The 55,265-nt window shown below is 65.1% G+C and carries 57 protein-coding genes, 1 tRNA gene and 2 pseudogenes (2 of these 60 cut by a window edge); 27 read left to right on the top strand and 33 right to left on the bottom strand.

Annotated features, from left to right (window positions below; genetic code table 11):
• Window positions 1-632, top strand: the 3' end of a protein-coding gene (locus ASE00_RS01355; RefSeq protein WP_056377149.1) for an aldehyde dehydrogenase family protein. It extends 856 nt beyond the left edge of the window; 632 of the gene's 1,488 nt are visible here — the last part of the coding sequence; its start codon lies off the left edge, out of view; the stop codon is at window positions 630-632.
• Between the two features lie 384 nt (window positions 633-1,016).
• On the opposite strand, the gene ASE00_RS01350 is transcribed toward ASE00_RS01355, so the two are convergent.
• A tRNA-Gln gene (locus ASE00_RS01350) sits at window positions 1,017-1,090 on the bottom strand.
• A 150-nt stretch (window positions 1,091-1,240) separates the two neighbouring features.
• On the opposite strand from ASE00_RS01350, the gene ASE00_RS01345 reads away from it, so the two are divergent.
• The 3 genes from ASE00_RS01345 to ASE00_RS01335 are packed head-to-tail and all read left to right on the top strand — an operon-like array spanning window position 1,241 to window position 3,699.
• Window positions 1,241-2,353, top strand: coding sequence for a Ppx/GppA phosphatase family protein (locus ASE00_RS01345; RefSeq protein WP_082594391.1), 1,113 nt, complete (start codon window positions 1,241-1,243; stop codon window positions 2,351-2,353).
• Window positions 2,350-3,036, top strand: coding sequence for an RlmE family RNA methyltransferase (locus ASE00_RS01340; protein WP_056377147.1), 687 nt, complete (start codon window positions 2,350-2,352; stop codon window positions 3,034-3,036). Before ASE00_RS01345 ends, ASE00_RS01340 begins: the two co-directional genes overlap by 4 nt.
• A gap of 21 nt (window positions 3,037-3,057) precedes the next feature.
• Complete coding sequence (locus ASE00_RS01335) at window positions 3,058-3,699, top strand: glutathione S-transferase family protein (protein WP_056377144.1); 642 nt, start codon at window positions 3,058-3,060, stop codon at window positions 3,697-3,699.
• Between the two features lie 4 nt (window positions 3,700-3,703).
• On the opposite strand, the gene ASE00_RS01330 is transcribed toward ASE00_RS01335, so the two are convergent.
• The 4 genes from ASE00_RS01330 to ASE00_RS01315 form a co-directional block, all read right to left on the bottom strand.
• Window positions 3,704-4,405 (bottom strand): ribonuclease T2 family protein, encoded by a 702-nt coding sequence (locus ASE00_RS01330; RefSeq protein ID WP_056377143.1) that lies wholly within the window; start codon window positions 4,403-4,405, stop codon window positions 3,704-3,706.
• Window positions 4,405-5,250 carry a carboxylating nicotinate-nucleotide diphosphorylase gene (gene nadC / locus ASE00_RS01325; RefSeq protein WP_056377141.1) on the bottom strand — a complete coding sequence of 282 codons (846 nt, stop codon included), beginning with the start codon at window positions 5,248-5,250 and terminating at the stop codon, window positions 4,405-4,407. Before nadC ends, ASE00_RS01330 begins: the two co-directional genes overlap by 1 nt.
• 107 nt (window positions 5,251-5,357) lie before the next feature.
• A complete protein-coding gene (gene nadA, locus ASE00_RS01320) occupies window positions 5,358-6,347 on the bottom strand; it encodes a quinolinate synthase NadA (RefSeq protein ID WP_056377139.1) in 990 nt (329 codons plus the stop codon).
• 151 nt (window positions 6,348-6,498) lie between these two features.
• The gene (locus tag ASE00_RS01315) at window positions 6,499-7,371 is read right to left on the bottom strand and encodes an MBL fold metallo-hydrolase (RefSeq protein WP_082594389.1); all 873 of its coding nucleotides are present in this window, start codon (window positions 7,369-7,371) and stop codon (window positions 6,499-6,501) included.
• Window positions 7,372-7,542: 171 nt separating this feature from the next.
• Here ASE00_RS01315 and ASE00_RS01310 point away from each other — a divergent pair, with 171 nt between their 5' ends.
• The 3 genes from ASE00_RS01310 to ASE00_RS01300 all read left to right on the top strand — a co-directional run bounded on the left by ASE00_RS01310 (window position 7,543) and on the right by ASE00_RS01300 (window position 9,083).
• The gene (locus ASE00_RS01310) at window positions 7,543-8,316 is read left to right on the top strand and encodes a sulfite exporter TauE/SafE family protein (protein WP_056377136.1); all 774 of its coding nucleotides are present in this window, start codon (window positions 7,543-7,545) and stop codon (window positions 8,314-8,316) included.
• Between the two features lie 61 nt (window positions 8,317-8,377).
• The gene (locus tag ASE00_RS01305) at window positions 8,378-8,671 is read left to right on the top strand and encodes a GIY-YIG nuclease family protein (RefSeq protein WP_056377134.1); all 294 of its coding nucleotides are present in this window, start codon (window positions 8,378-8,380) and stop codon (window positions 8,669-8,671) included.
• A gap of 118 nt (window positions 8,672-8,789) precedes the next feature.
• Window positions 8,790-9,083, top strand: a complete 294-nt coding sequence (locus ASE00_RS01300; protein ID WP_056377132.1) for a GIY-YIG nuclease family protein — start codon at window positions 8,790-8,792, stop codon at window positions 9,081-9,083.
• A 575-nt stretch (window positions 9,084-9,658) separates the two neighbouring features.
• On the opposite strand, the gene ASE00_RS01290 is transcribed toward ASE00_RS01300, so the two are convergent.
• From ASE00_RS01290 to ASE00_RS01240, 11 genes are all read right to left on the bottom strand, one after another.
• Window positions 9,659-10,150, bottom strand: coding sequence for a hypothetical protein (locus ASE00_RS01290; RefSeq protein WP_056377129.1), 492 nt, complete (start codon window positions 10,148-10,150; stop codon window positions 9,659-9,661).
• Between the two features lie 104 nt (window positions 10,151-10,254).
• Entirely contained in the window at window positions 10,255-10,647 is a 393-nt protein-coding gene (locus tag ASE00_RS01285; RefSeq protein ID WP_056377127.1) for a hypothetical protein, read from the bottom strand.
• A 75-nt stretch (window positions 10,648-10,722) separates the two neighbouring features.
• Entirely contained in the window at window positions 10,723-11,763 is a 1,041-nt protein-coding gene (locus ASE00_RS01280) for a glycerophosphodiester phosphodiesterase (RefSeq protein WP_056377125.1), read from the bottom strand.
• A gap of 131 nt (window positions 11,764-11,894) precedes the next feature.
• The gene (gene grxD, locus ASE00_RS01275; protein ID WP_056377123.1) at window positions 11,895-12,224 is read right to left on the bottom strand and encodes a Grx4 family monothiol glutaredoxin; all 330 of its coding nucleotides are present in this window, start codon (window positions 12,222-12,224) and stop codon (window positions 11,895-11,897) included.
• Window positions 12,225-12,236: 12 nt separating this feature from the next.
• A complete protein-coding gene (locus ASE00_RS01270) occupies window positions 12,237-12,470 on the bottom strand; it encodes a BolA family protein (protein WP_056377121.1) in 234 nt (77 codons plus the stop codon).
• Between the two features lie 2 nt (window positions 12,471-12,472).
• Window positions 12,473-12,796, bottom strand: a complete 324-nt coding sequence (locus ASE00_RS01265; RefSeq protein ID WP_056377115.1) for a DUF1476 domain-containing protein — start codon at window positions 12,794-12,796, stop codon at window positions 12,473-12,475.
• 194 nt (window positions 12,797-12,990) lie between these two features.
• A complete protein-coding gene (gene leuD / locus ASE00_RS01260; RefSeq protein WP_056377112.1) occupies window positions 12,991-13,569 on the bottom strand; it encodes a 3-isopropylmalate dehydratase small subunit in 579 nt (192 codons plus the stop codon).
• 1 nt (window position 13,570) lies between these two features.
• Window positions 13,571-14,395, bottom strand: a complete 825-nt coding sequence (locus tag ASE00_RS01255; protein ID WP_056377111.1) for an N-acyl homoserine lactonase family protein — start codon at window positions 14,393-14,395, stop codon at window positions 13,571-13,573.
• Complete coding sequence (leuC, locus tag ASE00_RS01250) at window positions 14,392-15,831, bottom strand: 3-isopropylmalate dehydratase large subunit (protein ID WP_056377109.1); 1,440 nt, start codon at window positions 15,829-15,831, stop codon at window positions 14,392-14,394. Before leuC ends, ASE00_RS01255 begins: the two co-directional genes overlap by 4 nt.
• A gap of 180 nt (window positions 15,832-16,011) precedes the next feature.
• On the bottom strand, window positions 16,012-17,265 hold the full coding sequence (locus ASE00_RS01245; protein ID WP_235538492.1) for a serine hydrolase domain-containing protein: 1,254 nt from the start codon (window positions 17,263-17,265) through the stop codon (window positions 16,012-16,014).
• Window positions 17,266-17,445: 180 nt separating this feature from the next.
• Window positions 17,446-18,306: an HAD family acid phosphatase gene (locus ASE00_RS01240; RefSeq protein ID WP_056377107.1), complete on the bottom strand. Its 861-nt coding sequence runs from the start codon at window positions 18,304-18,306 to the stop codon at window positions 17,446-17,448.
• 126 nt (window positions 18,307-18,432) lie between these two features.
• Here ASE00_RS01240 and ASE00_RS01235 point away from each other — a divergent pair, with 126 nt between their 5' ends.
• From ASE00_RS01235 to ASE00_RS01220, 4 genes are all read left to right on the top strand, one after another.
• Window positions 18,433-18,765, top strand: coding sequence for an antibiotic biosynthesis monooxygenase family protein (locus ASE00_RS01235; protein WP_056377105.1), 333 nt, complete (start codon window positions 18,433-18,435; stop codon window positions 18,763-18,765).
• A gap of 184 nt (window positions 18,766-18,949) precedes the next feature.
• Entirely contained in the window at window positions 18,950-19,225 is a 276-nt protein-coding gene (locus ASE00_RS01230; protein ID WP_056377103.1) for a hypothetical protein, read from the top strand.
• Window positions 19,226-19,387: 162 nt separating this feature from the next.
• A complete protein-coding gene (locus ASE00_RS01225; RefSeq protein ID WP_056377102.1) occupies window positions 19,388-20,644 on the top strand; it encodes a DUF6895 family protein in 1,257 nt (418 codons plus the stop codon).
• Window positions 20,645-20,747: 103 nt separating this feature from the next.
• Window positions 20,748-20,999, top strand: a complete 252-nt coding sequence (locus ASE00_RS01220) for a DUF6894 family protein (RefSeq protein WP_056377100.1) — start codon at window positions 20,748-20,750, stop codon at window positions 20,997-20,999.
• A gap of 145 nt (window positions 21,000-21,144) precedes the next feature.
• Here the strand turns inward: ASE00_RS01220 and ASE00_RS01215 are convergent, their stop codons facing one another.
• The 4 genes from ASE00_RS01215 to ASE00_RS23245 form a co-directional block, all read right to left on the bottom strand.
• Complete coding sequence (locus ASE00_RS01215) at window positions 21,145-21,369, bottom strand: hypothetical protein (protein ID WP_056377098.1); 225 nt, start codon at window positions 21,367-21,369, stop codon at window positions 21,145-21,147.
• 207 nt (window positions 21,370-21,576) lie between these two features.
• Complete coding sequence (gene xth, locus ASE00_RS01210) at window positions 21,577-22,347, bottom strand: exodeoxyribonuclease III (RefSeq protein ID WP_056377096.1); 771 nt, start codon at window positions 22,345-22,347, stop codon at window positions 21,577-21,579.
• 238 nt (window positions 22,348-22,585) lie between these two features.
• Window positions 22,586-23,458 carry an energy transducer TonB gene (locus tag ASE00_RS01205; RefSeq protein WP_082594387.1) on the bottom strand — a complete coding sequence of 291 codons (873 nt, stop codon included), beginning with the start codon at window positions 23,456-23,458 and terminating at the stop codon, window positions 22,586-22,588.
• 18 nt (window positions 23,459-23,476) lie between these two features.
• Window positions 23,477-24,400, bottom strand: coding sequence for a hypothetical protein (locus ASE00_RS23245; protein WP_162256384.1), 924 nt, complete (start codon window positions 24,398-24,400; stop codon window positions 23,477-23,479).
• A 78-nt stretch (window positions 24,401-24,478) separates the two neighbouring features.
• Between ASE00_RS23245 and ASE00_RS01195 the strand changes: the two genes are divergently transcribed.
• Window positions 24,479-25,324: a DUF5677 domain-containing protein gene (locus tag ASE00_RS01195; RefSeq protein WP_162256383.1), complete on the top strand. Its 846-nt coding sequence runs from the start codon at window positions 24,479-24,481 to the stop codon at window positions 25,322-25,324.
• A 120-nt stretch (window positions 25,325-25,444) separates the two neighbouring features.
• The gene (locus ASE00_RS01190; protein WP_056377087.1) at window positions 25,445-26,119 is read left to right on the top strand and encodes a transposase; all 675 of its coding nucleotides are present in this window, start codon (window positions 25,445-25,447) and stop codon (window positions 26,117-26,119) included.
• A gap of 264 nt (window positions 26,120-26,383) precedes the next feature.
• Here the strand turns inward: ASE00_RS01190 and ASE00_RS23240 are convergent, their stop codons facing one another.
• Window positions 26,384-27,811, bottom strand: coding sequence for a hypothetical protein (locus ASE00_RS23240; protein ID WP_156405222.1), 1,428 nt, complete (start codon window positions 27,809-27,811; stop codon window positions 26,384-26,386).
• Between the two features lie 1,033 nt (window positions 27,812-28,844).
• On the opposite strand from ASE00_RS23240, the pseudogene ASE00_RS24380 reads away from it, so the two are divergent.
• Window positions 28,845-28,961: pseudogene (locus tag ASE00_RS24380) on the top strand (HGGxSTG domain-containing protein); the annotation flags it as partial.
• Window positions 28,962-29,261: 300 nt separating this feature from the next.
• Here ASE00_RS24380 and thiS read toward each other — a convergent pair.
• On the bottom strand, window positions 29,262-30,272 hold the full coding sequence (gene thiS, locus ASE00_RS01185) for a sulfur carrier protein ThiS (RefSeq protein WP_082594541.1): 1,011 nt from the start codon (window positions 30,270-30,272) through the stop codon (window positions 29,262-29,264).
• Between the two features lie 98 nt (window positions 30,273-30,370).
• On the opposite strand from thiS, the gene aroQ reads away from it, so the two are divergent.
• The 4 genes and pseudogenes from aroQ (at window position 30,371) to arsC (ending at window position 33,190) form a co-directional block, all read left to right on the top strand.
• Window positions 30,371-30,811 carry a type II 3-dehydroquinate dehydratase gene (aroQ, locus tag ASE00_RS01180; protein WP_056377085.1) on the top strand — a complete coding sequence of 147 codons (441 nt, stop codon included), beginning with the start codon at window positions 30,371-30,373 and terminating at the stop codon, window positions 30,809-30,811.
• A gap of 40 nt (window positions 30,812-30,851) precedes the next feature.
• A pseudogene (gene accB / locus ASE00_RS01175) lies at window positions 30,852-31,299 on the top strand (acetyl-CoA carboxylase biotin carboxyl carrier protein).
• 197 nt (window positions 31,300-31,496) lie between these two features.
• The gene (gene accC, locus ASE00_RS01170) at window positions 31,497-32,852 is read left to right on the top strand and encodes an acetyl-CoA carboxylase biotin carboxylase subunit (RefSeq protein ID WP_056377083.1); all 1,356 of its coding nucleotides are present in this window, start codon (window positions 31,497-31,499) and stop codon (window positions 32,850-32,852) included.
• On the top strand, window positions 32,852-33,190 hold the full coding sequence (gene arsC, locus ASE00_RS01165) for an arsenate reductase (glutaredoxin) (protein ID WP_056379170.1): 339 nt from the start codon (window positions 32,852-32,854) through the stop codon (window positions 33,188-33,190). The genes accC and arsC overlap by 1 nt, the downstream gene beginning before the upstream one ends.
• Window positions 33,191-33,317: 127 nt before the next feature.
• Here the strand turns inward: arsC and ASE00_RS01160 are convergent, their stop codons facing one another.
• The 3 genes from ASE00_RS01160 to ASE00_RS01150 form a co-directional block, all read right to left on the bottom strand.
• Entirely contained in the window at window positions 33,318-34,004 is a 687-nt protein-coding gene (locus tag ASE00_RS01160) for a GDSL-type esterase/lipase family protein (protein ID WP_235538491.1), read from the bottom strand.
• 93 nt (window positions 34,005-34,097) lie between these two features.
• Window positions 34,098-37,520: a chromosome segregation protein SMC gene (gene smc / locus ASE00_RS01155; protein WP_056377081.1), complete on the bottom strand. Its 3,423-nt coding sequence runs from the start codon at window positions 37,518-37,520 to the stop codon at window positions 34,098-34,100.
• Between the two features lie 45 nt (window positions 37,521-37,565).
• Window positions 37,566-38,312: a DsbA family protein gene (locus ASE00_RS01150; RefSeq protein WP_056377079.1), complete on the bottom strand. Its 747-nt coding sequence runs from the start codon at window positions 38,310-38,312 to the stop codon at window positions 37,566-37,568.
• 426 nt (window positions 38,313-38,738) lie between these two features.
• Here ASE00_RS01150 and ASE00_RS01145 point away from each other — a divergent pair, with 426 nt between their 5' ends.
• On the top strand, window positions 38,739-40,379 hold the full coding sequence (locus ASE00_RS01145) for a glycosyltransferase family 4 protein (RefSeq protein WP_056377076.1): 1,641 nt from the start codon (window positions 38,739-38,741) through the stop codon (window positions 40,377-40,379).
• Window positions 40,380-40,407: 28 nt separating this feature from the next.
• Here ASE00_RS01145 and ASE00_RS01140 read toward each other — a convergent pair whose 3' ends face one another.
• Entirely contained in the window at window positions 40,408-41,094 is a 687-nt protein-coding gene (locus ASE00_RS01140) for a thioredoxin domain-containing protein (protein WP_056377074.1), read from the bottom strand.
• Window positions 41,095-41,120: 26 nt separating this feature from the next.
• On the bottom strand, window positions 41,121-41,702 hold the full coding sequence (locus ASE00_RS01135; RefSeq protein ID WP_056377072.1) for a DUF721 domain-containing protein: 582 nt from the start codon (window positions 41,700-41,702) through the stop codon (window positions 41,121-41,123).
• Window positions 41,703-41,716: 14 nt separating this feature from the next.
• Here ASE00_RS01135 and mutY point away from each other — a divergent pair, with 14 nt between their 5' ends.
• Together mutY and nudC are read left to right on the top strand one after the other, a co-directional pair.
• Window positions 41,717-42,772, top strand: coding sequence for an A/G-specific adenine glycosylase (gene mutY / locus ASE00_RS01130; protein ID WP_056377070.1), 1,056 nt, complete (start codon window positions 41,717-41,719; stop codon window positions 42,770-42,772).
• On the top strand, window positions 42,765-43,658 hold the full coding sequence (gene nudC, locus ASE00_RS01125) for an NAD(+) diphosphatase (protein WP_056377068.1): 894 nt from the start codon (window positions 42,765-42,767) through the stop codon (window positions 43,656-43,658). The genes mutY and nudC overlap by 8 nt, the downstream gene beginning before the upstream one ends.
• 4 nt (window positions 43,659-43,662) lie before the next feature.
• Here the strand turns inward: nudC and ASE00_RS01120 are convergent, their stop codons facing one another.
• Window positions 43,663-44,562 carry a prephenate dehydratase gene (locus tag ASE00_RS01120; RefSeq protein ID WP_056377066.1) on the bottom strand — a complete coding sequence of 300 codons (900 nt, stop codon included), beginning with the start codon at window positions 44,560-44,562 and terminating at the stop codon, window positions 43,663-43,665.
• Window positions 44,563-44,712: 150 nt separating this feature from the next.
• On the opposite strand from ASE00_RS01120, the gene ASE00_RS01115 reads away from it, so the two are divergent.
• From ASE00_RS01115 to ASE00_RS01090, 6 genes are all read left to right on the top strand, one after another.
• Window positions 44,713-45,342, top strand: a complete 630-nt coding sequence (locus ASE00_RS01115) for a c-type cytochrome (RefSeq protein ID WP_056377064.1) — start codon at window positions 44,713-44,715, stop codon at window positions 45,340-45,342.
• 181 nt (window positions 45,343-45,523) lie between these two features.
• A complete protein-coding gene (locus ASE00_RS01110) occupies window positions 45,524-46,684 on the top strand; it encodes a phosphoserine transaminase (protein ID WP_056377062.1) in 1,161 nt (386 codons plus the stop codon).
• Between the two features lie 141 nt (window positions 46,685-46,825).
• Window positions 46,826-48,403 carry a phosphoglycerate dehydrogenase gene (serA, locus tag ASE00_RS01105; protein WP_056377061.1) on the top strand — a complete coding sequence of 526 codons (1,578 nt, stop codon included), beginning with the start codon at window positions 46,826-46,828 and terminating at the stop codon, window positions 48,401-48,403.
• Window positions 48,404-48,473: 70 nt separating this feature from the next.
• Window positions 48,474-48,869 carry an endonuclease domain-containing protein gene (locus ASE00_RS01100; protein ID WP_056377059.1) on the top strand — a complete coding sequence of 132 codons (396 nt, stop codon included), beginning with the start codon at window positions 48,474-48,476 and terminating at the stop codon, window positions 48,867-48,869.
• Window position 48,870: 1 nt separating this feature from the next.
• On the top strand, window positions 48,871-49,986 hold the full coding sequence (locus tag ASE00_RS01095) for an ATP phosphoribosyltransferase regulatory subunit (RefSeq protein ID WP_056377057.1): 1,116 nt from the start codon (window positions 48,871-48,873) through the stop codon (window positions 49,984-49,986).
• 15 nt (window positions 49,987-50,001) lie between these two features.
• Window positions 50,002-51,291, top strand: coding sequence for an adenylosuccinate synthase (locus ASE00_RS01090; protein ID WP_056377055.1), 1,290 nt, complete (start codon window positions 50,002-50,004; stop codon window positions 51,289-51,291).
• Here the strand turns inward: ASE00_RS01090 and ASE00_RS01085 are convergent.
• From ASE00_RS01085 to uvrB, 5 genes are all read right to left on the bottom strand, one after another.
• Window positions 51,288-51,902 carry a DJ-1/PfpI family protein gene (locus ASE00_RS01085; protein ID WP_056377053.1) on the bottom strand — a complete coding sequence of 205 codons (615 nt, stop codon included), beginning with the start codon at window positions 51,900-51,902 and terminating at the stop codon, window positions 51,288-51,290. The two genes, ASE00_RS01090 and ASE00_RS01085, sit on opposite strands and share 4 nt — an antisense overlap.
• A 41-nt stretch (window positions 51,903-51,943) precedes the next feature.
• Entirely contained in the window at window positions 51,944-53,482 is a 1,539-nt protein-coding gene (locus tag ASE00_RS01080) for a class I SAM-dependent methyltransferase (protein ID WP_056377050.1), read from the bottom strand.
• 67 nt (window positions 53,483-53,549) lie between these two features.
• Entirely contained in the window at window positions 53,550-54,101 is a 552-nt protein-coding gene (locus ASE00_RS01075) for a DNA-3-methyladenine glycosylase I (protein WP_056377048.1), read from the bottom strand.
• Window positions 54,098-54,538, bottom strand: a complete 441-nt coding sequence (locus ASE00_RS01070; RefSeq protein WP_056379167.1) for a DUF1810 domain-containing protein — start codon at window positions 54,536-54,538, stop codon at window positions 54,098-54,100. Before ASE00_RS01070 ends, ASE00_RS01075 begins: the two co-directional genes overlap by 4 nt.
• Before the next feature lie 492 nt (window positions 54,539-55,030).
• A protein-coding gene (gene uvrB / locus ASE00_RS01065; RefSeq protein WP_056377046.1) for an excinuclease ABC subunit UvrB crosses the window boundary here: on the bottom strand, window positions 55,031-55,265 show its 3' end. The gene runs 1,949 nt beyond the window's last position; only the last 235 of its 2,184 coding nucleotides appear in the window; its start codon lies beyond the right edge, outside the window; the stop codon is at window positions 55,031-55,033.

Raw genomic sequence — 55,265 nt, 5'->3', positions numbered from 1 at the left:
TGATCACGACCGTCTTCAACAAGGGTGAGGTCTGCATCGCCGGCACGCGTGTTTTTGTGCATGCCAAGGTTGAAGATGCTTTCCTCGACGCTTTCGCGCGGGGTTTGGCCTCCATCCAGCAGGGTGATCCGCTCGATCCGGCAACCCAACTGGGCGCGATGGCCTCAAAAGCTCAATTCGATAAGGTGCGCGGCTATCTCGATCTGGCACCGCAAGAGGGCGCTAGTATCTTCTTTGGTGGTAATGCGGCGTCCATTGCCGGTCAGGAAAATGGCTACTTCATCGAACCCACGATATTTACGGATGTGCGTAATAATATGCGCGTCGCTCAAGAGGAGATTTTCGGGCCGGTGACGTCGGTCATTCGCTGGACCGACGAGGAGGATATGCTGCGGCAGGTAAACGACGTCGAATATGGTCTCGCCGGCGGACTATGGACCAACGACCTGCGCCGCGCCCACCGGATCTCGCGAGCCATGGAAACCGGAATGGTCTGGATCAACCGCTACTACAACATCAAACCGGGAACGCCCACGGGAGGGTTCAAGCAAAGCGGATTTGGACGCGAGTCCTGCCTTGAGACCCTTAATCACTACACCCACACGAAGTCCGTCGTGGTGAACTTGGCGTGAAATAACCGACGCGAATTGTTGATCGATCGCCGGTTAGCTTGATCGTGGCCAGGCGGTTCGAGCGACCATTGGCGTCAGGGGCGAGGCGTGAAAATATCTCTGGGCAATGACTAACGTCGTTGCCCCGCTCCGCGGGATCGCGGTACTCGATGACCTGAAAGGCCTGATCGAGGCGCCCCGGCGGCAAATGGTTTTCCGCTACAGCCGGGAAGATTTTGCGTGCTGCAAACAGACAGCACCGCCTTCGCGCACTGGCCAAGACGCTGTGAAGCGCAAACTCGTACGGCATCGACCGCCCGCGCTCGTCCAGATGCAGCTGCAAATTAGGCATGAAGTGGGCGTGAAGCCCAGAGAAGCGAACTGGAACGCCTTCTCTGGGAAGGTTGGATGCCCCGTGAGGATTCGAACCTCAATTGACGGAGTCAGAGTCCGTAGTCTTACCTTTAGACGACGGGGCACCAAGGCAGAGCGGCGCACATAGGGAGGGGCGCGGAGCCTGTCAACGGGCTGCGGAGCGGCGGCCTTGCCGTCTGGCGCATCCCGCACTAGTCTCGACGCCAAGTTCCATGCGGAAACTGCCCGTATGGTGATATGAAGAGACGATATTTATGGCGCACGGCCCCGATATGGCCGCGCCGCGCCCCCACCGTGAAGGGGGGCGTCGGGCGCATTCCTCCTCGAACAACGCCCTCGGGCGCTACAGCTATGCCGCGCTCGATCTCGGCACCAACAATTGCCGCCTGCTGATCGCCCGGCCCGCCGAGGAAGGCTTCGTCGTCGTCGACGCCTTCTCGCGGATCGTCCGACTGGGCGAAGGGCTCGCGGCGACCGGCAAACTCTCCGACGCTGCGATGGACCGTGCGGTCAGCGCGCTCTCGGTCTGCGCCGACAAGCTGCGCCGCCGCCGCGTCGGCCTCGTCCGTTCGGTCGCGACCGAAGCCTGCCGCCGCGCCAGCAACGGCCGCGAGTTCGTCCAGCGCGTCTACCGCGAGACCGGCATCGCGCTCGAAATCATCACCCCCGAGCAGGAGGCCCGCCTCGCCGTCCTCGGCTGCCACGCGCTGCTCGAACCCGGTGAGGGCAGCGCGCTGGTCTTCGACATCGGCGGCGGTTCGACCGAGCTGATCCTGATCGACGCCGACAGCAGCCCGCCGCGCGTGATCGACTGGTTCTCCGCGCCCTGGGGCGTCGTCTCGCTGTCCGAGACCGAACCCCATATCGGCGACGACCGCGACGGCCTGCTCGCCAGCTATGCCCGTATGCGCGCGCGTGTCACCGAGAGCTTCGCGCACTTCGCCAGGCGGCTCGATCCGGGGGCGGTGCCCGGCCGCCTGCTGGGGACAAGCGGCACCGTCACCACCCTCGCCAGCGTCCATCTCGACCTGCCGAGCTATGACCGGCGGCAGATCGACGGGCTGATCGTCCCCGTCACCGCGATGCGCGAAATCAGCGCCCGGCTCTCGGGCATGTCGGTGGCCCAGCGCGCCGAACTTCCCTGCATCGGTCAGGAGCGCGCAGACCTCGTCGTCGCGGGCTGCGCGATCCTCGACGCGATCCTCGATATCTGGCCGGCCGAACGGCTCGGCGTCGCCGATCGCGGCATTCGCGAAGGCATCCTTCGTTCGCTTATGGCGCGCGACCGGACCCAAGCGATGTCAAGGCAGGCGGGATCGCCTGCCGGCCCGGACATCGCGGTAGACAAGAATCGGAATGTGCAATGAGCCGGGGCGATGGCGGACGACAGCGGATCAAGACCGCCAAGGGGCGCAGCGCCTCGTCGATCAAATGGATTCAGCGCCAGCTCAACGATCCCTATGTCCGCAAGGCGCAGGCCGAGGGCTATCGCTCGCGCGCGGCCTATAAGCTGATCGAGCTCGACGAGCGCTTCCACTTTCTGAAGGGCGCGAAGCGGGTGATCGACCTCGGCATCGCCCCCGGCGGCTGGACCCAGGTGGTCCGCAAGGTCTGCCCGCAGGCGTCGGTGGTGGGCATCGACCTGCTGCCGACCGATCCGATCGACGGCGCGACCATCCTCCAGATGGACTTCATGTCCGACGAGGCCCCCGCCGTCCTCGCCGAGGCGCTGGGCGGCCAGGCCGACATCGTCCTGTCGGACATGGCCGCCAACACCGTCGGCCATCCCCAGACCGATCATCTCCGCACCATGGCGCTTGTCGAGGCGGGCTGCCTGTTCGCCAGCGAGGTGCTTCGCCCCGGCGGCACCTATGTCGCCAAGGTGCTCGCGGGCGGCGCGGACAACAACCTCGTCGCAGAGCTCAAGCGGCTGTTCACCACCGTCAAGCACGCCAAGCCACCCGCGAGCCGCAAGGACTCGTCCGAATGGTATGTGATCGCGCAGGGCTTCAAGGGGGACGCGGTGCGCCCGAAACCGGACGACGAATAAGACTATCGAAGGAGCAAGCCGATGCCCGAACTGGTCCTCACCACCTTCGACTGGGTGCCGGAAAAGGTGCGCGGCTTCGTCCGCGACCTGCGCATCCGCTGGGCGCTCGAGGAAGCCGGCCTGCCCTATCGCGTCGAGAGCATCCCCTTCCGCGATCGCGGCGCGGAGCATTTCGCGCACCAGCCCTTCGGCCAGGTCCCCTGGCTCACCGACGGCGATCTCTCGATCTTCGAGACCGGCGCGATCCTGCTCCATCTCGGCGAGCGCAGCGAGAAACTGCTGCCCACGGCTCCCCGCGCCCGCGCACAGGCGATCGAATGGATTTTCGCCGCGCTCAACTCGGTCGAAATGGCCAGCCTCCCCTGGACGATGTTCAGCTTCATGGGCGAGGACAAGGACGGCTCGGCCTGGAAATTCTTCGACGGGTTTCTCAAGACCCACCGCCTTGCCCATATGGAAAAGGTGCTGGCGGACGGGCAATGGCTCGCGGGCGACTTCTCGGTCGCCGACCTGCTGATGGCCGACATCTTGCGCGTCGTCGACCATTTCGACGGGCTGGCCGGCTTTCCGCGGTGCAAGGCCTATGTCGCCCGCGCCACCGCCCGCCCCGCCTTCCTGAAGGCGCATGCCGACCAGATGGCGCATTTCGCCGCCGCTGACTGACAGCTCACCGGATCCGGATATTGCTCTCGGGCGTCGCGCCGCCCTGATGACCTGGACAGGTCGTCGGGCGGAAGCTCTTGTCGAGGCAGATCCACACCTCTTCCATCCAGCCCTGCTTACCGACGTTCAGCCGCATCTGGTCGGCGCGCATGCCGGCATTGGCGGCGGCGAACGCCTCCTGGAATGCCTGCGCGGTCATCGTCCGCCCGCGCAGCTTGTCCATGTCCGGAAATTTCAGCCCGGCGAACAACCTGCCGCTCTGCGCGAAATAGTCGGCCGGAACCTTGCTCATGCAGGTGCCGTGCTTCTCCCATTCATGCTGGATCAGCTGGGCCGATGGCGTGCTGCAGAAATGCGCGCGGATCACCGCATCGGGCACCAGCCGGGTGGCTGAGCAATATTGCGGCCATTGCGCCCCCTCGCCATCGGGCCACAGCCCGTGCAGGGTGAATCCGAACGATCCCGTCTGCCCGCCGCAGCGGGCATGGTCCTTCGGGCTGCTCATCCGGCTCGCGCAATATTCGGGCGACCATGTCACCGCCAGCGTATAGCCGCCGATCGGCAGGATGCGCCGCGGCTGGTCGATCGTCGGCCCCTCCAGCATCGGCCGCGGCAGATCGGCCGGCACCGCGCACGACGGCGCCTTCTTCGCACAGGCCGTCCCGGTCAGCAGCGCCGCAAGGGCCAGGGGCAGGCCCGCACGCATCAGACCGCCCGAAAATCCAGCCCGATATCGGCGGCGGGCGCCGACTGGGTCAGCCGCCCGACCGAGATATAGGTCACCCCGGTCTGGGCGATCGCCTTGATCGTGTCGAGCCGCACCCCGCCCGACGCCTCGGTCGGCACCCGTCCGCCGATCAGCGTCACCGCGCCGCGCAAGGTCGGGGGGTCCATATTGTCGAGCAGCAGGTGGGTCGCCCCCGCCGCCAGCGCGGGCTCGATCTGATCGACCCGGTCTACCTCGACGATGATCCGTTCGATCCCGGCGGCCACCGCCCGGCGCACCGCCTCGCCGATCCCGCCCGCCACCGCGATATGGTTGTCCTTGATCATCGCCGCATCGTCGAGCCGCATGCGATGGTTGGTGCCGCCGCCCATCCGTACCGCATATTTCTCCAGCACACGCAGCCCCGGGATCGTCTTGCGCGTGTCGAGCAGGGTTGCGCCCGTCCCCCGGATCGCGTCGGCATAGCTGCTCGTCAGCGTCGCGACGCCCGACAGATGCTGCACGGTGTTGAGCGCCGATCGTTCGGCGGTGAGCAGCGCGCGCGCCTTGCCGCGCAACCGCATCAGCACGCCGCCCTTCGCCACCCGCGCGCCGTCCTCGACCAGCCTCTCGATCGCGACGTCAGGATCGAGCGCGCGGAAGAAGGCCTCGGCCAGCGGCAGCCCGGCGACGCTGATCGCATCGCGGCTCGCCATCTCGCCCTCGAACAGCGCGTCGGCGGGGATCGTCGCGGCGGAGGTGATGTCGCCCCCCTGCCCCATATCCTCGGCCAGCGTGGCGCGGACGAAGCCGTCGAGATCGAAATTGGGAAGGCTGAAGGTCATCTCATATCCCTGTTTCGTCACCCCGGGCTTGATCCGGGGTCCCGCTTCTTTTCCCACCGCTGAGATTTAGCGGGACCCCGGGTCAAGCCCCGGGGCGACGGTTGAACCTAAAGCTTAGGCCGCCCGACGTCAGGCCCCGACAACCCTCCGGTCATCTCCAGCATCCTGTCGAGCGAGCGCTTCGCCGCGATCCGTGTCTCTTCGTCGACATGGATCTGCGGGGTCAGGTCGCGCAACGCCAGATAGAGCTTCTCCATCGTGTTGAGCGCCATATAGGGGCACATGTTGCAGTTGCAGTTGCCGTCCGCGCCGGGCGCGCCGATGAAGGTCTTGTGCGGCGCGGCCTTCTCCATCTGGTGGATGATGTGCGGTTCGGTCGCGACGATGAAGGTGTCGGCGTCGCTGCCCAGCACATAGTCGAGGATACCGCGGGTCGACCCGACATAATCGGCATGGTCGAGGATGTGGACCGGGCACTCCGGATGCGCCGCCACCGGCGCGCCGGGATATTGCAGCTTCAGCTTGACCAGCTCGGTCTCGGAGAACGCCTCGTGGACGATGCAGCTGCCTTCCCACAGCAGCATCTCGCGTCCCGTCGTCCGCGCGAAATAGCCGCCCAGATGCCGGTCGGGCGCGAAGATGATCTTCTGGTCCATCGGGATCTGCGACAGGATCGTCGCCGCCGAGGAGGAGGTGACGATGATGTCGCTATGCGCCTTCACCGCCGCCGAACAGTTGATGTAGGTCAGCGCCAGATGATCGGGATGCGCCGCGCGGAAACGCGCGAACTCCTCCGGAGGACAGCTGTCCTCCAGGCTGCACCCCGCATCCATGTCGGGCAGGATCACGGTCTTCTCGGGCGACAATATCTTCGCCACCTCGGCCATGAAGCGCACCCCGCAAAAGGCGATGACCTCGGCGTCGGTCGCCGCCGCCTTGCGCGACAGGTCCAGGCTGTCGCCGACGAAATCGGCGAGGTCCTGGATCTCGGGAGTCTGGTAATAATGCGCCAGGATAACCGCGTTGCGCTCCTTGCGCAGCCGCTCGATCTCGGCGCGCAGGTCCAGGCCGGTCAGATTCTCGGTAACGGCGTTCATGACTTACTCTCCAGCAGCGGCCTAACGCCGCCAAATCCCATTCCATTCTTCCGTCATCCCGGGCTTGACCCGGGATCCAGCTTCTTGTCTGCCCTGGAAGTAAGCGGGGCCCCGGGTCAAGCCCGGGGTGACGAGACAAGAGCGCAATATCCTATGCCGCTAAGCTCCATTGATCGGCATCGCTGCGCACCAAACCCCGCGTCTCCAGGTCGATCAGATGCGCGAGCACCGACAGCCCCGCCGCGCCGTGCAGCCGCGGATCGATCCCGACATACATCTGGCCGACCATATCGGTCACCGCGCCCGGCTGCTTTTCCAGGAAGCGCAATATCTGCCCCTCGCGCTGCTTGCGATGCCCGGCCAGGCCCCGCACGAAGCGCTGCGGTCGCTCGATCGGGTCGCCATGCGCCGAATAATAGACGCTGTCCTGCTCGCGGGCGATCAGCTTTTCCAGGCTTTCCATATAGCGTGCCATGTCGCCGTCAGGGGGCGATACGACGGTGGTCGACCAGCCCATGACATGATCGCCGCTGAACAGCGCCCCCGCCTCGGGCAGCGCATAGCAGATATGGTTGGAGGTGTGGCCGGGCGTATGGATCGCCTCGAGCGTCCAGCCATCGCCGCCGATCGTCGCCCCGTCGCGCATCGCCTCGTCGGGCGCATAGCCACGGTCGAACGCCGCGTCGGCGCGCGGCCCGCTGTCGTCGAGCACCAGCGGCGCGCAGCCGATGATCGGCGCGCCCGTCCGCGCCTTCAGCTCAATCGCCGCCGGGCTGTGGTCGCGATGAGTGTGGGTGCAGACGATCGCGCGCACCGGCGCGCCGCCGATCGCCGCGATCAGCGCCTCGACATGCTCGGGCAGGTCAGGGCCGGGATCGATCACCGCCAGGTCGCGATTGCCGACCAGATAGGTCTGGGTGCCGGTATAGGTGAAGGGCCCCGGATTGGCCGCCAGCACGCGGCGCACCAGGGGGTGCTGCATCTGGGCGACGCCCGCAAGCTGCTCCTCGCTCATCGCCGCCATGTGGCATCGCGCGGCGGCAATGTGAAGAGTGCGCGGCCTAGATGAGCTTGCCCGCGCCCAAATAACTCTTGGTCAGACGCAGATTGCCTCCCGGGCGGACGCGGCTAAGGTCCGCGCCCGATACCCGTCACCCGGCGGGATATGAAAAAATCCTGCCGGATGCATTGAACCATGCCCGAACTTTCCCTCGACCAGCTTCAGGCCCTGTTGCCGTTCATCGCGGTGGGCTTCATCGCCCAGCTGATCGACGGCGCGCTCGGCATGGCCTTCGGGGTGATCACCAACACCCTGCTGGTCAGCGTCATCGGGCTCGTGCCCGCACGTGCCTCGGCCAGCGTCCATCTGGTCGAAACCTTCACCACCGCCGCCTCGGCGGTCAGCCACATCTTCCACCGTAACGTCGACTGGAAATTGTTCGGCCGGCTGGTCATCCCCGGCATGATCGGCGGCGTCGCCGGCGCCTATCTGCTGTCGAACATCGATGGCGCGCTCGCCCGCCCCTATGTGATGACCTATCTTTCCGGGATCGGCCTCTATCTGCTGTGGCGCGCCTGGCGGATGGACCACGGCGCGCCCCACAAGCCCGCGAAGGTGATCGCCCCGCTCGGCCTGGTCGGCGGCTTCATGGATGCGGCGGGCGGCGGCGGCTGGGGGCCGATCGTCACCTCCAACCTGCTCGTCCAGGGCACCGAGCCGCGCTCGACGATCGGCACCGTCAACACCGCCGAATTCTTCCTGACCACGACGATCTCCGCGACCTTCATCGCCACGCTGGGCCTCGAAGCCTTCTCGATCGCGGTCGTCGGCCTGATCATCGGCGGCCTCCTCGCCGCCCCGCTCGGCGCGCTGCTGGTCAAGCGCATCGCCCCCAAACGCCTGCTGACTATGGTCGGCTGCGTCCTGATTGCCACCAGCCTGTTCGCGCTGGCGAAGGCGCTGCTCTAACCGCGCATCCCACGTCGCCCCGGGCTTGACCCGGGGCCCAGCTTCCTTTCCACCTCCCGTCATGGGAACGAACGGCGGCTGGGTCTACATCATGGCAAACCGCTACCGCGGCACGATATATGTCGGCGTGACGTCCGACCTCGCCTCCCGCATCCACCAGCACCGCACCGGGACAGGCTCGGACTTCTGTAAGCAACATGCGCTCGATCGGCTGGTCTGGGCGGACCACACCACATCGATCACCGCCGCGATCGCCCATGAAAAACGCGTCAAGAAATGGCGGCGCGAATGGAAGTTCGCATTGATCGAACGCGCCAATCCGCAGTGGAACGACCTTTCCGATCACCTGATCTGAGAACAATAAAAGCTGGGCCCCGGGTCAAGCCCGGGGCGACAAGAATGAGGACAGTTACCTCCCCAAAATCGTCGCCCCGGGCTTGACCCGGGGCCCAGCTTCCTTTCCACCTCCCGTCATGGGAACCGACGGCGGCTGGGTCTACATCATGGCAAACCGCTACCGCGGTACGATCTATGTCGGCGTGACGTCCGACCTCGCCTCCCGCATCCATCAGCACCGCACCGGGACAGGCTCGGACTTCTGCAAGCAACATGCGCTCGATCGGCTGGTCTGGGCGGACCACACCCCGTCGATCGCCGACGCGATCACCCATGAAAAGCGCATCAAGAAATGGCGGCGCGAATGGAAGTTCGCGTTGATCGAAACCGCCAATCCGGAGTGGAACGACCTTTCCGATCACCTGATCTGAAAGCAATGAAAGCTGGGCCCCGGGTCAAGCCCGGGGCGACAAGATGAGGGCAATTACCTCCCCAAAATCGTCGCCCCGGGCCTGACCCGGGGCCCAGCTTCCCTGTCTACCGCTTCTTCCGGCAACGCGGCTGGAGCTACAAGGCGGGACCTCCCGAACGCACCCTCGATCACGAAACGCACTCCGGCCCGTCAACTCCTGCCACTCCCGATCGGACATGGCGCGGGCGAGAGGTATAGCGCTATCCCGCTACGCTTCGCCCTTATCTTGTCGCCGACTTTGCACCCGGCAATTTGACGCGGCAAAACGAGAATTTCTCCCGTAACCCCTTTTGCGTCCTCCGCGCTCACCCGGACATGGCCGACATACCAGCGCCCCTCATAGGCCCCAAACCCGGTTATCGTCGCCATCTCAGGAACCGCCCCTTCGCGCGCGGAGCGATCAGATACGGTGCATGTCGTCATGATGACGGATACGACCACGAACATGATGATCAGGACGCCCGATCCGGAGCTTCGCAGCTGAAATATCTTGCCCTGAAACCAGGCAATCAGCGGATACCGATGGGAAGGCAATTAAACCAGGCCCTGCCTGACAATGCCTGCGCGAGACGCGGTGGAGGGAGCGGCGGTTCCGCGCGGCCCACCTTTCAGCACATCATGCATCGTCCTTCCCTGCAACGCCGCCGCCCATGCCCGACGATTGGTGGACAACGACACAAGGTCGCACTCCACCCCCGTTCGGCGAAGATACGCCAACCGCCTTTTGTCGAGACGATGAAAGGCGTCCCAAGCGTTCCAGTAAACGAAGACGACCCACAGCATGAAGATGCCGATGATAGCGACGGCGAGCATCGGAGAAATAGACACCCAACCAAGTGCTTGGGCTGCGGTGACGATTGCGACAGGGACGACTGCCTTGGCCAGCTCCAATTTCAGCCAATGGTCAAATGCGCGAGCATTCTTGCGATAGCCCGACAACAACACCGACTTCGCTCGGATCCTGCGGCGCTGCGTCTCCAAAATTCCCATGTTTATCCTCACAGTGTCCATGGAATGCGCATACATCGTTTCCGAAAGCTACTTCTTCTCGACCTCCGGATTTCTATTATCGCAATTGGTCTCTTCTGCAGCTTGGTTCGATCGGGTAAGGAACGTCTGAATCGTGGTGGTTAGCCGCCATTCACGCGGACAAACGCATACCGTCCGCCACCGACGGCATCATCAATCAATTCGAGTTGTCGAGGGTGGGCTGGATTGTCGAGACGTAGTTTCAAAGGATGTGCATCAGACCTGACCACCACCGCATGCGCCGACGCCCCAACATATGCCGCCGGCAGCACGTACGGGCCGACCTTGTCCCGCTCGATGATGTAATCGACACGTTGATTTCCGACGATCATCACCCCGTCGTGCAAAACAATCGTGCCGCAACACCCGCTCGAATATCGTCCATTCGCGATACCAGTCGGCAGGCGTGGTTCCCCCGTGAGCGCAATGTAAGCCCACGCGCAGAGGACAATGACGACGGTGGCGAACCCAACAGCCTTACTCACGCTCATCATGCCTGTTTGAACCGGTCCAGGCACGTCGGCAACTAGGTCAACTCCCGGCAGGCCGCTAAAATACGGCCCAGCCCATCACCGCCCGACCGCACCACGCGCCGCTACCGCCTCGGCCGGAAAATCGCTGAACACCCCGTCGACCCCGTACCCCAGAAAGCGCCGATACTCCGACGCCGCTTCCCCTCTCGCCCCCTGATCCTCGCCGATCCGATCCCCGGCTGGCAAAAAGATATTCTCGCTCCGAAACGTCCATACATGCACCAGCAGCCCTGCCACATGCGCATCGTGCATGAGGCGCGTTGGCGGCAGCGCCTGCCCCGCCGCGTCGCGGGGTTCGATCAGCAGTTTGTTGGGGCCAATTGCGTCGGCATAGGCCGCGATCGCCTTCAGGCCCTTCAACGACACCATATCGGCGACGGTCAGGCCGGTCCCCGCCTCCACCTGATCATAAGGCGGCGCTTCGCCGTCGATCAGCTGGACCAGCCGCAGCCTCGTCATCTCTCGCAGCGCCTTGAGGTTCGACACCTCGAACGACTGGATGAACACCGGATCGTCGGCTTTCGTGAACCCCGCCCGCGCCAGCGCGTCGACCAGCGGGCGTTCCATCGGCTTGCCGATCGCCGCGAAATAGCTGGGGTGCTTGGTCTCGGGATAGATCCCCACCCGCCGCCCGGCGGCGCGGACCAGCGCCAGCGCCTCGTCCAGCGTCGCGATCTCCTCGTTTAGCCAGCCCATATTCGCGGGCCTGATCTGCGGCAGCCGCTCTCGCGCGCGCAGCGTCTTCAGTTCGGCGAGGGTGAAATCCTCGGTGAACCAGCCGACCACCGCATGCCCGTCGATCGTCTTGCTCGTCCGCCGGTCGGCGAACTCCGGGTGATCGGCGATGTTGGTCGTGTCGGTGATGTTGTTCTCATGGCGGATGACGAGGACATCGTCCTTCGTCATCACCAGATCGGGCTCGATGAAATCCGCGCCCTGCTCGATCGCGAGCCTGTACGCCGCCAGCGTATGTTCGGGGCGCGATCCCGAAGCGCCGCGATGGGCGATGACGATCGGCTCAGCGAGCGCGGCGGTCGTCATGCCGAGCGCCGCCAGGAGAACGAACAGGCGATGCATCGCAACCACCCCCTGTCGTCATTCCCGCGAAAGCGGGAATCCATGGATCGCGACCGAAAGAACCTCTTGTCCATCCTTACCGTGGATTCCCGCTTTCGCGGGAATGACGCAAGGGGACATGAAGGCTCATATCAGGAGTGGGCAACACCCTTTTCTTCGAGCAGATCGGCCAGCTCGCCCGCCTCGTACATCTCCATCATGATGTCCGAACCGCCGACGAACTCACCCTTCACATAGAGCTGCGGAATAGTCGGCCAGTCGGAATATTCCTTGATGCCGGCGCGGATCTCGGGGTCCTGCAGCACGTCGATCGTCGCATATTCGACGCCGAGATGCTCGAGGATCGCGATCGCCTTGCTCGAGAATCCGCATTGCGGGAACAGCGGCGTGCCCTTCATGAACAGCAGCACGTCGGCCGCATTGACCGCCGTCGCGATACGGGCCTGAACGTCGTCACTCATTGTAATAGCTCCTTATTCGGGCGTCGCGGTGGTCAGCTGAAGCGCGTGCAACACGCCCCCCATCCTGCCGCCCAAAGCTTCGTAGACACGCTGATGCTGGCGCACGCGCGGCAGGCCGCGAAAGCTCTCGCTCACCACGCGCGCGGCATAATGATCGCCGTCGCCGGCCAGGTCGGTGATCTCGACCAGCGCATCGGGGAGCGCCGCCTTGATCATCGCCTCGATCTCGGTCGCGGCCATCGGCATGGTTATTTGCCTTCCATCAGCTGACGGCGCGCCTCGATCGTCTTGGCGTCGAGCGCCGCGCGGATCTTGGCGTCGTCGATCTCGACACCGGCCGAGGTCAGGTCGCCGAGCAGCTTGCGGATGACGTCCTCGTCGCCGGCTTCCTCGAAATCGGCCTGGACCACGCCCTTGGCATAGGCGTCGGTTTCCTCGGCGGTCAGCTTCATCAGCCCCGCCGCCCACTGGCCGAGCAACCGGTTGCGCCGCGCGGTGATCCGGAACGCCATTTCCTGGTCATGCGCGAACTTGTTCTCGAAAGCCTGTTCGCGATCATCGAAAGTGGTCATGCAGTCCCCGTCGCCTTGTGGTTCATGAGATCAGATAGGCACGCCGCCCGATGCGCGCAACTGCGCAAAATTTGTCGGCCAGACTTTCGCTCGGTCCAAAAACCAGCCGCTCACCCTGAGGAGCCATTGAGCTTGTCGAAATGGCGTCTCGAAGGGCTCAGGATGAGCGGGGTGGCGACTGGCTGCGGCCCGCGTTACAACCAGGGCCGGTCCACCGCCATCTTCGCCTCGAACGTCCCGATCACCGCATCCTGCGCCAGCGTCATGCCCACTTCGTCGAGGCCGTTGAGCAGGCAATGCTTGCGGAAAGGATCGATCTCGAAGGTGAAGCGGTCCTGGAACGGCGTCGTCACTGTCTGATGCTCCAGGTCGATGCTGATCGGATCGGTCTTGGCGACCTCGACCAGCCGGTCGACCGCTTCCTGCGGCAGCACCACGGTCAATATGCCGTTCTTGAAGGCATTGCCTGAGAAGATGTCCGAAAAGCTCGGCGCGATCACCGCGTCGACGCCCATGTCGTTGAGCGCCCAGGCGGCGTGCTCGCGGCTCGATCCGCAGCCGAAATTGTCGCCCGCGACCAGGATGTTCGCCCCCTTATATTCGGGGTCGTCGAAGACGTTGCCCTCCTGCGCGCGGATCGTCTCGAACGCACCGCGGCCCAGGCCTTTGCGGGTGATCGTCTTCAGGTAATGCGCCGGGATGATCACGTCGGTGTCGACATTCTTCAGGCCCAGCGGAAAGGCGCGGCCCTCGATATGGTTGATCGGCTTCATCTCATTCGGCTCCCTGCGGGAAGGCGGGCAGCTTGGCGATGTCGCGCGGGTCATGCTGGATGATCACGACCGCCTTCTGCGCCTTGCCCAGCTTGCGGAAGCGGTCCATCGCCGCCAGCGAGTCCGCCCGGTCGGTGTTGAAGGTCGGCACCCCATCGCTGTCCAGATTCTCGTGGAAATGGGCGACGTCGCCCGACAGCAGCACCGCGCCGGTCTTGGGCAGGCGGACGAGCAGGCCGTGATGCCCGGGCGTGTGGCCGTGCAGGTCGATCATCGTCACGCTGCCGTCGCCGAAGATGTCCTTGTCGCCGCTGACGCCCTCGACCTTCACGCCCTCGCCCAGCCAGTTGGCGATCGGCTTTCCGATCGACGGATCCTTGCGCGCCGCCTCCAGGTCGCCTGCGCCGATCATCAGCTTGGCCTTGGGGAAGTCGGCTGCCTGGCCGGTGTGGTCGAAATGATAATGGCTGATGCCGATAAGCCCGATCTGCTCGGGCTTCACGCCGATCTCGGCAAGCTGCTCGACGATCGTCTTGCTCAGCGTGGGGGTCATCGGCTTGGCCGGATCGTTGGGCTGCCCCTTCACCGCGGCGGGAAGCCCGGTGTCCCACAGCATATAGGCATCACCATCCTTGATCAGATAGCAGCTGGAGGTTAGCTCCTTGCTCTGGCCGGTATAGCTCTGCGTGTCCGAAAAGACGTTGAGCTGGTTGACCCAGACGCTACCGCAGTCGAGCCGCCACAGCTTGTCGACCGTCCCCGGAACGGGAGCCGCCTGCGCCGAGCCCGCCAGCAGCGCCGCCGCGATCGCGATCAACCGCTTCATGCCACGGGCTCCAGCGTGCGGACGTCGGCCAGATGCCCGGTCACCGCCGCCGCCGCCGCCATCGCCGGGGAGACGAGGTGGGTGCGCGCGCCGGGGCCCTGACGGCCGACGAAGTTGCGGTTGGAGGTCGAGGCGCAGCGTTCGCCCGGGGGCACCTTGTCGGGGTTCATCGCCAGGCACATCGAGCAGCCCGGCTCGCGCCATTCGAAACCCGCCTCGGTGAAGATGCGGTCGAGCCCTTCTTCCTCGGCCTGGCGCTTGACCAGGCCCGAGCCCGGCACGATCAGCGCCTGGCGGACATTGGCGGCGACCTTGCGGCCCTTCACCACCGCCGCGGCGGCGCGCAGGTCCTCGATCCGGCTGTTGGTGCAGCTGCCGATGAAGATATTGTCGACCGGCACGTCCTGCATCCGCGTGCCCGGCGTCAGCCCCATATAGTCGAGCGACTTCTGCGCGGCGACCTGCTTCGACGGGTCGGCGAAGCTCGCCGGGTCCGGCACAACGCCGGTGATCGGCACGATATCCTCGGGGCTGGTGCCCCAGGTCAGGCAGGGCGCGATGTCGGCGGCGTCGATCACCACGACCTTGTCATATTGCGCGCCGGGGTCGGTCGCCAGCGTCCGCCACCAGGCGACCGCCTTGTCCCAGTCCGCACCCTTCGGCGCCATCGGGCGGCCCTCGATATAGGCGAAGGTCGTCTCGTCGGGGGCGACGAGGCCGGCGCGCGCGCCATGCTCGATCGCCATGTTGCACACGGTGATCCGCCCTTCGACCGACATCTCGCGGAAGACGTTACCGGTATATTCGATGACATAACCGGTCCCGCCCGAAGCGCCGAGCACGCCGCAGATGTGCAGCACGACATCCTTCGGCGACACGCCCTGGCCGAGGACACCCTCGACGCGGACTTCCATCGCCTTGGACCGCGCGAGCAGCAGCGTCTGCGTCGCCATGACATGCTCTATCTCCGACGTGCCGATGCCGAAGGCCAGCGCGCCGAGCCCGCCATGCGCGGCGGTGTGGCTGTCGCCGCAGACGATCGTCGTGCCGGGCAGCGAGAAGCCCTGTTCGGGGCCGACGACATGGACGATGCCCTGCTCGGGCGCGACCGCGTCGATATAGCGCACCCCGAATTCGGGCGCGTTCTTCTCCAGCGCCGCCAGCTGGTTCGCGGATTCGGCGTCGGCGATCGGCACGCGCCTACCGTCGGCGTCGAGCCGCGCGGTGGTGGGCAGGTTGTGGTCGGGCACCGCGAGGGTGAGGTCGGGCCGCCGCAGCTTGCGGCCGGCGACGCGCAGCGCCTCGAAGGCCTGCGGGCTGGTGACCTCATGGACGAGGTGGCGGTCGATATAGATCAGGCAGGTGCCGTCGTCGCGACGTTCGACGACATGCGCGTCCCAGATCTTCTCATAAAGGGTGCGGGGCTTGTTCGACATGGCCGCCGATCTAGCCTCGCCCGCGCCAATGTCAAAGCAGAGAGCGCTTCAGGATGGAAAGCTGCCCTTTTCCCACCCATCGCCGTCACCCCGGGCCTGACCCGGGGTCCCGCTTCTTCCGGCGGCCCGGAGGAAGGTAAAGCTGGATCCCGGATCACGTCCGGGATGCCGAGTAAGGGCTTACTTCCCCAACTCCATCCAGTCCCGGAACGGCTGCCGGTACAGCATGTCGAACACCTCGAGCTGCATCCCCGTCGGCTCGACCGCGGTCGAGTTCCACAACATGCCGACCCCGGCCTTCAGCACCGGATCGAACAGGATCAGCGAGCGATAGCCGTCCACCGCGCCGCGATGGCCGATCACCTCGCGGCCATTATAATGATAGATGCGCCAACCCAGCCCGTAGCTCGCGTCCTTGAGCGCGCGGTCGAGGTCGCGCTGCCGGTGGATCGAGAAGGTGCGGATGCGCGGGCTGTGCAGCTCACGCAGCACCGACGGCGATAGCACCGACGGCGCGCGGCCCATCTGCGCGCGCATCCACAGCCCCAGGTCGATGATCGAGCTGTTGACGCCGCCCGCTGCGGGCGTCCGGTAATAGGCGTCGGCGACCTTCAGCTCGCGCCGCCCCTGATGCGGCCGCGCCCAGCTCGGCGAGGATTCGAGGCCCTCGCGCGTCGTCGTCGCCGATTGCATCCCCAGCGGCCCGAACAGCTTCTCCTGCACCAGTTCGCCATAGGGCTCGCCGCCGGCATGTTCGGCGGCCTCGCTCGCCGCGTCATAGGCGATGTTCTGATAGCTGTAGCATTTGCCCGGCGGGCACAGCAGCGGGATCTGGTTCAGCCGCCCGCGGATTTCCTTTGGATCGCGCCCGTCCTCCAGGTCGCGGTCATAGGCATTCTTCCAGATGCCGAGACTCTGCGACAGCAGATTGTCGATCGTCGCGACATTCTGCGCATTTTCGGGCAGTTTCAGCGACGGCGCCCAGCGCGACACCGGATCCTTCAGCGACAGCTTCTTCTCCTGCGCCAGCTTGACGAGCAGCGTCGATGCCACCCCCTTCGAAACCGACGCCCAGCGGAACACCGTGTGCGCGTCGACCGGCTTGCCCTCGGGCCCGTCGGTGGTCACGCCATAGCCCTTGGCGAAGCTGATCTCGCCATTCTCGATCGTCACGATCGCGACACCCACCACCGCGCGGTCGGCGGCCAGCTCGCGCATCCGCCGGTCGAGCCGGCCATAGTCGATCCGCGTCGGCCCCTTGTTGCTGATGCCGATCTTGCTCAGGTCGATCGACAGCCGCGCCGCGCCCGGCTTCGGCGCCTCCTGGTTCTTGCGCAGATAGAATCCGCCCGCCGCCAGGAAGGCGATCACCACCGCGAACAGCACCGCGCCCGCCACCGCCAGCGCATGCTCGATCTGGATGACCGTCGGCACGCGCGGTTCACGCGGTGGCGTCGGGGATTTTCTGTTGGTGTCAGGCATCAGGAGGACGGGGCAACCAGCAATTAGGAGAGACGGGAGCTTTAGCAGCCTGGACGAAAATCGCCCCTGCTGCCCGGAGCCTTCCGGCGCATGACATGCACCATCCGCCCCGGCACCGGAAGACGGCTCATTTCATTCTTTTCGTTTCGATCCCGGATCGGTCCAGCGCTGGCCCACGGGAAATACCTCGTCCCACCCGCCCGCTACGCCCGCGCCATAGACGGGGTTGGGCAGCACGAACCACCCCCGGCCCCACAAAGCCGCGATCGCCCGGCTCTGAGCCAGCGCGCGCCGCGCTGCCGGATCGCCCGCGAACAGGTCGCTGAAGTCGCCCAGCTGGTCCCCCGCCATCGCGATCACGCACCAGCGGGCCGCGATCGCCGCCCGCCGCGCATCCTTGGCCGACTTGCCGTCGGCATCGCCTTTCAGGAACAGCGTCTCGCCATGGCGGAAGGTGCCCAGCCCCGCCGCCGCCAGCGCCGCCTCGCTTTCCGCTGCATTGGCGGCGCTGCGGTTGCTGTTGACGATCGGGGTGATGCCCATCGCGCGCAATGCGGTCAGCGCCGCGGCGGCGCCTGGCACCGCCACGACTTTGTCCGTGCCGGTCTTTTCCCACCGGTCCCAGCTCGCGGAATCGAATGCGCCGCCGCGCCGCGCCTGGTCATATTCATAGCCGCCGTTCAGGATCAGCGTCTCGTCCGCGTCGAACAGCGCCGCGAGCGGCTTGTCGCCACAGTCGGCGAAGCGCGGCGCATCGAGCGTCGCGCCGTCGGCCAGCACCGCCGACTCCCGCCGCGCCGCGCGGCCCTCCGCCTCCGCCACCAGCGCGGCATAGGCCTGCACGCTCGCCGCCGCGGCCTCCGCCGATCCGTAGAGATATTGCATCGCCGGGGGCGGCGCGGCGGCAGGGGCCGGCGGCACGGTCGCGCAGCCGCTCAGGCCGCCCAGCGCCACCGCGATGGCAAGGCTCTTCAGGATGTCGGTCCGGATCATCGCCCTGATCTAGCGCTCAACCCGCCGAAAAGCGCGCCATAATTGCCACATCGCCCGCGAAAATGGCGATGAGCCGTTGACCTGCCCCGTGCGTTTCGATCATCAGACGACCAAAAGGAGCCCGGGATGATCAAGGAACTGGCGGAAATCGACATCAAGCCCGGCCAGGAACAGGCGTTCGAGGCCGCCGCCGCGATCGCCAGGGATCTTTTCCTCGGCTCCAAAGGCTGCATCGCCTTCCGCCTTCACCGCTCGATCGAGCAGCCCAGCCGCTACCGCATGTTCGTCGAATGGGAAACGATCGAGGATCATATGATCGAGTTCCGCAATTCGGACGCCTTCCTCGAATGGCGCCGCCTGTGCGGCCCGCATTTCCAGAGCCCCCCGCGCGTCGAGCATCTCCTGATCATCGTCGAAGGCCATAACGAGCCTGCCGCGGACAGCATCGCCGCCGAATAGCGCCGCGCGCCGCCCCTGTCATAGCGGGCATATCCTGCCGTGACGGTCGTCACGTGGGCCGGACACCAGAAAAGCATAGACAATGATTCGCCCCACCGAAGCGAGTCACCCCCCTTCCAGCCTCGGTGCGGCGCGTCGGCATAGTCGACGCAAAGTCCAACACCGATTTTGGAAAGGATTTACCATGCCCCGTTCTATCGATGTCGCCAAGGTCATCCACGCCGCGGGCGAAGCCAAGCTCGTCAATCTTGATCTGTCGGTCCGCGAAGTCGCCGGCTCATCTCTCATCAATTCGGTCGCCGGCCTCGATGAACCGTGGGACCTGATCTGCGCCGACTGGATCTCGGTCATCCGCCGCGGCCCCCGCTTCGATTCCATTCTCGAGATCACCGAACTCGCCGGAACCCTCCGCCAGAGCCTCGGCGCGATCCAGAAGGCCGCCAACGGCATCCAGCACTAAGAGCGGGCGCTTCGGATAACGGCGATGACCGTCATTCCCGCGAAAGCGGGAATCCATGGACGGCGGAACATCGCGCACAAATTGTCCCCATTCCGTGGATCCCCGCTTTCGCGAGGATGACGGCAGGAAAGGGGAAGCTCCCAAAGCAAAGGACTGGGCAGCATGACCGACATCTTCATCCAAAGGCTGGCTGCCCAGCTCTCCTTCGCCGCCGAACAGGTGCGGCGTCTCGACACCAACGCCGCCTATTGGCCGGATTCGGGCCACGCCACCATCCGCCTGCGCGACAAGGTCGCGACCGAGGCGGCGATGCTCCTCCTCCTCGCCCGCCGCGCGGAGGCGGCCTGTCCCGAACTCGCCCCCTTCAACGATGCGCTCGCCGCGCCGCTGCTCCGCGAAATCCGTTCGGATCGCCTGCGCGGGCTGATCCTGCGCCAGCCGCACGTCGCCGCCACGCTCGGCGCGGGCAGCGTCTTCCTCTCCGCCGCGGGCCATGGCGATCCCGCCTTCGACCGGCTGATCGAAGACAGCCTGAACGCGGGCTTCGGCCAGTGCGTCGAGCGCGTCCCCTATCGCCAGCTCGACCAGCTGTGGACCCGCAACCTCCTCGCCGCCGCGCCGCAACCGCTCGACGCGGTGCTCGCCGGATCGATCCTCCACAGCCGCGCCCACCCCTTCTACATGACCGAGGCGGACGCCTATGCCGTCACCCACGCCATCCTCTACGCCACCGATTTCGGCCGCGCCCCACCGCCCGCCTCGCTGGATCGCACCCGCCTGTCCGAAATGGTCCACGAAGGCATCGCCTGGTCGATGGTCTCGGAGGATTTCGACCTGCTGATCGAATATCTGATGTGCGCGGCCTGCCTCGGTGAAACCGGCGGCCCCGCCGCCTGCCTCGGCTGGCACGTCGTCGACCGCATCTGGAAACAGCTCGGCTTCCTCCCCGGCCCCACCTTCGATCCGCAGGAGTTCCGCGCCCGCAGCGGCCCCGCCGCCGACGCCTATGCCTGCGAACAGATGTACCACACCAATTTCGTCGCGGGCATGTACTGCGCGATGCGCCTCGGCCTTCCCGCCCCGGAGGCCGCTGTCCCCCCGTGCCACGAAGCGGGCGGCCACGAAACCCTCGAACGCTTGCTCGGCCTCGGCCTCGCCATCGCCGGCGCGTGCATCCGCCCCGACAGCCCCTGGTTCCAGGCACTCGAAAGCGCGCCGCTAGAGGACGAAGACCTCGCCGCGATCCTGTGGGACGCGCTGGCGATCGCCGCCACCCGCCACATCGACCGCCCGGTCATGGACCGCCTCGCCCGCGACGCCGCCCTCTCCACCGGCCGCACCCCGCACGAGCTCCGCTGGCTGATCGATCGCCTCGACGGCGCGTTCTCATCGCCCGTCGCGATGGCCCATGCTGCCTGAAACCGTCCGCCTGGACGCGCCGGCCCGCTTTGGCCGACCAGCGTAACGATAGAAACTTTGTTTTTGCGACAGGGTTTTATCCGCCCAGACCGACGAGGGCGACATGCGATATTATTTCAACAGCATCGACGGAAGCGCCTATCGGGACGACGACGGCGTCGAACTCGCCAGCCTCGATGAAGCCCGGCTGGAGGCATTGAAGCTGATCGCCGATCTCGCCGGCGACCGCCCGATGGACGTCTGGCACGATGGCCAGCTTCGCGTCGAGGTCACCGACCGCCACGGCCTGATCCATCTGCAACTGGCGCTGGTCGCGATCACCGCACCCGTCGCATCCCGCCCCCGGTCAGGCTGACCGGGACCGATGAACGGACCGACGCGCCTCCTCGTCGGCCCGTTCACCCTGGCGGGTTAGGCCGGTCCCTGAACCGCGCGCAACATATGCCTCGCGCCAGCCCATGTCGTTGATGCAAATAAGCTTTTGCCGGTGCTGGTCGTCATCAGCGACGCGCACCGCGCAGCGTCTGCATCAGCCCGATCGCCGCGACGCCCAAGAACGCCGCGCTCGTCCACGGCCGCGCCTTGGCGAAATTCTTCGCCTTCTCGGTGATCGGCGCATCGCCCGAAAAATGCGTGCGGAACGCATCGGTCAGCGCGGTCTTCTTGTTCGATACGGGTTCGTCCTGGGCCAGGGTCGGCGTCTGGTTCACAAAAGCTTCGGTCATGTTGCGCTCCTCTCGCAAGCGGTGATATCCGTCCCGGCTCAACGCCCGCCCCTTGGCCCGGGTGCCCGGCTCCGCGCAATTTCTCCGGCAAACGGAAACATCGGCAGGCCGGAGCGTATCCGCCCACCTGCCCCCCGCTCATCCTGAGGATGAGCGGATTGGACCATGCGCAGGCCCCGCTGAGCCAATGGATGCCCCGCCTTGCCGCTAGGCCAGCTCCACCCACACCGGCGTATGATCGCTGGTCTTCTCCCACCCGCGTGGCCGTCGATCCACCTCCGCCGCCACCAGCCGCTTCGCCGCCACCGGATTGAGCAGCAGATGGTCGATCCGCAGCCCCGCATCGCGTTCATAGGCGCGCCGCAGATATTTCCAGAAGGTATAGACCGTCTCGTCGGGATGCATGTGGCGGAGCGCGTCGGTCCACCCCTGCTCCAGCAACCGCGCATAGGCCGCCCGCACCTCGTGCGCGAACAGCGCGTCGTCGCGCCAGCGCTCGGGCACATAGACGTCGCGGTCCTCCGGGATGATGTTGTAGTCCCCCGCGATCACCACCGGCGCGTCGAGCCCGACCAGCCCGGCCAGATGCTCCTCCAGCCGCGCGAACCAGCGCAGCTTGAAATCATATTTCGGCCCCGGCCGCGGATTGCCGTTGGGCGCATATAGCCCGGCGATCAGCACCCCGCCCACCGCCGCCTCGATATAGCGGCTCTGCACGTCCTCGGGATCGCCCGGCAGCCCGCGCCGCGTCTCGTGGATCTCCCCCACCCGGCTCAGCATCGCCACGCCATTCCACGCCTTCTGCCCATGCCAGACGACGTCATAGCCCAGGTCGCGGATAGCCCCCTCGGGAAAGCGCTCGTCGATCGTCTTCAGTTCCTGAAGACAGACGACGTCGGGCTCCGCCATCTCCAGCCAGCGCAGCAGCACCGGCAGGCGGCTGGTGATCCCGTTGACGTTATAGCTGTAGATTTTCATGGGGTGGGAGACGCGCGCGGCGGAGGAGTCGTTCCCTTCACATCCGATCAGCGGGCGACAGCGCCCTCCCTAACGAGATGCGGGACCAACCAGCTCATATTTCGCCATCCCGGACGTGATCCGGGATCCAGCTGCCTTCCTCCCACGCGCGAAGAATAGCGGGCTCCCGGGTCAGGCCCGGGATGACGAGCGTCCCGGGCCCACCCTATCACGCACATTCGAAAAGGCGACGCCCGCCTCACCCCGCCTTTTTCACCAGCATCCGCACGATCCGCCATCCCTGCGCCACGCCATCCGCGCCGAAGGCGGGCGCTGGCGGATCATATATCTTGCCGCGGATTTGCGTGCAGCCATCCTGCGCCCATTGGGCGTCCCCGCGCTGCTCGGCATAGCTGCACTGCCCGGCCTTGCCGTCCCGGCCCACGGTGAAATGATAGATGTTCAGCGCGCGCTGCTCATAGCCCGGCATCGGCTCCAATATCCGCGCGCGCAGGGCGGGCGTAAACGCGGTTCCCCCGCGATATTCGACGTCGACCGACGGCCGCTGGTCATTGCCGCGCAGCGCCATGCCCAGCCGCGGCGGAGGCAGCGACACCTCTGTCCCGCACGGCACGTCGGGCGACAGCCTCTTGGGAGTCGGCGCGTGGACCAGCATCCGGCAAGCGGTGATCGCGCCGCTCCGGTCGATCGAGAACAGCAGCGACGCGAACATCTCGCCCTCGCGCGACGAGCCGTCATCGGGGATCGCCCACGTCACGCGGCCTGTATAGGTGCCCCCCACCGGCTTGCCCGCCGCATCGCGCCCCGGCGCGAAACGCGCCTTGGCCATAAGCTGCGCACAGGTGGCCGCATCGAGTACGTCGAAGCCGCTGCTGCTCGCGATGTCGCACCGGCTCGGAACCCCGGTGGCGTCGATCGTCAGCGAATAGGCGGTGGTGCCCTCCATGTCATGCCGCAGGGCAACCGCCGGATAGGCATCTATGTCTATCACGTCCCTAAACGAGCCGAGGGGCGTGACGCGCACCGGCTCCGCCGCCTGCGCCGCAGTGACGCCCATTGGCAAACCGGACAGCGCCGACAGGATGAGCAACGCAAGGTGGGCAGTTTTCATCGCAATTGTCTCCAGCGCTTATCCGCTATTAGGGACTTCCTTCCGGATTATAGCGCTTCGACCGAACATTTCCGCATCCGCCATCAACGAACGAAACTGATCCGATTTGGTGAAATTATCGATATTGGCCAACAGATTGGCGTCTATCTTTGCTTGCTGATTAGGCGAAATACTATCGTATATTGCCTGCACCGAACGAGCGCGACCCTTGAAAAAACCTAGCAACGGCCCAGGCAGAACGAACTTACCGGGCCTCAGGGTACCGCTTCGAACGTGAACTTTCGTACCCTCGAACTTATATTGTCCCGGGCGCACTATACCAAAAATAACAAATCTACCGAGTTTGGCGTAAGTCATCATATTAGTCGACGACCCTACAATATCCATCTCTATGGCCCCCGTCAGATAACGACTGATATTGGTAGGCATATCTGGATCAGATGTTTCTTCTACAACGTCGAACGGTATAACATGTTGCTCAAATTTGCCGGGATGGGGAACCTCGTCGCGCAAAAATGCCTTCCACCGCTGAGCAGCGGCTTCCGCAGCTTCATCCTCAGCGGCGGTGTAGCGATGATCAGGGTTTTTCCCTTTGCAATGGGTCAGCACCCGCCAAGACACCGAAACGCAAAACTTCAAGAACCATTCTTCGTACTGAATAGTGTATTGCCCATTGCTCCAAGGTCGGAATAACTTTTCAGCAAATAATGACTCATAGCGGCCAAAATTTTGCTCACACGTTTTGCAGAGCCACCTGCGCTTTTCGCCGTCCTGGACACGCAGATTTGGATTGCTGCTAGCGCGTATGTGGCCGGTACCACGTCGACGTAGCCAGCGAAAAACAAAAGCTGGAAGAACATGGCTGTTTTGCAAGTCTGCTGTTTCAAGACAAAATCCGCATGTACCGCGCATATCCTTACTCGTCTTCAAATCGACAAACATGCCATATGGAACAGAATGGGAACGAAATTCAAGTCCAACCGATATTGAGTTTGGTCCCTGGACGACCCACTATTGGACGTGGAAAAAATTGACAGCAGTGTGCCCTCTGAATGGGATGAGATTGAGCGCGGCATAAAAGCTGAAGGCTTCATTGCTTCGGCATGTGACCTTCTTCGACCTGCAATGATCGCATCGTTGGGCGGATGGTACGAACCAGCACGCCGCCTAAATCGGTTGGCCATGAAGCAATATATGAGCGCGACTAGATTGCTCGCCGGACGCAAGATCGGCGACCCGCTCGCTAGGGGCATACAACTATTTCCTCGCTGCCTAAGCGCCTATCAATCCACCCTCATCCTTGTCGAAAGGGGTGCGGGGCAGGACGCCCTTCTGCACGTCCGCACCATCTATGAGACCACCTTCTGGATCGGCTTCCTTGTTAAGTATCCCCAAAAGGCGGAAACCCATCTTCGTCGGAGGGCAGACAATAGCCGTCGCCAGCGTTTTCGCGCAGTGCTGGAGGCAGGCCCAAACGTGGACGATGAGGTTCGCGAAGCTGCACTGGCAGGTATGCGGAACGTCGGGCCGAAGCCGAAAGATGGTCGAGATATCGAGATGGCACAGATAGCCCGGCTTGGCGATTGCACGCTAGAATACCTCCACTATCTCGACCTGTCAGACACCGCCGCGCATGCAAGCCTCGCATCCATATTCTCGCACCTGTCTCGGGATGATCATGGGGCTTATAATGGTCATCAATATGGGCCGAACATCGAAGCCGCAGGTAAAGCAATCAAGCTGGGCTCCCATGCGATGTTCTCCGCACTCTCGCACTTCCAACGACTGACCCGCATACCGATTGATGAGGCCGAGAACCTGGCTATCAACGACATGTTCAATAGCCTCGACACAACCTCCAACTAAAACGAGCCCTATCGGCTCTGCCAGGGCCATTCGATGCCTGAATGACGGTATCTGGAGTATTTCGGTGGGAGTATTTCGGTGACAGTTTACTAAATTTCATATTGGTTCCATACCACCCGCATGGCCCGCCTCGCTCGCTTGGTGCTTCCTGGCATCCCCCATCATGTGACCCAGCGCGGCAACCGCCGCGAGCAGACCTTCTTCGAAGATGCGGACTATACGCTATATCGTCGCCTGGTTGCGGACGCGGCGGCGAAGGCGGGGACCGAGATCTGGGGCTACTGCCTGATGCCCAACCATGTGCACATGATCGTCGTGCCGGCGGACGCGGATGGGTTGCGGCGGACATTTGCCGAGGCGCATCGCCGGTATACCGCGCATATAAACGCTCGAAACCATTGGACGGGTCATCTGTGGCAAGGCCGCTTCGGCGCGGTGGCCATGGATGAAACGCATTTGGCGCATGCGATGCGCTACGTCTCGCTCAACCCTGTACGCGCTCGACTGGTGAGGAGCGCGCAGGATTGGCCCTGGTCGAGCGTGCGGGCGCATCTGTCGGGAAGAGACGACGGCATGGTGCGGGTCGCACCCGCCTTGACCCGCTATGGCGATTTCGCCGATTTCATCGCGATGCCGGAGGATGAAGAGGCGAGACGCCTGCTTCGTCGATCCGAAAGTACCGGACGCCCATTGGGGGATGCCCACTGGATCAGCGGACTTGAAGATCAGACCGGTCGATCCCTTGCGCCTAGGAAACGAGGGCCAAAGCCCAAGATTAGTACGCTGTCACCGTAATTCCGCCCCACCGTAATTCCGCCCGGGCCGACGATCGAGGCGACGGCCACCGCGATGGCGACGAGCAGGACCTGGCCGATCACGCCGCATTTATGGCCCATTCGGCGGGACGTCGGAATCAGGAGCGACCTCGATCGAAAGTTCGCGGATCTTTGGCGAAAGTGAACCCTGGCATCCTCCACGGGTGCCAGGGTTTAACATCGGCCTAACCGACGAAAGTTCGTGCTATGACGACTGACCTGTAAAGTTCCTTTTTTAGGTCAGTCATGAGAGCGACGAGGTGGGTGTAGCACTACGAATACTTGGCACGGTCTTGTCGGCGCCGCGTGCCCAGCGGTCCTGATCCATAGATGCATATTGTTCTGCTGATCTTTCGTCTCGGGAAGCGACGACGCTCCCCTTGATGCAGCCGATCTGAGCCGCGCTCCCAGCAATCTCAACGATCCCGAAGCCGCCAATATAGCCCATGCTTCTGCACAACAAGCTGGTGGCCGTGTTGCACACAGAGGGCTGCGTGCTTGTCTGCGTGCAACTCGGTTGCTGGCCGGAGAGCGCGGTAAAGTTCGTGAGAATGATCGTCGCAACCGTGCTCTTCACGCATGTCAGCTGGACAGTGGGATTAACGAACTCGAGTGGCCCATATCCACCGGCAAAGCCTGCGTTTTGACAATAACGGTTTATGGCGCTCGCGCAGGCATTCGAAATCATAGTGGTTATCGTGCAGGACGAGTGCAAGGCTGTGAGTGCGGAAATATTGACGAAATATAGGGTCGATTTACCACTCCTCACGCAGGCGACATGGCCCGCGCCGCTTGCATAATCTTGCAGGAATCCGCCATTTTCATAGCCCTGATTTTGGCAAACTCTGGTCACGCCGCTATAGCAGGATCCGTCGGATGCGCTGGGTAGCGGATTAGACGAACTGCACTGAATTACAAAGCGTTGGATCGTTGGGAATATCGTCGACAGATAATTTGCTGCGAAGGTCGGAACCGGAAGCGGCGTACTGTCTGTGGTGCCTACAGTGTAGGTTGCGGGATTCGTGGCGTATCGGAGGACGCCGGTGCTGCTATATGCGTTGGACGGCTGGGGAGATCCGTTCAAGGCGGGCGAATAATATGCGCCCATCATGGTCTTGGTGCCACCAGGCACCGCGAAAATCTTGCTGTATGCGTTTGGATTGAAAGGAAATGTGGGAGACGTCACGAGGCTAGAATTGAAAATACCCGTTCCCAGTGGCGTCGACGATGACCGCACTTGCAGGCGGTAACATCCGTACATCGGGTCGCCCGGATCGGCGCAACCCTTCCCGCCTATACCGGCAGTCAGAAAGATGTTGGACCCAACTACCTGGACGTCGAAGCCATCGGCGGCGCCGTTGGAGATCGCGTTGGAGCCGAGGCCGAGCACCTCAGAGCTGGCACTCGAAAAGGCCGGCAATGCCGATCCGACCGATCCGCTTGCCCATAGGCGATGGGTACCGCCCGATTCTTGAGCAAGAGCAATGCCACGTGTAGTAACATTTAGGCCGATATGGCCGTTGGGGCTCGCCCCAACCTTTACCGCGGACCAGTAAAGATATGGGTTGCCGCCGAATAGGAAGATTTTAGGCACGCTAGCGGAGTAGCCATCCGCCGAACCAGCCACCGGAACACCTTTCACCACAATGGTAAGCCGCGATGTATCCACCACATATGTAGAACTATTGATTGGTGCTATGCATGAGGATGCAGGAGCTCCTGTTAAATTTGGGCCTGTTCCTGCGCACTCAAAAGCTAACCACAACTCTCCGTTGTATGATATCAAGGTTGCATCGTAAGCAGTGACGATGGTGTCACCCTGTGAAACTGTTACTGGAAGCGTTATAAGATCGTTAGAATAGGTTATACTGTTCGTTGTCCAATTAACATTATACAAAGATATTTTCCAGTTATTTCCTGAACATCCGTCTGGCGTTGTATTTATCAGATGGCGCCCGATAAGTTGACTGGTATTTCCCGGAATTTGTGTGAAATTTGTTGCGTTACACGCCCCGACGGACATTGTAGTTTGTGCGTTAATTTTATTAGCGAAAAATGTAATTAGCATTAATATGCATAGTATTGAGAATGCTAATATGCTTTTTCTTGATATCGATATTGTCATATCTGCCTCAAAAATCTAGATACATTGATGGGAGGATCTGCAAATTATTCGGAATATGCCAAAATCCCATCCTCGTTTTAGATCAGAAATAAATCGATTATTTTCAACGATCACTTAATCCACTTTGGTCATAAAACGGTTTGACTTAAATATTGCAGCATGCGCTACGGACCTTCCGATAGCAGCGGATCCAAGTAATTTCTGGCGAAGAGAAAATTGCTTCAGCTTCGGTCCTGAATTTTGTTTGCCTGTCGGAATATACCGGCTGCAGGCTTTTCAGATGACGTCGCCCCAGAGGCTCTCGGCGACCGACTGGAGCGTGTCGCCGTCATTGACCCGGTAGGTTGAGGCGACGAACTCGTAGTTCAGGCGTTGATCGCGTCATAGCTCTGATCGAAATCGGCGAAGGCGGTGAAGCTTGTCGAAATTGCGGTGACGGTTTACTAATTTCCGGCAATGTAAGAAACGACATTGTTCTTGTTTTGTTCTTGTACTCGGCGGCCATTTCTGGTACTGATTACGGAGTGAGAGCGTGACCGATTGCGCCCTCAGCAATCTGGCAAAGTCGAGCAGATAACGAATGCAACCCACCATCCTCGCCAACGCCCCACGTTGCGGCGCACGAACTCGCTCGGGAACACCGTGCCTCTCCCCCGCCATCAGCGGAAAACAGCGCTGCCGCATGCATGGGGGCAAGGGCAGCGGTGCGCCGCGTGGCAATCGCAATGCGTGGAAACATGGGCTGCGCTCCGCACATTTGGCGGAGGTGCGGCGCTATCTGCGCGCCAGCAGTCTGGTGATCGCCGCGTGCCGGGCGCGGCTGGCGTTGCACCGCGCCCTCGCCGCGCAGGCATTGGCGAAATCGTCGGCCCGGTTTGCCGCCGCCCCCCGGCTCGAAAAAATAAAAACAGAAAAACGCACCATCAACCCCATGCACCCGGAATCGAGGCCGGATGCCGGGGCTTCGGAGCGTGTCGCCAGCCGACCTGAAACGAGCTTAAATCAGCCCCGCCAGCGGGCTCGACGGATCGGCATACATGCGCCGCCCCATCCGCCCGGCGCGATAGGCGAGGCGGCCGCTCTCGACCGCCAGTTTCATCGCCCGCGCCATCATCAGCGGGTTCTTGGCCTCGGCGATCGCGGTGTTCATCAGCACGCCTGCGCAGCCCAGCTCCATCGCCACCGTGGCTTCGGAGGCGGTGCCGACCCCCGCGTCGACCAGCACCGGCAGGCTGGTCCCCTCGACGATCAGGCGGATCGTCACCTTGTTCTGGATGCCGAGGCCCGAGCCGATCGGCGCGCCCAGCGGCATGATCGCCACCGCGCCCGCATCCTCCAGCCGCTTGGCGGCGATCGGATCGTCGACGCAATAGACCATCGGCAGGAAGCCCTCCTTGGCCAGTATCTCGGTCGCGCGCAGCGTCTCGACCATGTCGGGATAGAGCGTCTTCGCCTCGCCCAGCACTTCGAGCTTCACCAGATCCCATCCGCCCGCCTCGCGCGCCAGCCGCAGCGTGCGGATCGCCTCCTCGCCGGTATAGCAGCCGGCGGTGTTGGGCAGATAGGTGATCTTCTTCGGGTCGATGAAATCGGTCAGCATCGGCGCCTTGGGATCGGCGATGTTCACCCGGCGCACCGCGACGGTGACGATCTCCGCGCCGGAGGCCTCCACCGCGGCGGCGTTCTGCGCGAAGTCCTTATATTTGCCGGTGCCGACGATCAGCCGCGACCGGAAGGTCCGCCCCGCCACCGTCCAGCTGTCGTCGTCCGCAACCGCCACCGCATGATCTCCGCCACCAACGAAATGGACGATCTCGAGCTCGTCCCCATCCTCGACGCGCACCTGCCCCAGCGTGGAGCGCGGCACAACCTCCAGATTGCGTTCGACCGCGATCTTGGCTGGGTCGAGGCCCAGCTCCTCGGCCAGCGCCGCGATGGTGAGCCCGTCCACCACCCGGCGATGCTCGCCGTTGACGCGGATCTGGATCGTGCCGTCGGGGTTGGTCATCATGTCTCCCATGCGCATCCGTCCAATGCGCTTTCGCTTTGCGTCGAGGGGCCATATAGGGATGCCGGTCGCACCCTAGCAATGGAAAGGCTGGAAGCTTGGCGGATCGCCCGGTCATCTTCGTCCTCAACGGCCCCAATCTCAACATGCTCGGCACCCGCGAGCCGGAGATTTACGGCTCCGACACGCTCGACGACATCGCCGGCATGCTGGAGGACCGCGCGCTGGAGCTGGGCGTGGCGATCGACATGCGCCAGTCGAACCATGAGGGCCATCTGGTCGACTGGATCCAGGAGGCGGGGATCAGCGGCGCGAAGGCGGTCATCATCAATCCGGGCGCCTACACCCACACCTCGATCGCGCTGCACGATGCGATCAAGGGGGTGAAGGTCCCGGTGATCGAGGTCCATCTGTCCAACCCGCACGCCCGCGAATCCTTCCGCCATGTCAGCTATGTCGGACAGGCGGCGAAGGGCTCGATCATGGGGTTCGGCGTGCAAAGCTACATGCTGGCGCTGGACGCCGCCGCTCGCTTCTGACAATGGCGTGCGCCAGGGATCAACAAAAGACGAGCAACTGATGGCCGATCAATCGCAGGGGAAAGCAATGCAGGTAGACCCGGAACTGGTGCGCCAGCTCGCGGTGCTTCTCGATGACACCAACCTGACCGAGATCGAAATCCAGGATGGCGAGCGCCGCATCAGGGTCGCCCGCAACATCACCGCCCGCAACATCACCGTCATAATCCGCCGCTGCCGCCGCCCCGGCCGCGCCTGAGGCAGCCGCGGACCACCCCGGCACGGTCAAGTCGCCGATGGTCGGCACCTGCTATCTCTCGGCAGAGCCGGGCGCGAAGGCGTTCGTCTCGGTCGGCGACAAGGTCTCGGCGGGCCAGACGCTGCTGATCGTCGAGGCGATGAAGGTGATGAACGCCATCCCCGCGCCGCGCGCCGGCACGGTCAAGGCGGTGCTGGTCGAGAACGGCCAGCCGGTGGAGTATGACCAGCCGCTGATCGTGGTGGAGTAAGGCCCGGTGGCTCGCTCCAGCATGTCATCCCGCACCAACCCGTCATCCTCGCGAAAGCGGGGATCCATGGACGGCGGAACGTCCAGCTTAAAGCGTCACCTGTCCATGGATTCCCGCCTTCGCGGGAATGACGACAGAAGCTATCCGCCCGTTCGCAAAGCACCGCTCCGGATGACGAGAATGGCGGGCGCTAACTGATGGCCATCAGCAAGGTCCTCATCGCCAATCGCGGCGAGATCGCGCTCCGCATTCACCGTGCCTGTCACGAAATGGGCATCCAGACGGTCGCGGTCCACTCGACCGCCGATGCCGACGCGATGCATGTCCGCCTCGCCGATCAGTCGGTGTGCATCGGGCCCGCGCCTGCCTCGGAAAGCTATCTCAACATCCCCAGCATCATCGCCGCGGCGGAGATCTCGGGGGCCGACGCGATCCACCCGGGCTATGGCTTCCTCTCCGAAAATGCGCGCTTTGCGGAGATCGTCGAATCGCACAATCTGATCTGGATCGGCCCGAAGCCCGAGCATATCCGGACGATGGGCGACAAGATCGAGGCGAAGCTGTCGGCCGCCAAGCTCGGCCTGCCGCTCGTCCCCGGCTCGCCCGGCCCGCTTTCCTCGCTGGAGGAAGCGCGCGAGATCGCCGCGAAGATCGGCTACCCCGTCATCATCAAGGCCGCATCGGGCGGCGGCGGGCGCGGCATGAAGGTCGTGACCGAGGAGAGCCAGCTCGAAACCCTGATGGCGCAGGCCGGGTCGGAGGCGAAGTCGGCCTTCGGCGACGCGACCGTCTATATGGAGAAATATCTCGGCGATCCCCGCCACATCGAGTTTCAGGTGTTCGGCGACGGCAATGGCAACGCCATCCATGTCGGCGAGCGCGATTGCTCGCTCCAGCGCCGCCACCAGAAGGTGCTGGAGGAGGCCCCCTCCCCCGTCATCACCCATGCCCAGCGCAACGAGATGGGCGCGATCTGCGCCCGCGCGATGGCCGATATGGGTTATCGCGGCGCGGGGACGATCGAGTTCCTCTACGAAAATGGCGAGTTCTACTTCATCGAGATGAACACCCGGCTCCAGGTCGAGCATCCGGTGACCGAGGCGATCACCGGCCTCGATCTCGTCCGCGAGCAGATCCGCATCGCCGAGGGCAAGCCGCTTTCGGTCGCGCAGGAAGACCTCGAATTCCGCGGCCATGCGATCGAATGCCGTATCAATGCCGAGGACTGGAAGACCTTCGCGCCGAGCCCCGGCACGGTGAAGGCGTTCCACGCGCCGGGCGGCATGCATGTCCGCGTCGATAGCGGCATCTACGCCGGCTATCGCATCCCGCCTTATTATGACTCGATGATCGCCAAGCTGATCGTCTACGGCCGCGACCGCGAGGGCTGCATCCGCCGCCTGCGCCGCGCGCTGGAGGAGTTCGTGGTCGACGGCGTCAAGACGACGATCCCGATGCACCGCGCGCTGCTCGACGACCCCGATTTCCAGACGGGCAACTATACGATCAAGTGGCTCGAGGAGTGGCTGGCGAAACAGCAGGGCGACGCCTGATGAAAGCGACGATCTGGCACAACCCGCGCTGCTCCAAGTCGCGCGAGGCGCTGGCGATCCTTGAAGCCGCGCCCGGCGTCGAGGTCGAGGTCTTCGAATATCTCAAGACCCCGCCCAGCCGCGCGGCGATCGCAGCGATCTATGCGAAGGCCGGCATCACCCCCGCCGAGGGGCTCCGCAAGGCCGAGGACGGCGCGAAGGCCCTCAAGGGCGCGAGCAACGACGCGATCCTCGACGCGATGGCCGCCGATCCGATCCTGATCGAACGCCCGCTGGTCGAGACATCGAAAGGCGCGCGCCTGGGCCGGCCGCCGGAGAAGGTGCGGGAGATCTTGTGACGCCTTCCACTATCCGCTCATCCTGAGGCGCAAAATCCACTAGCCGCTCATCCTGAGGGGGGCTGAGCTTGTCGAAGCCCCGTCTCGAAGGACCCGCCTCAAACAGGCTCTTTGACAACCGAAGACTTCAGGACGCCCTCTGCGTCTTCACCGAAGCCATCTGGCTGGCGGGCTGCAAATACCGCTCGACGATCGCGGTCCAGCGCCGGTAACCCTCCGCGCTGAGGTGCAATCCGTCGCCCCCGAACAGCCCCGCCTCAGGCCGCCCGTCCGCCCCGATCAGTGCCGCGCCGACATCGAGATAGTCGAAGCCGACTTCCGCCGCCCGCGCCCGGATCACGGCATTGGCAGCCGCCATGCGGGGGTAGAGCGCCCAGCGCGACGGCGTCGGCTTCATCGACAGATAGGCGATCCGCGCCCCCGGCATGTCGTGCCGCAGCCGCGCGAGCAAGGTCAGCACCGCCGCCGCGGTCTCCTCCGCGCCCGCGCCGCCCGCAATGTCGTTCTCGCCGACATAGACCAGCACGCTCGCCGGCTGCACGCCCGCGACCACCCTGTCATAATGGTGGAGGACATCCGCCGTCGTCGCCCCGCCGAAGCCGCGATTGGCGGCATGCAGCGCCGGGAAGCTGCGCGCGATGTCCCACAGCCGGATGCTCGAACTGCCCAGGAACAGCGCCGACGCCCGCTCCGTCTGCGCGAACGCTGCAACCTCCGCATCGAAGCGCGAGCCTGCCAGATCCACCGGCTCACTCGCCAGCGCCCCCGCCGCCGTCATCGCCATGACCGCCGTCGCTATCCATTTCATCGCCATAGACCCGCCTGTCGCCGCGGACTCTATCGCAATGGGAGGACCGAAAAAGACGCGGGACCGAAACTACCCGGCACTGTGGCTTCCGGGAAACAGCTATTCCGCCGCGAGCAGCTGCTCCGCCCCGCCAAGGTCGACCGACACCAGCCGGCTGATACCGCGCTCGACCATCGTCACGCCGAACAGCCGGTGCATCCGGCTCATCGTCACGGCATTGTGGGTGACGATCAGATAGCGGGTGTCGGTCTCGTTGGTCATCGCGATCAGCAGGTCGCAGAAGCGCTCGATATTGGCGTCGTCGAGCGGCGCGTCGACCTCGTCGAGGACGCAGATCGGCGCGGGATTGGTGAGGAACAGCGCGAAGATCAGCGCGACCGCGGTCAGCGCCTGTTCGCCGCCCGACAGCAGGGTCAGCGACGACAGGTTCTTGCCCGGCGGCTGCGCCATTATCTCCAGCCCCGCTTCGAGCGGATCGTCGCTGTCGATCAGCGCAAGATGCGCCTCGCCGCCCGCGAACAGCGTGGTGAACAGCCGGCGGAAATGGCCGTCGACCGCCTGGAACGCCGCGAGCAGCCGCGCCCGGCCCTCGCGGTTGAGATTGCCTATCGAGCCGCGCAGCCGGTTGATCGCCTGGTAGAGTTCGTCGCGCTCGGCGATGCTGGTGCCGTGCTGCGCCTCGATCTCGGCCAGTTCGCTTTCGGCGACGAGGTTGACCGGGCCCAGCCGCTCGCGGTCCGCGGTCAGCCGTTCGAGCCGGCCGGATTCGGTGCCGCCGTCGCCGACATCCGCGCTCGCGAAACCGATCTTTTCCGGCAGCACCGGCGCCGGGCATTCGAAGCGCTCGCCTGAGATCCGCCCCATCTCGACCCGGCGCATCTCCTGGTTCTCCAGCCGCGCCTGCGCCCCGGCCCGCGCCTCGCGCGCCGCCGCCAGCGCCTCGCCGCCCTGTGCGACCTCCGCTTCGATGCGGCGCAGTTCGTCCTCGGCCAGCCGCTCCGCCTCGCGCGCGGCTTCGGCGGCCTGGTCAGCGGCGCGGGCGTCGGCGCCCACGCTCTCGATCAGCGCCTCCAGTTCCTCGGGCCGCCCTTCGAGCGCCTTGCTCTCGGTCTCGATCGCGGCAGCGCGGGCGTCCATTTCGGCGATGCGGCTGGCGGCATCGCCAGCGCGGCTTCGCCAGCTCTTCGCCTCGTCGCGCGCCGCCTTCTGCCGCTGCGCATCAGCCGACGCCGCCTGCGCCAGCGTCATCGCCTGCCCGCGCGCCTCGAACAGCCGCGCGCGCACCGTCTCGCTCGCCGCGCGCAGGCGATCGACCTCGGCGCGGCTCGCCTCGCCATCGGGCAGCGCCATCATCACCGCCATCTGGGTCTGGACGAGTTCGGTCGCCTCGTCGGCCTCGGCCTTGGCCCGCTGCGCGCGTTCGGCCATCGCGCCGCGCTGCCCCGCCAGCCGCTCGATCGCGGTCGTCGCCTGGTCCTCGTCGCGGATGGCGCCGCGCTGGGCGATCTCCGCGCGCGCCAGTTCGGCGCGGGCCGCGTCGATCGCGGCCTTCGCCGCCTGCACCGCGCCGTTCGCCTCGCCCAGCGCTGCCTGCGCCGTTTCGAGCTCCGCCCGCGCCCCGGGCAACGCCGCATGGAGTTCGGCAAGCCGGTTGGCGCGCACCAGCCGCTCCGCCGCCGCCGCGCCGACATCCGCCGCAACGAAGCCGTCCCAGCGCCGCATCCGCCCGTCGCGCGTCACCAGCCGCTGGCCGACGCCCAGAGTGACCGCACCGTCATCCTCCGCGACCACCGCGACCTGCGCCAGGCGGCGCGCCAGTTCAGCCGGGGCGGTGACATGGTCGGCCAGCCGCTCGGTACTGGCCGGCAGACCGGGATCGTCAGCCGCAGCAGCCCCCGACCAGCGCAACGGTCCCTCGCCGCCGACCGCCGCGTCGAGATCGTCGCCCAGCGCCGCCGCCAGCGCGCGTTCGTATCCCGGAGCTGCCTTGATCCGATCGATTGCGCGGTTGCCCTGCCCCGCCCCGCTCGCCGCCTTCTCCAGCGATCGCGCCTCGGACTCGAGCGCGGCCAGCGCGGCGCGCGCGGCGCCGCTCGCGGTTTCGGCCTCGTCGCGGCGAGTAGCGGCGGCGGCGCGCGCCTCCTCGGCCCCGCCGATCGTCTCCATCGCCTCGGATATGCTGCGCTCGGCCAGTTCGCGCGCGGCGATCGCGGCAGTCCTGCGCGCGACCAGCGGCGCTTCGTCGCCGAGCCCGGCCAGCTCGCGTTCGATCCGCTGCGCCTCGGCCTGCGCGCGATCGAGCCGCTGGCGCACCGCCGCGACATTGGCCTGCGCAACCCGCATGTCGGCCTGCTCGGCGGCAAAGGCGGCCTGCGCCTTGGCGACCGCAAGCTCGGCCTCGCGCGCCTCGGCTTCGGCATCTCGAACCTGCGCATCGATCGCCGACTGCCGCACCGTCGCCTCCTCGATCCGGCGGCCAAGTTCCTTCTCTTCCTCGGCCAGCGCGTTGAGCGCCGCCGACGCATCGATCGCCAGCCGGTCCTCGCGCGCACGATCACGGCTCAGCGTATCACGCGACTGGGCGATGTCCGAGATCCGGCGGCGCACCGTCTCCAACTCGCCCGTCAGGGTAGCGAGGCGGTGGGCGAGCCCGGTCGAACGTTCGCGCGCGGTCTGCGCCGCGCCGCGGGCATCGGCCACCTTACGCGCCGCATCGGCCTGCTTCGTGGTCGCGGCCTTCTGGGCGTCGGCGGCGATGGCGACGAGCGCATCCGCCTGCGCCGCCTCCTTCTTCGCCGCTTCCGCCGCCTCGGCAGCATCGCGCCAGCGCGAGAAGATCAACCGCGCCTCCGCAATGCGGATCTGCTCGGTCAACGCCTTGTAGCGTTCGGCGGCGCGCGCCTGCCGCCGCAGCGATCCGGTTCGCGCCTCCATATCGGCGATCAGGTCGTCGAGCCGCGCAAGGTTGGTCTCGGTCGCGCGCAGCTTTTGCTCGGCATCCTTGCGGCGGACGTGGAGGCCAGCGATCCCTGCCGCTTCCTCGAGCATCTGGCGGCGCTCGACCGGCTTGGCGGCGATCACCGCGGCGATGCGGCCCTGGCTGACCAGCGCCGGCGAATGCGCGCCGGTCGCCGCATCAGCAAACAAGAGACCGACGTCCTTCTGCCGCACGTCGCGACCGTTCATCCGATAGGCGGAGCCCGCGCCACGCTCGATCCGGCGAGTCACCTCGACCTCGCGATCCTCGTCATTCTCGGCTTCGGGCCGCTCGGTGAACAGGGTCACCTCGGCGAAGTCGCGCGCGGGACGGGTCGTGGTGCCCGCGAAGATGACGTCTTCCATCCCGCCGCCGCGCATCGACTTGGCGGAAGATTCGCCCATCACCCAGCGAATCGCCTCGAGCAGATTGGACTTGCCGCAACCATTGGGACCGACGATCCCGGTCAGCCCGCGCTCGATCAGCAGCTCGGTCGGCTCGACGAAGCTCTTGAATCCCGAGAGGCGAAGCTTGCGGAAACGCATGGCCGGCTCAGCCCGCTCCCGCCATGTCGCCCCCCAAGATCACGCTTACCGGACCTTTTCGCGCAGCTTGGTCTCCAGGCCAGGCCAGTCGTAGACGCCTTCCTGTCTTTCACCGTTGATCAGGAAGTTAGGCGTGCCGTCCACCTTGTCGGTGTTGGCGCCATAGTCGCGAATCTTGAGAAGTTCTGCGAGCGCACCCTTGTCCGCCAGACAGGCCTGGATCCGGTCACCCGGAACGCCATGCGCCTTGAAGAAGTCCTCAAGACCCGAAAGCGCGACGAGCTGGGTGAACTGTTCCTGCTGCGGCAGCGTGCCGAGCGACTGCAGTTTCTTTTCGTCGACCGAGTTGAACTTGCCGACCCAAGTCTCCTGCGTAGCATAAAGCTGTTCGACGAAGGGGAAGAAGGTGTCCGCCCCCTGGCAACGCGCAACGAGCGTCGCGGCGACGTCGAGCGGATTGAGGACAAAGTTACGATATTCCCAGCTCACCTTGCCGGTCTTCACATATTGTTCTTTCAGCGTCGGTGCGCCCGTCTTGGTGAAGTCGCGACAATGCGGACAGGTGATCGAAGCATATTCGACCAGCTTCACCGGCGCGTCGGGATTGCCCATCCGAAATCCGCCCTCGACGGTCTTGACCACCGTCTGGGTCCAGTCCTGGCCGGTATAAGGCGCACCCGGCACCGCCATGGACGCGTTGCCCGCGACATTGGCGCTGTCAGCATCCTTCTTTCCGCAGCTCGAAAGCAGCAAGGCCACACCAATCGCCGCGACGGCAAGCGTCTTCTTCATCACCAAACCATCTCCAAGCAGCACCACGAGCTGTCCGGGACAGTGATAGCCGTGGCGGCGACAGGCGCAAGGGGGACCGCGCCGAAGGACAAACCGCCGTCGGGCGAACAGGTCTTCGGCTTCGCCACCCGTGAATCGCGTCATCAAGGCGCCCGGTCGCGGGCGGCGCCTCTACGCAGACCATAGCGGTTTCGGGCGGTTAAAAAGGTCGGCAGTGGCTGATGGCCAGACTGAGCAAGCGAATGCGGAGCACCTATCGCGGTCCATAGGCCAGCAGCGCTTATGGACATGCCGTTGAAGGGTGATAGTAGCTCGCTTCACTCAGCCCGAGGTCACGCCCTGGGCGGACATGAAACGCAGGGATGACGACAGCATGACCAGGGCCGCGCTGCGCGAACATATTCCCTTCATGCGCATGGCACGCTGATGGCCGCCGCAATCCAGTTCGACCCCGACGCCTACATCCTGGAGGGTCGCCCGCTCGTCGGGCGGCGAGCCGCAGGCGCCGCCTTTCTGCGCGCGGCGGTGGAGGGCTGCAACGGCGAGCCGATAGTCAGCTATGCTGGACGCAAACGCGACGCCCAACTGCTGACCGAGGTCGTGCGCCATATCGACCCCGATGCGAGGACCGAGTGGATTCCGGTCAACCGCTTCGACGAGCTAGAGAAATGCGGCACCCTGTTCCGCGCCGATCCCGCGCTGGCCTCCAGCGCCCGGCTGCGGCTTCGTCAGGGTATGGCGCGATACAGCCTGTGCGGCATCACCCACACATTGTCATCGGCCCGGGCGCTGAACATGATTGGCAGCGTGGTTACCGAACCGTTGATGCCATGGGACGCGGTCATCTGCACTTCGTCCGCGGCGCTTGGGGTAGTGAAGGCCACGCTGGCGGCGACACTCGATTATCAGCGCTGGCGGCTGGGGATCGACGCGCTGCCAGAAATGCCGATGTTCCCAGTCATTCCGCTCGGCGTGCATTGCCGTGACCTCGCCCCGTCGGAAGCGGCGCGGCATGCGGCGCGCGAACGGCTCGGGCTCGCCGAAGACGAAGTCGCGATCCTGTTCGCAGGACGGCTGTCGCTGTCGACCAAGGCGCATCCCTATCAGATGTACGATGCGGTCCGGATCGCCGCCGAGCACAGCGGCAAGCGCGCCGTGCTGATCCAGGCGGGCCAGTTCTTCAACGCGTCGGCCGCCGAGGCGATACGCGACGCCACGGAGAATTACTGCTCCGGCGTCCGGGCGATCTTCGCCGACGGCGCCGACGCCGCGCTCTATGCCGCGGCCTTTGCCGGCGCGGACCTGTTCCTGTCACTATCCGACAGCATCCAGGAGACCTTCGGGATCACCCCGGTCGAGGCGATGGCAGCCGGCCTGCCGGTGATCGTCAGCGATTGGAACGGCTATCGCGACACCGTCCGCGACGGCACCGATGGCTTCCGGATCCCCACCCACGCGCCGGCGCCGGGCGTCGGCAGGCGAATCGCCGCGAATTATGAGATGGACGAGAATTACGAACTCTACTGCGCACGCGCCAGCGCGGTCGTCTCGATGGACATGGCGAGCCTGACCGCACGCCTGGCCGACCTGATCGGCGACCCGGCGCTCCGCCGGAGGATGGGCGAAGCGGGTCGCGCCCGGGCGCTTGCGGACTATGACTGGGCCGTCGTCTATCGCCGCTATCGCGAGCTGTGGGCGGAAATGGACGCCCGCCGTGGCCACGCCCGCACCAATGGCGCGCGGCAGCTGGCAAAGCCTCCCGGCGCGTTTCCGTCGCAGGAAGACCCGTTCCATATCTTCGCCCATTATCCGACCCAGACGATCGGCCCCAAGACTGTCGTCCGCGCCGCGCCGGGTGCGACGCTGGCAGCCTATGAAAGGCTGTCGGCGGATCCGATTTTTGAGACCGCGCGCTTCCCGGCGGACGTCGCGGGACGCATAATCGCCGAGACGGCGGAAGCTTTGCCGATAAGCGAACTGGCGCGCAGGATCGGACGAGATGCCAGCATCGTCATCGAAATGACAGGCAGACTGGCAAAAATGAACCTGCTGATCTTCGGCGAGTGAGCGACGGCTGAAACCGCCGCGTCCGGGGTTAGCGGAGGGCCGCCTTGATCAGAGGCTCCAGTTCAGCCCAGTCGTGAACCGATTCCTGACGCTTGCCATTGATGATGATGAACGGCGTGCCGGGAATCTTATCGCGCTGCCAGCTATTGCCGGCCATCTGGGTCAACTGATCCTTGGCCTTTGCGTCGGCCATGCAGGCGGAAAAGGCCGATGGGCTCATGCCCTGCGCCGCGAAGAAGCTGTCGAAGCCCGCGGAACGGGCCGCCGCCACCATCTTCTGATCGGGGGACATCGCGTCGAAACCCTCGACATTCTTGACGTTCACGCCCTTCCCCATCCAGTCAGACTGGGTCGCGAACAGGGCCTCGATCGAACCGAGATATTGCGCCGGCGGTGCGCAGCGCAGGAGCAGCGACGCCGCGAAATCATAGCCGTCGCGCACCGCATGGCGCACCTCGAGGCTCACGAGCCCCTTGGCGATATAGTCGCGCCGCAGCGGGGGCAGCGCTGAGGCAGAGAGATCGGCGCAATGCGAACAGGTCAGCGACAGATATTCGACCATCTTCACCTTCGCCGCCGGATTGCCGATGACGATCGCGCCCTCGGCTGTCCGGTGCGCCGTCGTGAGCCAGTTGGCATGGGCCGGCACGGCCTTGGCGGCAGCTTTCTTCGGGGTCGCCGCCATCGCGGCGGTCGGCACGGCCAGGGCGAGCATGAGCGCTGCCCCTGCAAACGGGAATCTCACCTGTCACCATCTCCGGACATGAGGATCGGCGCGCCCGTCGTCGCCACCAGCGCACCGGCAAGCGATTCGAGACAGGCGCGCAGTTCGGGATCGGCCACGGTGCGCAGGCTGTCGCCCAGATCGACCGGCACCGGTTTGAGCGAGGGCGGCGCCACGCGCGAAACGGGTGCAGGCGCGGCGCAGGTCCCCTGGCGGATGACGATGCGCGCGACCGCCGAATAGCCGAAGAAGCGATTGACCCGTTCGATGATGGTCGGCGCGACATGCTGCAGCATCGTGCCATGCGCGCCTTCGACGAGCAGGGTCAGCACCCCGTCGGCGCGCGCGCCCTGTGGGAAGCGGATCGATTCGGGCACCGACAGCTTGGCATAGCGTTCGCCGACGATCTCCGGCCAGCGGCTGACCACCGAGCTTTGCACGAATCCGAAGCGGCGGAAGGCCGCGCGGCCGACATCGGGCAGCATGTCCGCCACCGAACGCGCACTGCCGCCGCGCCGGCGCGGTTCGGGCGCCGGCTTTGCGGCTTTGGCCGAAGTGATTTTCTTGGGTTTGCCCGTATCGCTCATCACCGCCTTCATGCCATAGGCGCCCCATGCGCGTCGATGCCGTAGCTGAAAATTTGCTTGCCTGGTACGACAAGCACCGCCGCCGCCTGCCCTGGCGCGCCGAACCGGGCGCCCCGCCCGCCGATCCCTACCGCGTCTGGCTGTCGGAGATCATGCTCCAGCAAACCACGGTCGCGGCGGTGAAACCCTATTTCGAGCGGTTTACGACCCGCTGGCCGACCGTCGCCGATCTGGCGGCAGCCGACGACGCAGAGGTGATGACCGCCTGGGCGGGGCTCGGCTATTATGCCCGCGCCCGCAATCTGATCGCCTGCGCGCGCGCCGTCGTCAGCGATCATGGCGGGCGCTTTCCCGACGCCGAAGCGGCGTTGCGCACCCTGCCCGGCGTCGGCGATTACAGCGCCGCCGCCGTCGCGGCGATCGCCTTCGGCCACCGCGCGGTGGTGGTCGACGCCAATGTCGAGCGCGTCGTCAGCCGGCTGTTCGCCTTCTCCGAACCGCTGCCGCAGGCCCGCCCGGCGCTCCGGACGCTGGTCGACCGCGTGACCCCAGACGATCGCGCGGGCGATTTCGCCCAGGCGATGATGGATCTCGGCTCCGGCATCTGCAGCGCGCGCGCGCTGCAATGCCTGATCTGCCCGTTGAGCGCCGGTTGCGCCGCGCGCGAAGCCGGCACGCCCGAAGCCTGGCCGGTCAAGACGGCCAAGCGCGCCAAGCCGCAGCGGCGCGGCACAGCCTATTGGATCGAGCGCGACGGCAGGGTCTGGCTGATCCGCCGCCCGGCCAAAGGCCTGCTCGGCGGGATGCGCGCCTTGCCGAGCGGGCCGTGGCAGGACGAGGATCCCGGGCTCGCCGATGCGCCCGCAGCCGCGGACTGGCGCGATGCGGGGACGGTCGCACATGTCTTCACCCATTTCGCGCTGGACCTGCGGGTGATGACCGCAAGGCTCGCTCATGCCGGCGATGACGGCGAATGGTGGCCGATCGATCGGATCGAGGAGGCGGGCCTGCCCACCCTCTTCGCACGCGCCGCCGCCCGCGCTATCGCCACGCGGGACTCGACAGGAAAAGATGATGGCTGACATTCCCACCCCCGGTTTCACGGGTTCCCCGCTCGTCCGGATCGACATCGAACGCGACAACCGCGCCTATTTCGATCAGCAACTCGGCAGCCTTTCGGCCCGGCTGCTCCGGCTCGACGGGCTGACGCCGCAGGTCACCGACGATGGCCGGCTGAGCTGGGGATCGCTGGCGGAAGCCGATCCCGAGGCGGACCTGGCGCTGCTCGGCCTGCTCGACGGCAAGCCGCGATTCGTGTCGCTGGCCCGGGTCGACGAGGACCCGGCGCAGCGCAACGCGGCGATGAACACCGCGCTGACGATGCTCGAGCGCGAGGAAGCCGCGACCTATGCCGCGGCGCGCTGCCTGGTCGACTGGCATAGCCGCCATGCCTATTGCGCGCGTTGCGGACAGCCGAGCCGGGTCTTCCGCTCGGGCTGGGCGCGTCAATGCGCCCGCGAGACCGGCGGCTGCGGCACCGAGCATTTCCCGCGCACCGATCCCGTCGTGATCATGCTCGCCGAATATGAGGGCCGTGTCCTGGTCGGCCGCCAGCATCGCTGGCCGAAGGGCCGCTATTCGGCGCTGGCCGGCTTCATCGAAGTCGGCGAATCGATCGAGGAAGCCGTGGCGCGCGAGTTGCACGAGGAAGCCGGCGTGGTCGTCAGCGACGTCCGCTATGTCGCCAGCCAGCCCTGGCCCTTCCCGTCGCAATTGATGATCGCCTGTATCGCCCGCGCCGAGAGCAGCGAGATCAGCCTCGACGCGAACGAACTGGAACATGCGCTATGGGCGACCCGCGACGACATACGCGCCGCGCTGGAGGCATCCGACGACGCGCCGTTCCTGGCCCCGCCGCCCTATGCTATCGCCCACACGTTGCTGAGCACGTGGCTTAGCGAAGGCTGACGGCTCAGCCGATGATCCGCTCGCGCGCCTGGGGATAGGTTCCGAGCAACCGCACCCATTTGGTGTGGAAGGCCAGTTCCTCGAGCGCGCGCCGGACATGCGGTTCATCTGGGTGCCCCTCGATATCCGCGTAGAATTCGGTCGCCGCGAAGCTCGCGCCGCGCTGGTAGCTTTCCAGCTTGGTCATGTTGACGCCGTTGGTCGCGAAGCCGCCCAGCGCCTTATAGAGCGCCGCCGGGATATTCTTCACCTCGAAGATGAAGGTCGTCATCACCGACACGCTGCCGAGCGGCACCTCCTGCGCCTCGCGAGCCAGCACAACGAAACGGGTGGTATTGTCGGCACCGTCGGAAAGATCGTCCTTGACCACTTTCAGGCCATATATGCCCGCCGCGATCGACGGCGCCAGAGCCGCGACATGCGGATCACCGGCTTCCGCCACCGCCGCCGCCGCCCCGGCGGTATCGGGATAGGAGATCGGCGTGATGCCGTTGGCGCGCAGATAGTGGCGGCACTGGCCCAGCGCCTGCGGATGGCTCATCACCTGTGTGATCTGGCCATGATGGGGCAGGGCCATCATCGTGTGACGGATATGCATAAAATGCTCGCCGATGATCACCAGACCCGACTCGGGGAGCAGGAAATGCATGTCGGCCACCCGGCCATGAAGCGAATTCTCGATCGGGATCACCGCGTGATCGGCACGGAAATCGCGGACCGCGTCGAGGGCGTCCTCGAAACTGAAGCAGGGCAGCGGCAGACCGTTGGGAAAGGTCTCCAGTGCCGCGAGATGCGAATTGGCGCCCGGCGCCCCCTGAAACGCCACCGCGCGGGCCGGATCGGCGGCACAAGCGGCTGACATTTCGGCGACGAGCGCCTGGGCGGGAGCGGGATAGTTCTGCATGACGCGCAGCCGATTAGGCGGCCCTCACCCGCACCGCAACATATTCCAGCGTTGGAACGCTTGCGGAGGCCCCGAACCGATTCTAAAGGGGGCGCGATTTCGGCGTGGGTTTCCATCCCCCCACGTAACCAACGGGAGCTTTAGGGGCACATGGACGATCGCGCTAACACGATTGCAGGCTGGGCGCTGGCGGGTGGCATTGCCGCCCTTGGCCTCTCGATCCTCAGCGGCGAATATTTCCACTCCGAACGCCCGGAAAAGATGGGCTATGTCGTCGAGGGTGTCGAAGAAGAGGGCGAAGGCGGCGCTGCTGCCGAAGCCGAGAAGCCGATCGCTTTCTATCTGGCGAGCGCGGATGCTGCGAAGGGCGCGGACGTCTTCAAGAAGTGCGCCGCCTGCCACAACGCCGAGAAGGGCGGCCCGAACGCACTGGGCCCGAATCTGTGGGGCGTGCTGGGCGAGCCGGTCGGCCAGGGCGCGCATGGCTTCGCCTTCTCCGACGCGCTCAAGTCCAAGGGCGGCACCTGGGACTGGCAGAATCTGAGCGACTGGCTGCACAGCCCGAAGAAGTTTGCGCCGGGCACCAAGATGACCTTTGCGGGCATCTCCAAGCCTGAGGATCGCGCGAACGTCATCGCCTATCTCAACCAGCAGAGCGATGCGCCGCGGCCGATGCCGGCGGTGCCCGCCGAAGCCGCTGCCGCTCCGGCGGAAGGTGCCGCTGCGGCCGACAACGCCGCCGCACCTGCCGATGGCAATGCAGCTGCGCCAGCCGAGTAAGCTGGCAGCACAACCGAACTATAACGGCCCTGGAGCGGAGCTCCGGGGCCTTTTTCTTTCCTCCCCGGCACGGGGAGGAATTATTTTGATCCGTCATTGACTTGCCGCAATCCATCTCTAGAGACGGCGGCGGGCCACGCTGTCCCAACGCAGCGCGTGCTCTCTGTGAGGAGAGTCTTAAATGACTGATTTTGAACGCCCGGCGACCAAGCCGGTACGACCCCATTTCTCTTCCGGCCCCTGCGCGAAGCCGCCGGGCTGGGCCCCCGAAAAACTCGCCACCGGTTCGCTCGGACGCTCGCATCGTTCGAAGCTCGGCAAGGCGCGCATCAATCATGCGGTCGACCTGACCCGCGAGATCCTCGGCATCCCCGCCACCCATCGCATCGGCATTGTCCCCGGATCGGACACCGGCGCGGTCGAGATGGCGCTGTGGAGCATGCTCGGCGCCCGCAAGGCGACGATGGTTGCCTGGGAGAGCTTCGGTGAGGGTTGGGTCACCGATGTCGTCAAGCAGCTGAAGATCGAAGCCGATGTCGTGAAGGCGCCCTATGGCACCCTGCCCGACCTGACCGCGCTCGATCAGTCGACCGATATCGTCTTCACCTGGAACGGCACCACCTCGGGCGTCCGCGTCCCCAATGGCGACTGGATCCGGGACGACCGCGAGGGCCTGACCATCGCCGACGCGACCTCGGCCTGCTTCGCCATGGACATGCCGTGGGACAAGCTCGATGTCGTCACCTTCTCCTGGCAGAAGGTGCTGGGCGGCGAAGGCGCGCACGGCATCCTCGTCCTTGGCCCCCGCGCGGTCGAGCGGCTGGAAAGCTATGTGCCCGCATGGCCGCTGCCCAAGATCTTCCGGATGACCAAGGGCGGCAAGCTGATCGAAGGCATCTTCAAGGGTGAGACGATCAACACGCCGTCGATGCTGGCGATCGAGGATTATATCCACAGCCTCGAATGGGCGAAACAGATCGGCGGCCTGCCCGCATTGATCGCGCGCGCCGACGCCAACGCAGCCGCGCTCGACGCCTGGGTGCAGAAGACCGACTGGATCGATCATCTCGCCACCGATCCGGCGTCGCGGTCGAACACTTCGGTGTGCCTGAAGTTTGCGCCCCACGCGGTCGAGGGTCTCGATGACGAAGCGCAGCTCGCGCTCGTCAAGAAGATCGCCGGCGCGCTGGAGCTGGAAGACGCAGCTTATGACGTCGCCGGCTATCGCGACGCCCCTCCGGGCCTGCGGGTCTGGTGCGGCGGCACCGTCGAGACCGCCGACATTGAAGCGCTCGGCCCCTGGCTCGACTGGGCCTGGTCGCAGGCCCGCGTCCCGGCCTGACGGCCCTCCCCTTTCCTACTCCACGTCATTCCCGCGAAGGCGGGAATCCATAACCTCCGAACCGCAAGAGGTTCGAGCTTGAGAGAATATGGATCCCCGCCTCCGCGGGGATGACGACTTCAGAACTAAGGATAGATTTTCATGCCCAAGGTACTGATTTCCGACAAGATGGATCCGCTCGCCGCCCAGATCTTCCGCAACCGCGGGGTCGAGGTCGACGAGATCACCGGCAAGACCAAGGACGAGCTGATCGCGATGATCGGCCAGTATGACGGCCTCGCCATCCGCTCCTCGACCAAAGTCACCAAGGAAGTTCTCGAAGCCGCGACCAACCTGAAGGTCGTCGGCCGCGCCGGGATCGGCGTCGACAATGTCGACATCCCCGCCGCCTCGGCCAAGGGCGTCGTGGTGATGAACACTCCGTTCGGCAACTCGATCACCACCGCCGAGCACGCCATCGCGCTGATGTTCGCCCTCGCCCGCGACCTGCCGGAGGCCGATAAGTCGACTCAGGCCGGCAAGTGGGAGAAGAACCGCTTCATGGGCGTCGAGGTCACCAACAAGACCCTCGGCCTGATCGGCGCCGGCAATATCGGTTCGATCGTCGCCGATCGCGCGATCGGCCTGCGCATGAAGGTCGTCGCTTTCGATCCCTTCCTGACGCCTGAGCGCGCCGTCGAGATGGGCGTCGAGAAGGTCACGCTGGACGAACTGCTCGCCCGCGCCGACTTCATCACGCTGCACACGCCGCTGACCGAATCGACCAAGAACATCCTGTCGAAGGAAAATCTGGCCAAGACCAAGAAGGGCGTTCGCATCGTCAACTGCGCGCGCGGCGGCCTGATTGACGAAGCGGCGCTCAAGGCGGCGCTCGACAGCGGCCATGTCGCGGGCGCGGCGCTGGACGTCTTCGTTACCGAACCGGCGACCGAATCACCGCTGTTCGGCACCCCGGGCTTCATCTCCACCCCGCACCTCGGCGCGTCGACCAACGAAGCGCAGGTCAACGTCGCGATCCAGGTCGCCGAGCAGATGGCCGACTTCCTGATGTCGGGCGGCGTCACCAACGCGCTGAACATGCCCTCGCTGTCGGCTGAGGAAGCCCCGAAGCTGAAGCCCTACATGGCGCTGGCCGAGCATCTCGGCGCGCTGGTCGGCCAGCTCGAGGGCGACGCGATCAAGGCGGTCGCGATCGAGGTCGAGGGCGCTGCCGCCGAACTCAACCAGAAGCCGATCACCGGCGCAGTGCTCGCGGGCCTGATGCGCGTCTATTCGGACACGGTGAACATGGTCAACGCGCCCTTCCTGGCCAAGGAGCGCGGCCTCGACGTGCGCGAAGTGCGCCATGACCGCGAGGGCGACTATTCGACTCTGGTCCGCGTCACCGTCACTACCGCCGAGGGCGCGAAGTCGGTTGCCGGCACGCTGTTCGCCAATGCCGAACCGCGCCTCGTCGAAATCTATGGCGTGAAGGTCGAGGCCGATCTGACCGGCGACATGCTCTACATCGTCAACGTCGATGCGCCCGGCTTCATCGGCCGCCTCGGCTCGGCGCTGGGCGAGGCCGGTGTCAACATCGGTACTTTCCATCTCGGCCGCCGCACCGCGGGTGGCGAAGCGGTGCTGCTGCTGTCGCTCGACACGCCGGTCGACAACGAACTCAAGGCGAAGATCGCCAAGCTGCCCGGCGTGAAGACCGCCAAGGCGCTGAGCTTCTGAGCGTAGCGAAAGACCTCCTCTCCCCTCTGGGGAGAGGTCGGGAGAGGGGCAGAGCAGGAGGCTGGGCGGTATGCCCAAAGTCAACGAACCCTCGAAAGCCCATGCCCGATCGATGCGCGCGGAGCAGACACCGGCCGAAGCCAAGCTCTGGCCGCTGCTCCGCGCTCATCGCTTTTCAGGGATCAAATTCACCCGACAGGTAGTCGTCGCCCCATACATCCTCGATTTCGCTGCCCGATCGAGAAAAATCGCAATCGAAGTCGATGGGGATACACATGCGCGCAGATTGCAGTATGACGCCGCCCGAAACGCTTATCTGGAATCGAGGGGCTACCGAGTGATCCGCTTCACCAATGCGGACGTACTGGACAATATCGAGGGTGTTGCCACGATGATCGAGGCGGCGCTCGCCCTCGCTATGTCTGCCTCTCTCCCCGCCCCCCTCCCCAGAGGGGAGAGGGAGTAAGATGAGCATCGCCCCTGGCCTGTTGCCCGAAGGACTGCGTGATCGCCTGCCCCCGCAGGCGGAGGCGGGGTCGCGCCTGCTGCACCGTGTGGTCGTGGCGATCGGAAAGCACGGCTATGCGCGGGTGTCGCCGCCGCTCGCCGAGTTCGAGGAAGGGCTGGTCGGCCAGCTCAAATCGGGCGGATCGCGCGACCTGTTCCGCTTCGTCGATCCGGTGTCGCAGCGCACGCTCGCGCTCCGCCCGGACATCACCGCGCAGGTCGGCCGCATCGCCGTCAGCCGCATGGGCCATCGGCACCGTCCGCTTCGCCTCGCTTATGGCGGGACGGTGCTGAAGCTGAAGGCGACCCAGCTGCGCCCCGAGCGCGAGCTGACCCAGGCGGGGGCCGAGCTGATCGGTACCGACAGCCTGGCGGCAGTCATCGAGATATTGCGCGTCGCGGTCGAAGCGCTCGAAGTCGCCGGGGTCACCGGGATCACCGTCGATCTGACGCTACCCGACCTCGTCGAGACACTGGCCGCCGGCGCGATGCCGCTGCCCGCCGACAAGATCGACGCGGTGCGCGACATGCTCGACGCCAAGGATGCGGGCGGGCTCGCCGGGCTCGGCGCCGACGCCTATTTGCCTTTCATCGAGGCGGCGGGTCCCGTTGCTCCTGCACTTGCCAAGCTGCGCGCGATCGCGGGCCCCAAGGCACTCGACAAGCGGATCGAAGCGATCGAGGCGATCATCGCGGCGATCGGCGACCGGGTAACGCTGACCCTCGATCCCACCGAGCGGCACGGCTTCGAATATCAGCACTGGATCGGTTTCTCGCTGTTCGGCCAGGGCCTGTCGGGCGAGATCGGCCGTGGCGGCACCTATACGATCGTCCACCCGGGCGGCCGCGAGGAAAAGGCGATCGGCTTCTCGCTGTTCATCGATCCGCTGGTCGACGCGGGGCTAGGCGTGGTCGAGCACAAGCGCGTCTTCCTGCCGCTTGGCACCGATCCGGCACAAGCCGAGCAGCTTCGCGCCGCCAGCTGGATCACCATTGCCGCGCTGTCCGCCGAGGACGATGCCGTGGCGCTGGGCTGCACCCACATCCTGCGCGACGGCCAACCCGCCGCGCTCTGAACGAACGGAATACTGATGGCCAATGTGACCGTGATCGGCGCCCAGTGGGGCGATGAGGGCAAGGGCAAGATCGTCGACTGGCTCGCCGAGCGCGCCGATGTCGTCGTGCGCTTCCAGGGCGGGCACAATGCCGGTCACACGCTGGTCGTCGGCGACCAGGTCTATAAGCTGAGCCTGCTGCCCTCGGGCATCGTGCGCGGCACCCTGTCGGTGATCGGCAATGGCGTGGTGTTCGATCCCTGGCATTTCCGCGATGAGGTCGCCAAGCTCCAGGGCCAGGGCGTCACCATCTCGCCCGAGAATCTTCACCTCGCGGAGACCGCACCGCTGATCCTGCCCTTCCACCGCGATCTCGACGGTCTGCGCGAGGATGCGTCGGGCGCGGGCAAGATCGGCACCACGCGGCGCGGCATCGGCCCGGCCTATGAAGACAAGGTTGGCCGCCGCGCGATCCGCGTTTGCGACCTCGCCCATCTCGATGATCTCGAACTCCAGCTCGACCGCATCTGCGCGCATCATGATGCGCTGCGCGCGGGCTTCGGCGAAAAGCCGATCGACCGCGAGGAGCTGAAGGGACAGCTCGCCGAGATCGCCGACTTCATCCTGCCCTTTGCCAAGCCGGTCTGGCTGACGCTGAACGAAGCGCGCAAGAAGGGCCGCCGCATCCTGTTCGAAGGCGCACAGGGCGTGCTGCTCGACGTCGATCACGGCACCTACCCCTTCGTCACCTCGTCGAACACCATCGCGGGCACCGCATCGGGCGGCTCGGGCCTCGGTCCGTCGGCGGCGGGGTTCGTGCTCGGCATCGTCAAGGCCTACACCACCCGCGTCGGTTCGGGCCCCTTCCCGTCCGAGCTGGAGGACGAAACCGGCCAGCGGCTCGGCGAGCGCGGCCATGAGTTCGGCACGGTCACCGGGCGCAAGCGCCGCTGCGGCTGGTTCGACGCGGTGCTGGTGCGCCAGTCGGCGGCGGTCTCGGGCATCACCGGGGTCGCGCTGACCAAGCTCGACGTGCTCGACGGCTTCGACGAGATCAAGATCTGCACCGGCTACAAGCTCGACGGCAAGATGTACGACTATCTGCCGCCGCATCCGCAGGATCAGGCGCGTGTTGAGCCGATCTACGAGACGATCGAAGGCTGGAGCGAGTCGACCGCGGGCGCGCGTAGCTGGGCGCAGCTTCCGGCGCAGGCGATCAAATATATCCGCCGCGTCGAGGAGCTTATCCAGTGCCCGGTCGCACTGGTCTCGACCAGCCCCGAGCGCGAGGACACGATCCTGGTCCGCGATCCCTTCGCGGACTAATCCGCCGGAGCGGGAGCGAGAAAGGGCGAGATCACGCCCAGCGCGCGATCAATCCACGCCTGTTTCTCGCCCACCGGCGCGACATAATGGAGCGCGGCGGCGGCATCCTCGACCAATGCGCCGCGCGCGATGAGCCAGGCCGCGAGATAGTTTGACGCCAGGCACCCGCCCGCCGTCGCGACATTGCCATGCGCGACGAAGGGCGCGTCGATGACGTCGACGCCCGCTTCGATCACCCAGGGCTTGGTGGTGAGATCGGTACAGGCGGGTAGCGCACCGATCAGGCCGAGCCTGGCGAGCAGCAGCGTCCCCGAACATTGCGCGGCTATCAACTGGCGCGATGGATCGAGCCCGATCCGCGCGAGCATCGCTGGGTCAGCCGCGATCTCGCGGGTGCGGATGCCGCTGCCGATCACCACCGCATCGGCCTCTGCAGCGAACTCGAGCGGCTTCTGCCGCGTGACGGTGACGCCGTTCATCGAGGTGACCGTCTCGCTGGGCGAGGTAATATGCGCCATCCAGCCCTTCGGCCGCATCCGGTTGAGAATGCCCGCCGCGACGAAGCTGTCGAGTTCGTTGAAACCGTCGAAGGTGAGGACCGCGATCTGCATGCCGCAAGGAGAGCAGCTTGCCCGCGCGCTGGCAAGAAATCCTAGGCGAGCGCGCCGATCTTCCGCCAATAGGGTAGCCGGTCGTCGAGGAAAGCCGTGACCGCCCCGGCTATCCGCTGCTCCGCCGCAGCGCCCTTGAGCGGCGTGTCGCCGTCATAGATACGCTGCCCCATGCGCGTCATGCGCTGCACCACCCCTTTGCCCAGCGCGGCAGCGTCGGCCTGCCCCGACGCTTCCAGCCAGCTATCGATCAGCAGCAGGTCGAAATCCTTCACCGCGACCGCCGAGCCCAGCCTGGGCGCGACGATATGGCGATAGGGCGCGCCCCGCGATCCGGCCTGGGCGATAGCGGCATTGAGGCGGTGCGCCGCGCTGTCGTCGGGCTGCTCGGCCCCCACCGCGAGGATGCGCGCCTGCAAAAGGAGCGTCAGGGTCCGTGTCAGCGCCGCCCAGCCATGCTTGCCCACCCCCGGCAAAAGCGCGAGCTGTTCGATCGACTTGGGCCCGGTAGCCAGCGCTGCGAATATCTCGGCACAGGCGGCATAGGCTATCGTCCGAGTGCCGAAAGCGGTCTTGACCACCACCGCCTCGTCGACCGCCGGAGCCGCCACCAGATGAAGCTGGGTCGTCCGGCGAAAATCCTTGGTCGTACTGCGCCGCGGACCCCGGCAGAAGATGTCTCGCCGGAAGGTCTGGTTGATCAATATGTCCTGAAGGTCCTGCCGCAGGCCGGCGTCCGCCTGTCCGGCGATAATCTCCTGCATGGGCGCGGCGAGCAGGTCAGGCAGTTGGGTCTCGCCGATCGTCGCCGTCCCGATATAATCGAGCTTGGCGCGGCGCAGCTCGGCCGCGACCTCCGAATGCCAGAAGAGGTTCCAGCTTTCGTTGAGATATTCCTGGACCTGATAGGTTCTATTCTGTCCCTTCATCGTCTCGATGCGCGACTTCAGGCCCGGCATCACCTTGAACAGCGCGGCGTCGCTTGCGGCCAGCCGTTCGAACAGGCCGATCGTATCGTCGAGCACCGCCGCGCCCGATTTCGGATTGGTCTGCTTGAGCCTGAGCGCAACGTGCTGGAACGGCATCGACCCGAGCCAGCCCGGATGGCTGTTATAGGCGTTATAGACCACCGCGCCGGGCCGGGTTGCGTGCGACAGGCACTGGACGACCGCTTCGCGCACATTGCCGGGAACCCAGCTATAAATGCCGTGCAGCGCGACATAGTCGAACTTGCCGAAATCCGCGGGCCATGCGGCGGCGAGATCGAGGAAGTCGGCTTCGACGAAGCGTATATTGGTCAGGCCCGCATCGCGGACGAGTTCATCGGCATGGGCGATATGCTCTGGGTGGAAATCGACACCGACGAATTCGGCCTGCGGATAGGCGGCGGCGAGCAGGCAGAGCCCGAAGCCCTGCCCCGCCCCAAGCTCCAGATAGCGGAAGGGCGCGGCGGGATCGCGCCGGGGCGGCACATAACCGGCCAGCTCGATGCACAGATCGAGCGATGCCGGCGCCATCGCCGAATAGAAGCCGTGGGTATAGCCTATCGAAACGTCATAACCGTGCGTCCAGTCGCTCATCAAAACCGCCCGTCATGCGTTACGCCTGCCCGAAGCCTAGGAGATGTGGCGGCGCAGGACAATTCGCTCAGCCGGCATGCCTTCGGAAGCAATCGGCGGCATGATCGTTGACGATGCCCACCGCCTGCATCCAGGCATAGACGATCGTCGGCCCGACGAACTTGAACCCACGCTTCTTGAGATCCTTCGATATCCGCGCCGACAGCTCGGTCTGCGCCGGGACATGATGGCCATCGCCGATCAGCGGGACGCCATCGGTGAAGGACCAGCAATAGGCCGCGAAATCTTCACCCGCGTCACGCATCGCCAGAAATATGCGCGCGCCCGCGATCGTCGCCTCGATCTTGGCGCGGGCGCGGACGATGCCGGGATCGGCCATCAGCCGGGCAATATCCGCTTCGTCGAAGCGGGCGACCCTTTCCGGATCGAAGCCGGCGAAGGCGGCGCGAAAAGCCTCGCGCTTGCGCAGGATGATGATCCAGGCGAGCCCCGCCTGGAAGCCTTCGAGCATCAGCATTTCCCACAATATACGCGGGTCACGCTGCGGCACACCCCATTCCGCGTCATGATAGGCGCGCATCAGCGGATCGCCCTCCGCCCAGGAGCAGCGCGCGCTCATGCCCCTGCTCCTGCCCTTTTGAGAAGGTCGAGCGTCGCCGGATCGGGCCGCCCGTCGAACCAGCGGTCCAGCGCGGCTTCGAACAGACGCCCGCCGCCGGCTTGCGCAAAAAGGGTCAGCGATGATCGCAGCTTGAGCGCATCGATGTCGCCGAACACCGTTTCGGCATCGACTTCGGTCAGATCCTGAAGCGCTTCGACACAGGCTCTCAACCGTGCGCCCAGCACCGGATGATCGAGATAGGCGCGGGCTTCATCGAGCGACGCAATCGCATAATATTGCGCCATCGCACTATGGCCGAGCCCCGCCAGCTGGGGAAAGACGAACCACATCCAATGGCCGCGTTTGCGGCCGCGCCCGATCTCGGCGAGTGCGCTACCGAACACCGGAGCCTGCGCAGCCGCGAAACGATCCAGGTCGTAGACAGAAGCCGTCATGATCGCCGCCTGCCCGCTTGTTCGCATCGCTTTACATATCCGTCTGTCGTGACCGTTTCACGTGGAACAAATATGGAACAAATTGGCCAGGCTGGCAATATGGCATTGCGCTTATTTGCGGGTTGAGCGGGACCGCCGGCCGGAAACGGCCGCTTCCGATCCTGCATGTACCGCCGTGATGTCTACCGCCCCCGGTCAACCACGGCCGAAAAGCAACTCAACCAGTTCGATCGGATGATCCGCCACCAGAGCCCGTCCCGCTCCGAACGGGCGCCCCGCGGGACGCTTCGACATAGCGGCTAAGATCATGCCAGTCTTCGCATGTGGGTTGCGTTGAACGCGACCGCGATGGCCCCGTCGCACGGATACGCTCGTGCATATGCTTCCCTCCTGTTACGCCGTCTGTGCGGCTGAACGCAGAATATGCATATCCGACAGCGGCTTGCACGTTCTTTTTGACGTTTACGTTACGGCATTCCGTCCTGAATCGGGTCAGCGGCGCTTCGCGGCCCGCATCTTGCTGTATTTGGTGGTGCGCGTGCCGGGCTTGCCGCCGGTCGCATGGGCCTTCACGGGGGCATGGTGCTCGCCGGGCGGGAGGCCAAGTTCGTCCTGCTCCAACTGGCGGATTTCGTCGCGCAGCCGGCCCGCCTCCTCGAACTCCAGATCGGCGGCGGCGGCGCGCATCTTCGCTTCCAGCTCCTCGATATAGGCGCGCAGATTATGG

Source organism: Sphingomonas sp. Root710 (assembly GCF_001429065.1).
GTDB lineage: Bacteria > Pseudomonadota > Alphaproteobacteria > Sphingomonadales > Sphingomonadaceae > Rhizorhabdus.
Note: the sequence above shows the minus strand (reverse complement) of the source record. Positions and strands in the feature narration are given on the sequence as shown.

Excerpts from the sequence above, each read along its gene's own strand:
- ASE00_RS01345 (WP_082594391.1), top strand. The coding sequence starts at position 1,241 with ATGGCGCACGGCCCCGATATGGCCGCGCCGCGCCCCCACCGTGAAGGG.
- ASE00_RS01340 (WP_056377147.1), top strand. The coding sequence starts at position 2,350 with ATGAGCCGGGGCGATGGCGGACGACAGCGGATCAAGACCGCCAAGGGG.
- ASE00_RS01335 (WP_056377144.1), top strand. The coding sequence starts at position 3,058 with ATGCCCGAACTGGTCCTCACCACCTTCGACTGGGTGCCGGAAAAGGTG.
- ASE00_RS01330 (WP_056377143.1), bottom strand. The coding sequence starts at position 4,405 with ATGCGTGCGGGCCTGCCCCTGGCCCTTGCGGCGCTGCTGACCGGGACG.
- nadC (WP_056377141.1), bottom strand. The coding sequence starts at position 5,250 with ATGACCTTCAGCCTTCCCAATTTCGATCTCGACGGCTTCGTCCGCGCC.
- nadA (WP_056377139.1), bottom strand. The coding sequence starts at position 6,347 with ATGAACGCCGTTACCGAGAATCTGACCGGCCTGGACCTGCGCGCCGAG.
- ASE00_RS01315 (WP_082594389.1), bottom strand. The coding sequence starts at position 7,371 with ATGGCGGCGATGAGCGAGGAGCAGCTTGCGGGCGTCGCCCAGATGCAG.
- ASE00_RS01310 (WP_056377136.1), top strand. The coding sequence starts at position 7,543 with ATGCCCGAACTTTCCCTCGACCAGCTTCAGGCCCTGTTGCCGTTCATC.
- ASE00_RS01305 (WP_056377134.1), top strand. The coding sequence starts at position 8,378 with ATGGGAACGAACGGCGGCTGGGTCTACATCATGGCAAACCGCTACCGC.
- ASE00_RS01300 (WP_056377132.1), top strand. The coding sequence starts at position 8,790 with ATGGGAACCGACGGCGGCTGGGTCTACATCATGGCAAACCGCTACCGC.
- ASE00_RS01290 (WP_056377129.1), bottom strand. The coding sequence starts at position 10,150 with ATGTATGCGCATTCCATGGACACTGTGAGGATAAACATGGGAATTTTG.
- ASE00_RS01285 (WP_056377127.1), bottom strand. The coding sequence starts at position 10,647 with ATGATGAGCGTGAGTAAGGCTGTTGGGTTCGCCACCGTCGTCATTGTC.
- ASE00_RS01280 (WP_056377125.1), bottom strand. The coding sequence starts at position 11,763 with ATGCATCGCCTGTTCGTTCTCCTGGCGGCGCTCGGCATGACGACCGCC.
- grxD (WP_056377123.1), bottom strand. The coding sequence starts at position 12,224 with ATGAGTGACGACGTTCAGGCCCGTATCGCGACGGCGGTCAATGCGGCC.
- ASE00_RS01270 (WP_056377121.1), bottom strand. The coding sequence starts at position 12,470 with ATGCCGATGGCCGCGACCGAGATCGAGGCGATGATCAAGGCGGCGCTC.
- ASE00_RS01265 (WP_056377115.1), bottom strand. The coding sequence starts at position 12,796 with ATGACCACTTTCGATGATCGCGAACAGGCTTTCGAGAACAAGTTCGCG.
- leuD (WP_056377112.1), bottom strand. The coding sequence starts at position 13,569 with ATGAAGCCGATCAACCATATCGAGGGCCGCGCCTTTCCGCTGGGCCTG.
- ASE00_RS01255 (WP_056377111.1), bottom strand. The coding sequence starts at position 14,395 with ATGAAGCGGTTGATCGCGATCGCGGCGGCGCTGCTGGCGGGCTCGGCG.
- leuC (WP_056377109.1), bottom strand. The coding sequence starts at position 15,831 with ATGTCGAACAAGCCCCGCACCCTTTATGAGAAGATCTGGGACGCGCAT.
- ASE00_RS01240 (WP_056377107.1), bottom strand. The coding sequence starts at position 18,306 with ATGATCCGGACCGACATCCTGAAGAGCCTTGCCATCGCGGTGGCGCTG.
- ASE00_RS01235 (WP_056377105.1), top strand. The coding sequence starts at position 18,433 with ATGATCAAGGAACTGGCGGAAATCGACATCAAGCCCGGCCAGGAACAG.
- ASE00_RS01230 (WP_056377103.1), top strand. The coding sequence starts at position 18,950 with ATGCCCCGTTCTATCGATGTCGCCAAGGTCATCCACGCCGCGGGCGAA.
- ASE00_RS01225 (WP_056377102.1), top strand. The coding sequence starts at position 19,388 with ATGACCGACATCTTCATCCAAAGGCTGGCTGCCCAGCTCTCCTTCGCC.
- ASE00_RS01220 (WP_056377100.1), top strand. The coding sequence starts at position 20,748 with ATGCGATATTATTTCAACAGCATCGACGGAAGCGCCTATCGGGACGAC.
- ASE00_RS01215 (WP_056377098.1), bottom strand. The coding sequence starts at position 21,369 with ATGACCGAAGCTTTTGTGAACCAGACGCCGACCCTGGCCCAGGACGAA.
- xth (WP_056377096.1), bottom strand. The coding sequence starts at position 22,347 with ATGAAAATCTACAGCTATAACGTCAACGGGATCACCAGCCGCCTGCCG.
- ASE00_RS01205 (WP_082594387.1), bottom strand. The coding sequence starts at position 23,458 with ATGAAAACTGCCCACCTTGCGTTGCTCATCCTGTCGGCGCTGTCCGGT.
- ASE00_RS23245 (WP_162256384.1), bottom strand. The coding sequence starts at position 24,400 with ATGTTTGTCGATTTGAAGACGAGTAAGGATATGCGCGGTACATGCGGA.
- ASE00_RS01190 (WP_056377087.1), top strand. The coding sequence starts at position 25,445 with ATGGCCCGCCTCGCTCGCTTGGTGCTTCCTGGCATCCCCCATCATGTG.
- thiS (WP_082594541.1), bottom strand. The coding sequence starts at position 30,272 with ATGACCAACCCCGACGGCACGATCCAGATCCGCGTCAACGGCGAGCAT.
- accC (WP_056377083.1), top strand. The coding sequence starts at position 31,497 with ATGGCCATCAGCAAGGTCCTCATCGCCAATCGCGGCGAGATCGCGCTC.
- arsC (WP_056379170.1), top strand. The coding sequence starts at position 32,852 with ATGAAAGCGACGATCTGGCACAACCCGCGCTGCTCCAAGTCGCGCGAG.
- ASE00_RS01160 (WP_235538491.1), bottom strand. The coding sequence starts at position 34,004 with ATGGCGATGAAATGGATAGCGACGGCGGTCATGGCGATGACGGCGGCG.
- smc (WP_056377081.1), bottom strand. The coding sequence starts at position 37,520 with ATGCGTTTCCGCAAGCTTCGCCTCTCGGGATTCAAGAGCTTCGTCGAG.
- ASE00_RS01150 (WP_056377079.1), bottom strand. The coding sequence starts at position 38,312 with ATGAAGAAGACGCTTGCCGTCGCGGCGATTGGTGTGGCCTTGCTGCTT.
- ASE00_RS01145 (WP_056377076.1), top strand. The coding sequence starts at position 38,739 with ATGGCCGCCGCAATCCAGTTCGACCCCGACGCCTACATCCTGGAGGGT.
- ASE00_RS01140 (WP_056377074.1), bottom strand. The coding sequence starts at position 41,094 with ATGCTCGCCCTGGCCGTGCCGACCGCCGCGATGGCGGCGACCCCGAAG.
- ASE00_RS01135 (WP_056377072.1), bottom strand. The coding sequence starts at position 41,702 with ATGAAGGCGGTGATGAGCGATACGGGCAAACCCAAGAAAATCACTTCG.
- mutY (WP_056377070.1), top strand. The coding sequence starts at position 41,717 with ATGCGCGTCGATGCCGTAGCTGAAAATTTGCTTGCCTGGTACGACAAG.
- nudC (WP_056377068.1), top strand. The coding sequence starts at position 42,765 with ATGGCTGACATTCCCACCCCCGGTTTCACGGGTTCCCCGCTCGTCCGG.
- ASE00_RS01120 (WP_056377066.1), bottom strand. The coding sequence starts at position 44,562 with ATGCAGAACTATCCCGCTCCCGCCCAGGCGCTCGTCGCCGAAATGTCA.
- ASE00_RS01115 (WP_056377064.1), top strand. The coding sequence starts at position 44,713 with ATGGACGATCGCGCTAACACGATTGCAGGCTGGGCGCTGGCGGGTGGC.
- ASE00_RS01110 (WP_056377062.1), top strand. The coding sequence starts at position 45,524 with ATGACTGATTTTGAACGCCCGGCGACCAAGCCGGTACGACCCCATTTC.
- serA (WP_056377061.1), top strand. The coding sequence starts at position 46,826 with ATGCCCAAGGTACTGATTTCCGACAAGATGGATCCGCTCGCCGCCCAG.
- ASE00_RS01100 (WP_056377059.1), top strand. The coding sequence starts at position 48,474 with ATGCCCAAAGTCAACGAACCCTCGAAAGCCCATGCCCGATCGATGCGC.
- ASE00_RS01095 (WP_056377057.1), top strand. The coding sequence starts at position 48,871 with ATGAGCATCGCCCCTGGCCTGTTGCCCGAAGGACTGCGTGATCGCCTG.
- ASE00_RS01090 (WP_056377055.1), top strand. The coding sequence starts at position 50,002 with ATGGCCAATGTGACCGTGATCGGCGCCCAGTGGGGCGATGAGGGCAAG.
- ASE00_RS01085 (WP_056377053.1), bottom strand. The coding sequence starts at position 51,902 with ATGCAGATCGCGGTCCTCACCTTCGACGGTTTCAACGAACTCGACAGC.
- ASE00_RS01080 (WP_056377050.1), bottom strand. The coding sequence starts at position 53,482 with ATGAGCGACTGGACGCACGGTTATGACGTTTCGATAGGCTATACCCAC.
- ASE00_RS01075 (WP_056377048.1), bottom strand. The coding sequence starts at position 54,101 with ATGAGCGCGCGCTGCTCCTGGGCGGAGGGCGATCCGCTGATGCGCGCC.
- ASE00_RS01070 (WP_056379167.1), bottom strand. The coding sequence starts at position 54,538 with ATGACGGCTTCTGTCTACGACCTGGATCGTTTCGCGGCTGCGCAGGCT.